Source organism: Endozoicomonas sp. GU-1 (assembly GCF_027366395.1).
GTDB lineage: Bacteria > Pseudomonadota > Gammaproteobacteria > Pseudomonadales > Endozoicomonadaceae > Endozoicomonas.
This window is the reverse complement of record NZ_CP114771.1, coordinates 3,460,285-3,516,067: the sequence shown is the minus strand read 5'-3', so window position 1 is coordinate 3,516,067 and position 55,783 is coordinate 3,460,285. Positions and strand designations below refer to the sequence as shown.

Annotated in this window: 61 protein-coding genes, 2 tRNA genes and 1 pseudogene (2 of these 64 running past the window's edge); 43 read left to right on the top strand and 21 right to left on the bottom strand. The window is 52.2% G+C overall.

Annotation, left to right across the window (positions count from 1 at the left end):
- Together O3276_RS14675 and O3276_RS14670 are read right to left on the bottom strand one after the other, a co-directional pair.
- A protein-coding gene (locus O3276_RS14675) for an ABC transporter permease (protein WP_269672020.1) crosses the window boundary here: on the bottom strand, window positions 1-598 show its 5' portion. 503 nt of this gene lie to the left of the window's left edge; 598 of the gene's 1,101 nt are visible here — the first part of the coding sequence; it begins with the start codon at window positions 596-598; its stop codon lies beyond the left edge, outside the window.
- The gene (locus tag O3276_RS14670; RefSeq protein ID WP_269672019.1) at window positions 598-2,280 is read right to left on the bottom strand and encodes an ABC transporter ATP-binding protein; all 1,683 of its coding nucleotides are present in this window, start codon (window positions 2,278-2,280) and stop codon (window positions 598-600) included. Before O3276_RS14670 ends, O3276_RS14675 begins: the two co-directional genes overlap by 1 nt.
- Before the next feature lie 141 nt (window positions 2,281-2,421).
- On the opposite strand from O3276_RS14670, the gene O3276_RS14665 reads away from it, so the two are divergent.
- The 6 genes from O3276_RS14665 (at window position 2,422) to O3276_RS14640 (ending at window position 4,426) form a co-directional block, all read left to right on the top strand.
- Window positions 2,422-2,589, top strand: a complete 168-nt coding sequence (locus tag O3276_RS14665) for a rubredoxin (RefSeq protein WP_101748276.1) — start codon at window positions 2,422-2,424, stop codon at window positions 2,587-2,589.
- A gap of 202 nt (window positions 2,590-2,791) precedes the next feature.
- Window positions 2,792-3,064, top strand: a complete 273-nt coding sequence (locus O3276_RS14660) for an HU family DNA-binding protein (RefSeq protein WP_163371979.1) — start codon at window positions 2,792-2,794, stop codon at window positions 3,062-3,064.
- Window positions 3,065-3,275: 211 nt separating this feature from the next.
- Window positions 3,276-3,599 carry a helicase gene (locus O3276_RS14655; protein ID WP_269672018.1) on the top strand — a complete coding sequence of 108 codons (324 nt, stop codon included), beginning with the start codon at window positions 3,276-3,278 and terminating at the stop codon, window positions 3,597-3,599.
- Window positions 3,600-3,727: 128 nt separating this feature from the next.
- Complete coding sequence (locus tag O3276_RS14650; RefSeq protein WP_269672017.1) at window positions 3,728-3,886, top strand: hypothetical protein; 159 nt, start codon at window positions 3,728-3,730, stop codon at window positions 3,884-3,886.
- Between the two features lie 333 nt (window positions 3,887-4,219).
- Window positions 4,220-4,306, top strand: a tRNA-Leu gene (locus tag O3276_RS14645).
- A gap of 33 nt (window positions 4,307-4,339) precedes the next feature.
- Window positions 4,340-4,426, top strand: a tRNA-Leu gene (locus O3276_RS14640).
- Between the two features lie 87 nt (window positions 4,427-4,513).
- On the opposite strand, the gene O3276_RS14635 is transcribed toward O3276_RS14640, so the two are convergent.
- The 9 genes from O3276_RS14635 to O3276_RS14595 are packed head-to-tail and all read right to left on the bottom strand — an operon-like array spanning window position 4,514 to window position 10,961.
- Complete coding sequence (locus tag O3276_RS14635) at window positions 4,514-5,566, bottom strand: tyrosine-type recombinase/integrase (RefSeq protein WP_269672016.1); 1,053 nt, start codon at window positions 5,564-5,566, stop codon at window positions 4,514-4,516.
- 11 nt (window positions 5,567-5,577) lie between these two features.
- On the bottom strand, window positions 5,578-5,784 hold the full coding sequence (locus tag O3276_RS14630; protein ID WP_101746061.1) for a DUF4224 domain-containing protein: 207 nt from the start codon (window positions 5,782-5,784) through the stop codon (window positions 5,578-5,580).
- Between the two features lie 13 nt (window positions 5,785-5,797).
- On the bottom strand, window positions 5,798-7,057 hold the full coding sequence (locus tag O3276_RS14625) for a Rha family transcriptional regulator (protein ID WP_269672015.1): 1,260 nt from the start codon (window positions 7,055-7,057) through the stop codon (window positions 5,798-5,800).
- Between the two features lie 40 nt (window positions 7,058-7,097).
- On the bottom strand, window positions 7,098-7,418 hold the full coding sequence (locus O3276_RS14620; protein WP_269672014.1) for a hypothetical protein: 321 nt from the start codon (window positions 7,416-7,418) through the stop codon (window positions 7,098-7,100).
- A gap of 26 nt (window positions 7,419-7,444) precedes the next feature.
- A complete protein-coding gene (locus O3276_RS14615; protein WP_269672013.1) occupies window positions 7,445-7,936 on the bottom strand; it encodes a single-stranded DNA-binding protein in 492 nt (163 codons plus the stop codon).
- On the bottom strand, window positions 7,936-9,495 hold the full coding sequence (locus O3276_RS14610) for a YqaJ viral recombinase family protein (protein ID WP_269672012.1): 1,560 nt from the start codon (window positions 9,493-9,495) through the stop codon (window positions 7,936-7,938). Before O3276_RS14610 ends, O3276_RS14615 begins: the two co-directional genes overlap by 1 nt.
- Window positions 9,496-10,251 carry an ERF family protein gene (locus O3276_RS14605; RefSeq protein ID WP_269672011.1) on the bottom strand — a complete coding sequence of 252 codons (756 nt, stop codon included), beginning with the start codon at window positions 10,249-10,251 and terminating at the stop codon, window positions 9,496-9,498.
- 16 nt (window positions 10,252-10,267) lie between these two features.
- Window positions 10,268-10,636, bottom strand: coding sequence for a hypothetical protein (locus O3276_RS14600; RefSeq protein WP_269672010.1), 369 nt, complete (start codon window positions 10,634-10,636; stop codon window positions 10,268-10,270).
- Window positions 10,629-10,961: a hypothetical protein gene (locus tag O3276_RS14595; protein ID WP_101746067.1), complete on the bottom strand. Its 333-nt coding sequence runs from the start codon at window positions 10,959-10,961 to the stop codon at window positions 10,629-10,631. The genes O3276_RS14600 and O3276_RS14595 overlap by 8 nt, the downstream gene beginning before the upstream one ends.
- Before the next feature lie 178 nt (window positions 10,962-11,139).
- On the opposite strand from O3276_RS14595, the gene O3276_RS14590 reads away from it, so the two are divergent.
- Window positions 11,140-11,619, top strand: coding sequence for a RusA family crossover junction endodeoxyribonuclease (locus O3276_RS14590; RefSeq protein WP_269672009.1), 480 nt, complete (start codon window positions 11,140-11,142; stop codon window positions 11,617-11,619).
- Here O3276_RS14590 and O3276_RS14585 read toward each other — a convergent pair.
- Window positions 11,614-12,255, bottom strand: coding sequence for a LexA family transcriptional regulator (locus tag O3276_RS14585; protein WP_269672008.1), 642 nt, complete (start codon window positions 12,253-12,255; stop codon window positions 11,614-11,616). The two genes, O3276_RS14590 and O3276_RS14585, sit on opposite strands and share 6 nt — an antisense overlap.
- A gap of 285 nt (window positions 12,256-12,540) precedes the next feature.
- On the opposite strand from O3276_RS14585, the gene O3276_RS14580 reads away from it, so the two are divergent.
- The 16 genes from O3276_RS14580 to O3276_RS14505 all read left to right on the top strand — a co-directional run bounded on the left by O3276_RS14580 (window position 12,541) and on the right by O3276_RS14505 (window position 25,526).
- Window positions 12,541-12,882, top strand: a complete 342-nt coding sequence (locus O3276_RS14580; RefSeq protein ID WP_269672007.1) for a hypothetical protein — start codon at window positions 12,541-12,543, stop codon at window positions 12,880-12,882.
- A complete protein-coding gene (locus O3276_RS14575) occupies window positions 12,879-13,979 on the top strand; it encodes a hypothetical protein (RefSeq protein ID WP_269672006.1) in 1,101 nt (366 codons plus the stop codon). Before O3276_RS14580 ends, O3276_RS14575 begins: the two co-directional genes overlap by 4 nt.
- The gene (locus tag O3276_RS14570; protein WP_269672005.1) at window positions 13,930-14,490 is read left to right on the top strand and encodes a hypothetical protein; all 561 of its coding nucleotides are present in this window, start codon (window positions 13,930-13,932) and stop codon (window positions 14,488-14,490) included. Before O3276_RS14575 ends, O3276_RS14570 begins: the two co-directional genes overlap by 50 nt.
- 46 nt (window positions 14,491-14,536) lie before the next feature.
- Window positions 14,537-15,019: a DUF1367 family protein gene (locus O3276_RS14565; protein ID WP_269672004.1), complete on the top strand. Its 483-nt coding sequence runs from the start codon at window positions 14,537-14,539 to the stop codon at window positions 15,017-15,019.
- Between the two features lie 15 nt (window positions 15,020-15,034).
- The gene (locus O3276_RS14560; RefSeq protein WP_269672003.1) at window positions 15,035-16,390 is read left to right on the top strand and encodes a DNA cytosine methyltransferase; all 1,356 of its coding nucleotides are present in this window, start codon (window positions 15,035-15,037) and stop codon (window positions 16,388-16,390) included.
- A 9-nt stretch (window positions 16,391-16,399) separates the two neighbouring features.
- Window positions 16,400-16,933: a hypothetical protein gene (locus O3276_RS14555; protein WP_269672002.1), complete on the top strand. Its 534-nt coding sequence runs from the start codon at window positions 16,400-16,402 to the stop codon at window positions 16,931-16,933.
- 163 nt (window positions 16,934-17,096) lie between these two features.
- On the top strand, window positions 17,097-17,495 hold the full coding sequence (locus O3276_RS14550) for a M15 family metallopeptidase domain-containing protein (RefSeq protein WP_269672001.1): 399 nt from the start codon (window positions 17,097-17,099) through the stop codon (window positions 17,493-17,495).
- Window positions 17,488-17,895, top strand: a complete 408-nt coding sequence (locus O3276_RS14545) for a 3TM-type holin (protein WP_163369312.1) — start codon at window positions 17,488-17,490, stop codon at window positions 17,893-17,895. The genes O3276_RS14550 and O3276_RS14545 overlap by 8 nt, the downstream gene beginning before the upstream one ends.
- A 2-nt stretch (window positions 17,896-17,897) precedes the next feature.
- On the top strand, window positions 17,898-18,146 hold the full coding sequence (locus O3276_RS14540) for a hypothetical protein (protein ID WP_101745988.1): 249 nt from the start codon (window positions 17,898-17,900) through the stop codon (window positions 18,144-18,146).
- 2 nt (window positions 18,147-18,148) lie between these two features.
- A complete protein-coding gene (locus tag O3276_RS14535; RefSeq protein ID WP_101746078.1) occupies window positions 18,149-18,508 on the top strand; it encodes a hypothetical protein in 360 nt (119 codons plus the stop codon).
- The gene (locus O3276_RS14530) at window positions 18,484-20,091 is read left to right on the top strand and encodes a terminase large subunit (protein WP_269672000.1); all 1,608 of its coding nucleotides are present in this window, start codon (window positions 18,484-18,486) and stop codon (window positions 20,089-20,091) included. The genes O3276_RS14535 and O3276_RS14530 overlap by 25 nt, the downstream gene beginning before the upstream one ends.
- Window positions 20,092-20,200: 109 nt before the next feature.
- A complete protein-coding gene (locus O3276_RS14525; RefSeq protein ID WP_269671999.1) occupies window positions 20,201-22,249 on the top strand; it encodes a portal protein in 2,049 nt (682 codons plus the stop codon).
- Window positions 22,250-22,533: 284 nt separating this feature from the next.
- Complete coding sequence (locus tag O3276_RS14520) at window positions 22,534-23,526, top strand: hypothetical protein (RefSeq protein WP_269671998.1); 993 nt, start codon at window positions 22,534-22,536, stop codon at window positions 23,524-23,526.
- Between the two features lie 34 nt (window positions 23,527-23,560).
- Complete coding sequence (locus O3276_RS14515; protein ID WP_269671997.1) at window positions 23,561-24,427, top strand: hypothetical protein; 867 nt, start codon at window positions 23,561-23,563, stop codon at window positions 24,425-24,427.
- A 115-nt stretch (window positions 24,428-24,542) separates the two neighbouring features.
- Window positions 24,543-24,869, top strand: a complete 327-nt coding sequence (locus O3276_RS14510; protein WP_269671996.1) for a hypothetical protein — start codon at window positions 24,543-24,545, stop codon at window positions 24,867-24,869.
- 3 nt (window positions 24,870-24,872) lie between these two features.
- Window positions 24,873-25,526: a phage adaptor protein gene (locus O3276_RS14505; protein ID WP_269671995.1), complete on the top strand. Its 654-nt coding sequence runs from the start codon at window positions 24,873-24,875 to the stop codon at window positions 25,524-25,526.
- 111 nt (window positions 25,527-25,637) lie between these two features.
- Here the strand turns inward: O3276_RS14505 and O3276_RS14500 are convergent, their stop codons facing one another.
- A complete protein-coding gene (locus O3276_RS14500; protein WP_269671994.1) occupies window positions 25,638-25,829 on the bottom strand; it encodes a hypothetical protein in 192 nt (63 codons plus the stop codon).
- Window positions 25,830-25,905: 76 nt separating this feature from the next.
- On the opposite strand from O3276_RS14500, the gene O3276_RS14495 reads away from it, so the two are divergent.
- Genes O3276_RS14495 through O3276_RS14465 form a run of 7 tightly spaced genes read left to right on the top strand, consistent with a single transcriptional unit; the run spans window position 25,906 to window position 30,364 of the window.
- Entirely contained in the window at window positions 25,906-26,511 is a 606-nt protein-coding gene (locus O3276_RS14495) for a hypothetical protein (RefSeq protein ID WP_269671993.1), read from the top strand.
- The gene (locus O3276_RS14490; protein ID WP_269671992.1) at window positions 26,504-26,863 is read left to right on the top strand and encodes a hypothetical protein; all 360 of its coding nucleotides are present in this window, start codon (window positions 26,504-26,506) and stop codon (window positions 26,861-26,863) included. The genes O3276_RS14495 and O3276_RS14490 overlap by 8 nt, the downstream gene beginning before the upstream one ends.
- A gap of 11 nt (window positions 26,864-26,874) precedes the next feature.
- Complete coding sequence (locus O3276_RS14485) at window positions 26,875-27,246, top strand: hypothetical protein (RefSeq protein WP_269671991.1); 372 nt, start codon at window positions 26,875-26,877, stop codon at window positions 27,244-27,246.
- A 41-nt stretch (window positions 27,247-27,287) separates the two neighbouring features.
- The gene (locus O3276_RS14480; RefSeq protein ID WP_269671990.1) at window positions 27,288-27,893 is read left to right on the top strand and encodes a hypothetical protein; all 606 of its coding nucleotides are present in this window, start codon (window positions 27,288-27,290) and stop codon (window positions 27,891-27,893) included.
- A 27-nt stretch (window positions 27,894-27,920) separates the two neighbouring features.
- Window positions 27,921-28,718 (top strand): hypothetical protein, encoded by a 798-nt coding sequence (locus O3276_RS14475; RefSeq protein ID WP_269671989.1) that lies wholly within the window; start codon window positions 27,921-27,923, stop codon window positions 28,716-28,718.
- Between the two features lie 6 nt (window positions 28,719-28,724).
- Window positions 28,725-29,249, top strand: a complete 525-nt coding sequence (locus O3276_RS14470; RefSeq protein WP_269671988.1) for a hypothetical protein — start codon at window positions 28,725-28,727, stop codon at window positions 29,247-29,249.
- On the top strand, window positions 29,243-30,364 hold the full coding sequence (locus O3276_RS14465) for a hypothetical protein (protein WP_269671987.1): 1,122 nt from the start codon (window positions 29,243-29,245) through the stop codon (window positions 30,362-30,364). The genes O3276_RS14470 and O3276_RS14465 overlap by 7 nt, the downstream gene beginning before the upstream one ends.
- On the opposite strand, the gene O3276_RS14460 is transcribed toward O3276_RS14465, so the two are convergent.
- Both O3276_RS14460 and O3276_RS14455 read right to left on the bottom strand, forming a co-directional pair.
- Window positions 30,361-30,630 carry a Txe/YoeB family addiction module toxin gene (locus O3276_RS14460; protein ID WP_269671986.1) on the bottom strand — a complete coding sequence of 90 codons (270 nt, stop codon included), beginning with the start codon at window positions 30,628-30,630 and terminating at the stop codon, window positions 30,361-30,363. The genes O3276_RS14465 and O3276_RS14460 overlap by 4 nt on opposite strands.
- Window positions 30,620-30,877: a type II toxin-antitoxin system Phd/YefM family antitoxin gene (locus O3276_RS14455; protein WP_269671985.1), complete on the bottom strand. Its 258-nt coding sequence runs from the start codon at window positions 30,875-30,877 to the stop codon at window positions 30,620-30,622. The genes O3276_RS14460 and O3276_RS14455 overlap by 11 nt, the downstream gene beginning before the upstream one ends.
- Before the next feature lie 59 nt (window positions 30,878-30,936).
- On the opposite strand from O3276_RS14455, the gene O3276_RS14450 reads away from it, so the two are divergent.
- The 6 genes from O3276_RS14450 (at window position 30,937) to O3276_RS14425 (ending at window position 47,068) form a co-directional block, all read left to right on the top strand.
- Window positions 30,937-33,081, top strand: coding sequence for a phage tail protein (locus O3276_RS14450; protein ID WP_269671984.1), 2,145 nt, complete (start codon window positions 30,937-30,939; stop codon window positions 33,079-33,081).
- A 14-nt stretch (window positions 33,082-33,095) separates the two neighbouring features.
- Window positions 33,096-33,983, top strand: a complete 888-nt coding sequence (locus O3276_RS14445; RefSeq protein ID WP_269671983.1) for a hypothetical protein — start codon at window positions 33,096-33,098, stop codon at window positions 33,981-33,983.
- A gap of 16 nt (window positions 33,984-33,999) precedes the next feature.
- Window positions 34,000-35,067 (top strand): hypothetical protein, encoded by a 1,068-nt coding sequence (locus tag O3276_RS14440; protein ID WP_269671982.1) that lies wholly within the window; start codon window positions 34,000-34,002, stop codon window positions 35,065-35,067.
- 52 nt (window positions 35,068-35,119) lie between these two features.
- Window positions 35,120-36,007: a hypothetical protein gene (locus tag O3276_RS14435; protein ID WP_269671981.1), complete on the top strand. Its 888-nt coding sequence runs from the start codon at window positions 35,120-35,122 to the stop codon at window positions 36,005-36,007.
- On the top strand, window positions 35,989-38,808 hold the full coding sequence (locus O3276_RS14430) for a hypothetical protein (protein ID WP_269671980.1): 2,820 nt from the start codon (window positions 35,989-35,991) through the stop codon (window positions 38,806-38,808). The genes O3276_RS14435 and O3276_RS14430 overlap by 19 nt, the downstream gene beginning before the upstream one ends.
- Window positions 38,809-38,908: 100 nt before the next feature.
- A complete protein-coding gene (locus tag O3276_RS14425; protein ID WP_269671979.1) occupies window positions 38,909-47,068 on the top strand; it encodes an LPD38 domain-containing protein in 8,160 nt (2,719 codons plus the stop codon).
- 70 nt (window positions 47,069-47,138) lie between these two features.
- Here the strand turns inward: O3276_RS14425 and O3276_RS14420 are convergent, their stop codons facing one another.
- Window positions 47,139-47,306, bottom strand: a complete 168-nt coding sequence (locus O3276_RS14420) for a hypothetical protein (protein WP_269671978.1) — start codon at window positions 47,304-47,306, stop codon at window positions 47,139-47,141.
- A gap of 1,203 nt (window positions 47,307-48,509) precedes the next feature.
- Here O3276_RS14420 and O3276_RS14415 point away from each other — a divergent pair.
- From O3276_RS14415 to O3276_RS14400, 4 genes are all read left to right on the top strand, one after another.
- Complete coding sequence (locus tag O3276_RS14415) at window positions 48,510-49,097, top strand: DUF6988 family protein (protein ID WP_269671977.1); 588 nt, start codon at window positions 48,510-48,512, stop codon at window positions 49,095-49,097.
- Between the two features lie 248 nt (window positions 49,098-49,345).
- On the top strand, window positions 49,346-49,795 hold the full coding sequence (locus O3276_RS14410; protein ID WP_269671976.1) for a DUF6932 family protein: 450 nt from the start codon (window positions 49,346-49,348) through the stop codon (window positions 49,793-49,795).
- Window positions 49,792-50,775 (top strand): hypothetical protein, encoded by a 984-nt coding sequence (locus tag O3276_RS14405; RefSeq protein ID WP_269671975.1) that lies wholly within the window; start codon window positions 49,792-49,794, stop codon window positions 50,773-50,775. The genes O3276_RS14410 and O3276_RS14405 overlap by 4 nt, the downstream gene beginning before the upstream one ends.
- Entirely contained in the window at window positions 50,768-51,388 is a 621-nt protein-coding gene (locus tag O3276_RS14400) for a helix-turn-helix domain-containing protein (RefSeq protein ID WP_269671974.1), read from the top strand. The genes O3276_RS14405 and O3276_RS14400 overlap by 8 nt, the downstream gene beginning before the upstream one ends.
- A 179-nt stretch (window positions 51,389-51,567) precedes the next feature.
- On the opposite strand, the gene O3276_RS14395 is transcribed toward O3276_RS14400, so the two are convergent.
- From O3276_RS14395 to O3276_RS14375, 5 genes and pseudogenes are all read right to left on the bottom strand, one after another.
- Window positions 51,568-51,909 (bottom strand): hypothetical protein, encoded by a 342-nt coding sequence (locus O3276_RS14395; protein WP_269671973.1) that lies wholly within the window; start codon window positions 51,907-51,909, stop codon window positions 51,568-51,570.
- Window positions 51,910-52,128: 219 nt separating this feature from the next.
- Window positions 52,129-52,410 (bottom strand): VanZ family protein, encoded by a 282-nt coding sequence (locus O3276_RS14390; protein ID WP_269675994.1) that lies wholly within the window; start codon window positions 52,408-52,410, stop codon window positions 52,129-52,131.
- 106 nt (window positions 52,411-52,516) lie between these two features.
- Window positions 52,517-53,343: pseudogene (galU, locus tag O3276_RS14385) on the bottom strand (UTP--glucose-1-phosphate uridylyltransferase GalU).
- Window positions 53,344-53,460: 117 nt separating this feature from the next.
- Window positions 53,461-54,060, bottom strand: coding sequence for a hypothetical protein (locus O3276_RS14380; protein ID WP_269671972.1), 600 nt, complete (start codon window positions 54,058-54,060; stop codon window positions 53,461-53,463).
- 160 nt (window positions 54,061-54,220) lie between these two features.
- Window positions 54,221-54,949: a tyrosine-protein phosphatase gene (locus O3276_RS14375; protein WP_269671971.1), complete on the bottom strand. Its 729-nt coding sequence runs from the start codon at window positions 54,947-54,949 to the stop codon at window positions 54,221-54,223.
- Between the two features lie 43 nt (window positions 54,950-54,992).
- Between O3276_RS14375 and O3276_RS14370 the strand changes: the two genes are divergently transcribed.
- The 3 genes from O3276_RS14370 to O3276_RS14360 form a co-directional block, all read left to right on the top strand.
- Window positions 54,993-55,280, top strand: coding sequence for a BrnT family toxin (locus tag O3276_RS14370; RefSeq protein WP_269671970.1), 288 nt, complete (start codon window positions 54,993-54,995; stop codon window positions 55,278-55,280).
- A 3-nt stretch (window positions 55,281-55,283) separates the two neighbouring features.
- On the top strand, window positions 55,284-55,496 hold the full coding sequence (locus O3276_RS14365) for a BrnA antitoxin family protein (RefSeq protein ID WP_269671969.1): 213 nt from the start codon (window positions 55,284-55,286) through the stop codon (window positions 55,494-55,496).
- 251 nt (window positions 55,497-55,747) lie between these two features.
- Window positions 55,748-55,783, top strand: partial view of a putative ATP-dependent zinc protease gene (locus O3276_RS14360; RefSeq protein WP_269671968.1) — the start only. It continues 546 nt past the right edge of the window; 36 of the gene's 582 nt are visible here — the first part of the coding sequence; its start codon is at window positions 55,748-55,750; the stop codon falls past the right edge of the window.

Below are 55,783 nucleotides of genomic sequence, written 5' to 3'. Positions count from 1 at the left end.
TATGCAGGCGGGTTCCCTCCAGCAACAGTGGCAGCGTAACCGCATCGGTAAACAGTGCAGATTCCGGGAAGTTAAAACCATGGGGATCTTTCAGGGGGCCGTGCACGGCATAGAGCAGCAGATTCAGGGCAACATAGTTCAGCATGATGGTGGTGAGGATTTCATTGGTATTGAAATGGTTCCTCAGCAGCGCCGGGATCAATGCCCAGAGTAAACCGGCCACAGCACCGGTCATCAGTACCGCGGGTAGCACCCAGGCACCTTCCGAATCCATCCAGCTCAGGGCGGCCCAGCTGCCCATCAGAGCCCCCATCAGTAACTGTCCTTCCGCGCCAATGTTCCAGATATTGGCTCGAAAGCACACCGCCAGACCCATGGCACAGAGCAGTATGGGTGCGGCTTTGACACCCAGCTCGGACAGGCCATAGCTATCGCTGATGGGCAGAATGAAAAAGGTATATAAACCGGTCCATGGATCCTGTCCCTGCAAGGCAAAAATCACACTCCCGGCCATCAGGGTAAGCAACACCGCCAGAACGGGGGACAGATATTTCATCAGGCTGGAGTCTTGCGGCCTTCTTTCAATGGCAATCTTCATCAGGGGGTATACTCCTTTGCCTGGCTGTCAGGTTCCATTGCCATCGGCGCTGAGGCTGACGTTTCCGGATGACCAAACACTCCAGCCATCCACTGACCCACTTCGTTAATGGAGGTTTCCCTGACCGGTCTCACCGGCGACAGTTTGCCGTGGCAGAGTGCACCAATCCGGTCCGAAATCTGGAAAAGCTCATCCAGATCTTCGGAAAGCACGACGATGGCCGTGCCCTTGTCCCGCAGATCAATCAGGGACTGATGGATCAGGTTGGCGGCACCAACATCAACGCCCCAGGTAGGACTGGCACAGATCAGCAGTTTGGGATTTTGTAAAATTTCACGGCCAATAATGAACTTCTGCAAATTACCGCCGGAAAGGCTCTTGGCATCCGCTGAGTGGCCGTGGGCTTTTACCCGAAAGCGGCGGATAACGTTGTTGGCAAATCCGTGAATTCGTCGCTGTCTTAAAAAACCCCCGGACACCAGGTTTTGTAAAAAGCCGGTGAGTAGGCCATTGTCTGACAGCGACATATCGGGCACCGCTCCCCGACCAAGGCGCTCTTCCGGCACAACGGCCATGCCCAGGCGTCGTCGTTTACCGGGGGTTAACTGGCCAATGGCCTGGTTATCCAGCGTGATAAAGTCCGGTGAGGTAGCCAGTCTCTCCCCACTTAGCAGTTGAATTAATTCTTTCTGGCCATTGCCCGCTACACCGGCGATGCCAAGAATTTCCCCGGGTTTTACCGAAAAATGGATGTCATGTAATGGGGTGCCAAAGTCACCCAGTGCCGCTTCTGTCAGCCCTGTGACGTTGAGGCGTTTATCGTCATTCTCATTGGTGGAAAAACTGTAGCGCTGACCCAGTGTCGTCTGGCTGCCCACCATCATACTGGCCATATCCTCAGTGCTGGTGGTTTTCGGATCACAGGTTCCGGCAATCTTTCCGTGTCTCAGTACCGTGACGCTATCACACAGGGCTTTAACTTCCTGAAGCTTATGGCTGATAAACAACAGACTGCAACCTTCAGCGGCCAGCTTTTTCAAGGTGACAAATAAACTGCTGACTTCCTGTGGTGTCAGCACCGAGGTGGGCTCATCCAGAATCAACAGGCTAATGTCTTGTACCAGGCAGCGAATGATCTCAACCCGCTGGCGCTCTCCGGTGGATAAACTGTGCACATGACGATGAGGGTCAATGGGCATACCGTAATGGCTGGAGATTTCCTCAATGCGTCGGGCCAGATCCTTCAGCTGGCCTGCTGCTCTTTTATCCATCGCCTTTCCGTAAAAAGAGAGTGCAATGTTTTCCACCACGGTTAAGGTCTCAAACAATGAGAAGTGCTGGAATACCATGCCGATGCCAAGGCGTCTTGCATGGGCTGGCGATTTCAGGGTGTGCTGCTGGCCATCAAACCAGATATGTCCGCTGTCTGGTTGCGTCACGCCATAGAGGATTTTCATCAAGGTACTTTTGCCTGCACCATTTTCGCCCAGCAGCGCATGGATTTCGCCAGGCCGGATGGCCAGGCTTACCTGATCATTGGCAACAACACCCGGATACACTTTGGTGATTCCTGCACAGCGAATACGGTAGCAGCGCTCTTCACCGCTGCGGTTGTCAAAAACAGTGCCTTTGCTGTCCAGGCGGTGTGAATGGCTGGATTCCGGCTCGTGACTTGCGGGCATGATGATCTCTGATAACGTATATTTATTCTTCTTGGTGAATCTTTGTTTACAGATTGACCTGTTGAGCATTTGGGGTGATTTCAAAAGCACAAAGCATACCAAGAATAAACAACAGTTGGCATGTATGAACCGGAGAGAATGATGAAAAAGTGGCAGTGTATTGTCTGTGGTTTTGTCTATGATGAGTCTGTCGGCTGGCCTGACGATGGCATACCTGCCGGAACGGCCTGGGAGGATGTTCCGGAGGACTGGCTCTGCCCGGATTGTGGAGCCAGCAAATCTGATTTTGAGATGATGGAAGTGAGTTGAATGATCGAAAAACCCGGATTTCTGACAAAAATCCCACAAACAGTTGGTTCAGACTATTGCCCTGAGAGCGGCGGTGTTTTAGTCTGTTTTTGTCTGTGAGCCATACACCTGTAGTCAAGAGCTGCTGCTGTCCTTGCTCAGGAAGCGAGAACCCCTTGATTCAAGGGAAGAAACAAGAAAAACAAAACGGAGTGTATTCCCTATGCGTAAACCCGATCTGGTCAATGTCATCGCTGACGAAGCGGATATCAGCAAGGACAAGGCTTCCCTGGCGCTCAATGCCATTCTTGAAGCCATCACCAGTGCCATGAAATCAGCAGACTCTGTCAACCTTGTTGGCTTTGGTACTTTTGAACAGCGCAGCCGTGCCGCCCGGACCGGTAAAAATCCCCAAACCGGCGAAACCATCCAGATTAAGGCCAGTAAGACAGTGGCTTTCAAGCCGGGCAAAGCCCTGAAAGAAGCCGTAAACTGATAGCTCTCTATCTGGCCAGCTGCCATTGATGCGCCAGATAAACCGGCTACCGGTTTCACCATCTTCATAAATACTATTCGCACAACCTCTCAGAAAGCATTTTTCCATTGCCAGCTTTTGCAAGTTGCGCCATGGGGAAGTGTTTTCTTTTTAAATAGAGTTCGGGACTGAAGTAGTGAAATTCAAATTGTTGTTATGGGCACTGGGTTTCATGATGAAACGTGCCAGTCGAAAGAACCCCTCATTTCAAAAGACGCTGGAAGGCCAGGACCTGACCTTTCAGCTCAGCAGTAAAGACGGTGTCGCCCGACACTATATTGTCAAAGACAAACAGGTTTACCCGGTTGCCGGAACCACCACCGAGCCAACATTTGAGCTTTCTTTCTCCAGTGCCACTAAAGGCTTTGAAATCCTGACGGCAAAAAATACCCAGGAAGCCTTTATGCGTGGTGTCCAGGAGCAGAATATCGTGGCAACCGGTGATCTCAGTAAAGTGATGTGGTTTCAAACCATGACCAGAGCCATGAAGAGATAGTCAATTCCACCCTCTTTACGCCTTGCTATTGGATGCGAGGTGGATAACCGATGGCTGGATACGTAGCTTCCATAATCTTTGGTTAATCTGATGGTAAGTGGTTGACAGTCCATCCAGTGATCTCTAATATGCGCCGCATCGCTGAGATGTTGGACAGCGATGGCAAGGCCCAGGTGGCGGAATTGGTAGGTGCGCTAGCTTCAGGTGCATGGTGTGAATTAAACCATGCGTCGTTTTGTTTTCGGACTTTTGTCCTTGCAAAACAAAAGGTTGAAGATTTTTTCTGATAAATGACAGTTGTCGTTTCCTAAAAAGAGTCCTAAAACCTCTGGCTAAAAAATAGTCTTGTTTTTTGAACGAAAGTTCAATAGAGTTCAGCGAAATTTTTGACGATGCCCAGGTGGCGGAATTGGTAGACGCGCTGGCTTCAGGTGCTGGTGTGTGTTTAACGGTTCGTCGTTTTGTTTTCGGACTTTTGTCCTTGAAAAACAAAGGGTTGCAGGTTTGTTAAGGTAGGTGACATGTGTCGTTTCCTAAAATAAATCCTAAAACCTCCGGCTAAAAAATCGCCTTGTTTTTTGCGCCAAAGTGCAATAAAGTTCAGCAACATTTTTGACGATGCCCAGGTGGCGGAATTGGTAGACGCGCTGGCTTCAGGTGCCAGTGACTGCAAGGTCGTGGAAGTTCGAGTCTTCTCCTGGGCACCAAACATCGTTAAAAAGTAGTAAATTGTCGTATATGCCCAGGTGGCGGAATTGGTAGACGCGCCAGCTTCAGGTGCTGGTAACTGTATGGTTGTGGAAGTTCGAGTCTTCTCCTGGGCACCAATTCTCAAAGATATGTCGTGTAATTGACGGCAAAAAAAACCGGACAACTGCCCGGTGATATCTTCTCTCATCTCTCTTCCCTTTTTGTTATCTCGTACCCTGTACTTCCTGGGTTTTCCGGATATAGATTTTCTTCGCTTCCAGTGTTTTATGGCCGGAGACCAGTCCTTCATGGTCAGAGACTCCCTTTGCCTTGAGATCGTGGAAGTGCCATTTCTCGTCAATGAGCCCTTCATCCACCGCACGGTTGATCAGTTTCTGCCACTGGCTGTCCAGCGTGTTTTTATGCATCTTTTGCCCCGGTGACATTTGAATGCCTTTTTTGGCAGGGACGTTGGGTGCTCCAAACACATACTCAAATTTTTCACCGTTGTTGTAATCATCAAGGGTTTTCAGGGCTTTTCTCAGTCGTGGTGTCCAGAGAGTGATTTCATCCAGTGAGCCTTTGACCCGTTTCAGCTGTATGCCTTTTTCCAGCAGCTGGTCCCGCTTCATATTGATCAGCTCGGAACGTCTTGCCCGGCAGATGTAGGCAAACTCCATCATGGCTTTCCAGAAGGGATTGGCCAGATAGTAAACGCAGGCGTAGTCTTCATCGCTGACGTACACATCTTGCCGGTTTGGTCTTGGCAGTGCTTCGCAATCCAGCGTTGGGTTAGGTGGTACCCCTTCAAGATGGCTTCTTCCCCAGCTCCATGCACTGGAGATCAGTTTGCGGGCATTGGCGACGGCACCCGGTTTGTCGGAAAATTTTTCATAGAACCGGTTCAATGATGGTGGTGTGATCAGCGCCAGCGGTACTTTACCGAAAGTGCCATACCCTTCCACGGGGAAGTTTTTCACCTTGGGGGTGTACAGCCTTTTGTTGTACTGCCAATCCTTGCTCTGGCTTTTGAGTTTTCGTGACTCCAGATATTCATCCAGCAGCCAGCCCAGCGTCTGGTCAGAGCTTTTTTCCAGGTTCTCAATGGCCATGTAGAGTTTGGACATGGCCATGGTTTCCGGGCCCAGAACGATTTCAGCACCGTACACATTCTTTTGGCCAACCCGGCCATGGTAAGGCTTATAAATGAAACGCCCTTTGCTTCGGTAAACGCCATCCGGCAATTGAGCATTCTCTTTATTGCGTGGTCTTCCCATCAATACATCTCCTACAGGAATTTGAGTGGTTGTTTTTTGGGTTGTTGTATCTCTGTGCCGATCAATGGCTGGTTAATGGCGGCGTAGGTGGTGACCACTTCGCCATTACGTCCGTAGTAAAACGGTATCCGGTTTTGAACCATCCATTTGACCAGCGCCGCTTTTTGCTTAATGCCTGACCACGCCATCAGGTCAGGCTGGGAAATAAGCGCATCCATATCGCCGACCCGGTTAAAAGAATTTCAGGATGTCGTACCCCAGAACCGGCTGGGCATTGCTGGTGGTCAGTCGTTTACTGTTCCGGTTGTGGAAGCAGATCTCGGAAGGGTCATACATCAGACCGTACTGCCAGCCCTTATCGGTGAGCAGGTATTTGCCTTTCTTGCCCTGACCAGTCCATTTGATAACCCTGTGCTTCTCCAGTACTTCCACCACATGCTGACGGCTCCTGCCAATAAATTCGCCCAGCTCCACCAGGGAGAAGTAGTCATCCAGTTCGTAGCGGTTGCGTTTGCGCTTTTGTTTTCTTTGTACTGGCTCTTCATCGGAGTCAGAGCCAACTATTTCCGATTCAGGTGCAGGATCAGCATAGCGGCAATCCTGATCGATCGATTTAGTTTTGGATTCGTCGGGGAGTGCCGGTTGCACGTGATCCAGTACGGTCTGATACCACTTCACCTGTTTTACTGGCGCACCACTGTTATGGGCTTTTCCGGTATCAAGGATTTCACAGAGCGGCTGGCCAAGATCGGTGGGTACCCACTGGCTGTCGATTTTGATCTGGAGTCCTGCCGCTTCCAGTAACTTGTTTACCTGTCGTGGATCCTGGGGCGGTGTCATCATCTGCCCGAGTTGGGTTGGCGTAAACGTCATGGCCTGGACAGGTGCCACCAGTTGCTTCTGGCCCATGGCTTCCAACGGTGAAAAGTTGATCTGGCTTTTCACCAGTCGGTCTGCTGCCAGCATGGCCTGATTGCCTTCAAAGCCGTATTCCTTAACAAAGGATATGGCTTTCAGGCTGGTGTCCATATTGATTTCCAGCAGTTGATGGCGATCAAGCTCTGGTGGTTCCTGGGCAAGCGGGGGGGCAAGGGGGGTAGATTGCCCGGATTCCAGTTCATACCATCGATTGATAACCGCCGCCCGACGCTTAACATCGTATCCGGTGATCAGCACTTCGAACTCAAACCTGGGTAGCCGATATTCGGTGTATTCCTGCTTGTTCTGCGGGTTGACGTAGGTATGCTCAAATTTGAGCGTACCCACTCCAAGCTTGCTCAGCATGACTTCAATGTCTCTTTTGACATTTTTATGCTCCTTGTCCAGCGCCTTGGCAATCTCTCGGCTGGACATAACCATTTCTCTTCTGGTCACTGCACTGTCCGGAATAAATCCATACTGGCTGGAAGAGGGCTTGATGGGGGTATGGGTGGTGTTCATATTGATTCCTTTCATGCTCTTGCCATTATGATGGAGAGTGGTTGCGGCCATTTTCAATTCCCTTTTCTGGTTATGGTCTTGTTATGGTGTTTCAGTGGATGGCACTGCTCTTTACGACAGGGTCCTGATTGATATCCCTGATTCGTTGCAGGATCAGCCCAGTGACCAGCATCGCCTGATCCCGCGCCTGGGGGCTGTGAATACCTACGGTGATGGCCACAATCAGCGTCGTCATTTCAATCAGTACGGTTTCTGCATTCAGCTGCAGGCCTTCCATTTCGTCACCGATCCGGTCCGCCAGCATGACTTTTCTTGCCAGTTCCTTTTCCTCCTGTTCCGAGCTGAGACCAGCGGTCTGTTTCTGTTTTATCTCTATGGCCAGGGCCAGATCATCGGGTGTGAGTGGGCTCATTCCGGCTTTCATTAACACAAGCTCCTTTAAAATGGGATGGAGTCGTCGTAGGAGTCATATTGTTGTGTCTGCATGGGCTGGGGAGCATGAGCACCATCCCGGGCATTGGCGTACTGGTTCTGATGTGTGCCTGGTTGTGACTGATAGTTCTGAGGCTGTGCCTGCTGAGCATTGGGGTTCTTTTCCAGAAATAGCAGCTTGCCGTTGTACCCGCTGTACACGACTTCGGTCTGATAGCGATCCTGACCATTCTGGTCCTGCCATTTACGGGTCTGGAGTTGACCTTCGATCATGACTCTGTGGCCTTTGGCCAGATACTGAGCGGCCAGTTCAGCAGGTTTGCCGTACAGTACTACCCGGTGCCATTCGGTACGGGTCTGTTTCTGGCCATCTTTTTTCCAGCTCTCTTCCGTGGCGATGGAAAGAAGGGTTACGGCATTGCCATTGGCGGTGGCTTTGCAGTCCGGGTCTTTACCCAGCCTGCCAATAAGGGTGACGCGGTTCAGGGATGCGGCCATCAGGCGGTCTCCTTTTCTTCTGGTTTTAGAGAGAGTTGTTGAGTTGGGGTGATTAGTGCGGCACGACGGATGATCAGTTCGATCCGGTATTCGTTGCCGTGGTGGTCAAAGCGATAGCAGTCCAGTGAGCCTTTTCCAAGCCACTTTTCCATGGCGTAGATATCGTCGGTCAGGATCTCTTCGGTGACCTCTCCATCGGTGTAAAGCAGGTCCGGTTGGTCTTCGGCGTTTTCAGGTTCTGTTACCGGTTCGGGTTCTTTGTCAGCTACCTTCTGCCTGGCTTCCTGATTCAGCCGCAGTTCAATAATGGCCATCAGGTCGGACTGCTCTTTATGAAGAAGCACATCCAGATCCGGAAACAGGTAGTCCTTATCAGCTGCCATTTTCCGGTACATAGCCAGATTGTTTTTTATGTCCTGTGCCTGCTGCTTCTGTTCGATCCGAGCCTGTGCCAGCCGGTCATTTACCGCAGACTGCATGCTGGATACGTTCTTTTTACCCTTGATCACCTCCTGAAAATCAGCAGGTGTAACCACTGCAGCGATCCAGCCGGGAGTAAGTTCGGTATTAATCACCTGACGTTCTTTTTCCAGGGTGGTGACGGCTTTCAGTACGATGCTGTCTTTGATGTGCTGCTTCTGATGCTTGACCTGCTTATCAAGAGACTTGCGTTTAGTAGCCATGGCCTCGGTCAGGTGGTCGATGCGGGTGAAGAGTCGGGCGATATCCGGTACCTGGGCAAGTGCAGTCTCTTTGCCGTCCTTCAACTTTGTTTCCGTCTCTTTGAAAAACTTCACCGCCGATTCGGCATCAGCGAAATCCTGATCGGTAACCAGTGCCGATTTGACGGAATCAATGCGTTTGAAGATCTGTTCTTCCAAAAGGTGCAAGTTGGAGTCGATAACAGAACCATCCAGCTGTACCACCAGAGCGGTGGTGTCCTGAATGACTTCTCCTTCCAGTACCTGTGATGGTGCTTTCGGCTCGAAATTTTTCAGATCTTCCTGAAACTGCTTCCATCCAGCGATCAGAGCTTCACGACGATAGTCCTGGGATTCGTAGTAAACATGGTGCAGGTTGGCAGAGGTACCATCAGAGCAAACAAACAGAACCCGTTCGGCACCACTGACCAATAGTTGTTGTTCCAACTGCCAGTAATAGGCAGGTTCAATACCTTCTCCTTCGATCTGGGCAACCAGCTTTTCATTCCAGAGCTTGTGCTCAAAGACCAGGTCTTCCACCATGGTCAGCCCGTCGAAGCTGGCCAGCAGAGGTAAACCGTCAATGATGGTGACGCCGGTGGCTGGGAACAGATCCGCTCCGACTATTTTCTCTGCCAACGGTCGGGCTTCTGCTTCGGCACGATGCCCGGCATCGAATTTCTTCTGCTGAAATTCGTTTACCTCCGGTGTGCTGCCGGTTTTCTTCTGGTGTAGCAGCTGGTCACGGGACAGAAAGGGACTGTCGCCCATCATGGCCGGTGCCTCGCTGGCGGTGAAATAGTTCTGGCGCAGGGCGAGCCATTCAGGCGTCCCCTGTTGGATATCGAGAATTTCCATTTAGTGACCTCTGGGTTGGATGGCTTTCAGTTGTTGTACTTGTTGTGGGGTGGCTGGAGCTTTGGAATTGATTTTTCGGATAATCCGATCTGCACTCTGTTGGCCGGACTCAATGGATGCCCGCCATTCTGGTAACAGACGCTGGAAGTCTTCATCGGAGTAATGGTTGTGAACCGGTGACTGGGTCGAGTCATTCATATCGGGCACATAACCATCGGTATCATCATCGGTGCAGGCCACGCCAAGAATCCCGACCAGAGTCTGTCGCTTCAGATAAGTCACGGTAGAACCGATCTGTTGCAGAGGGCTTTTTTTACCGGTGTTATCCATAGGACCAGTGGCCGTGTTACAAATGGTGTGGCCGGATACATGGGTCAGATTGCAGGTGATGGTGATGTTTGGCCCATTCTGCTGTTGCTCAAACCAGTAGCTCAGTCCGTAGCGGTGAAGAACCGGCTGAACCGCAGCAACCACATCATCAATGGAGGCGTAGGAGTACTCCATGCGACCGCCATTATTGGTGTTAAAGGCAGCGGTCTTGTTCTTTTTAACCACTGGCATCTCTTGCTGAAAGCGGGAAAAGGCTTCATTGAATTGCTGTCGTGCAACAATGGTCTGGCTCTGTTCGTACAGTCTCATTACCCGTTCCAGCGTGTCGATGCTGGCATTCTGGTCAATGGCCGACTGCATGATCTGGCCCACTTCAGACAGGGCAGGTGCAGGCTTATCCACAGGCAACACGTCAGCAGATTCCATCAGTTCGGTCTTCTTTTTAGCTGGCATGGCGAAGGGCCTCGTCCCGGTGAATACGGTTTCTGACGGCCAGCACCTGGTCGGCAATTTCCATCCGGAAACTCTTTTCCAATGCACTGGATAATGTGCGGTGCAGTTCGCACCAGGCGCGGAAATCAACGATAACGGCATCTGCCGTTTTCGGGTCTTTACGCCATGCGGTAATTTCATCCCGGATGACCCGATAGATCTGGAGCACCGTCATATCCGGCGTGATATTGCTGGCGATCTGGTCCTTCAGGATGCAGACCTTGCCGTAGTCGTAGGTGTACTGGTTGATGTTCAGCCAGTCGCTGATACCCGTGACGACGGGTTCTTCCAGTCGGTTGATTTGGGTTTGATTAGCCACGGCAATAACCTCTTTTGCTGGCGTAGTTAATGACATCCCAGCCGGAGAGCCGGGAGTGTTCGTCGTTGCAGTCATGCACCAGCTGTTTCACGGCCAGCCAGCGGTAGCCCTGCATCGGGTGAAATTCTTCCAGGGTAAGAAAGGTCAGGAAGTTGCTTGGGGTCAGAACGCCAAAACCGGCAATGATGATGTGCTTGTGATCTTCGATCTGTGCCTGAATGTGGGTTTCAATCCGTTCCAGTTCGGACTCGATGGTCTCTTCGAGGGCTTCCCTGTCGTCAATGGCATTGAGGTGCCGGTTGAGATCGCGGGTAACTGCGTCCATTTTGGCTCCATTGTTGTTGTTAATACTTAAGTAACAAAAGTTATAATATAAAAATATTAAGACTAACAAATGTTAGTTGATTGTATTTTTATATAGAAAATATCAAGTCGATAAAATCTGATAATTGACTTTCTCGAAGAGGCTGTAGTGTTCAGGCTTAAAACCAGGGTTGGACGATATGGATGTTGTCGATAATTGGTTGGATACGCTTCCGGCATCTTTAATAAATGAGTTGAAACCATTCACAAAAATAGATGGTCAGTCAGTGCTGATTAACACCGTTCCTGCCGGCAAAGGTCGGCCACGGTTTACCCGTCGGGGACGGTGCTATACCCCAGAGGCAACAAAAAAGGCAGAGCAGCAGGCGCACTATTCAGGACAACAGCAGAGGCAGGGAGCGTTGATGAAAGGTCAGATCGGCGTGCTGGTGCTGGCTGTATTTCCGGTACCGGTGAGTTGGTCAAAGAAGAAGCGCTCTGCAGCCCTGGCCGGAGAGATCCGGCCTGCGGTAAAGCCGGATTTTGACAATGTGGCGAAGCTGTATTGTGATGCCTTGAATGGTATTGTCTGGGAGGATGACAAGCAGATTGTCGATGGCCGCTGCATTAAGGTTTATGGGCAGCAGCCAGGCGTTTTGGTGTTGAGCTGGCAGTTATAGCGGGCAACTGAATCCCACGGCAGTTCCCTTGTATATGTCCATAACATCACCGGTGTAGGATATTTTCAATTCAGAATAGTGTGGATTAATCATTTTAAAAATATGCTGGTTGGCGTTAATCCGTTGCCAGACTCTCAGCAGCATCTGACCGTCGATGTCTATGAGCAGTATTTTACCGGGTACCGGCTTGCACTCCTGGTCAATTTGAATGGTGCTGCCATTGGGAATCAGAGTTTTTTCCGCATTCCCCGGGTCTATCATTGAGTCATTGTCCAGCCGGATCAGGAAACTTTCGCTATCCGACTCAATAATCCGAATGCCTGAGTCTTTCTTGATGGCTTTCTGCTTATTTTCAATCTCCTGATAAAAGGCGTCTATATCATCAAGGCTGATAACGGGCAGGGCGTTGGGATTGGGTTCTTCTTCCCCGGTATCCAGCCAGTAAACACTGACACCCAGTGCCTTGGCGATGGCCATTTTGCTTTCCAGTTTGGGGTTGCGTGTCTGGTTCATCCACATACTGTACAGCGCCGAGCTGCAACCAATCTCCCGGGCAATTTTAGCGTCCGACAGATTCAGCTCCCTGGTTTTTTGCTTAACGCGCTCAGTCCAGTGCATTGACACGTTTTCCACCATTCTCGTTATTCCATGATTTGGTAGCAATGTATCACAGAAGCCGTCTTGCCAATCACTGCCGTTGTTAAAGCTGCTTATTTGATTGTTTACAAGGTTGAATAAAAATGATTATTCTAATCCGCACAGCTAACATAAGTTAGTTTACGTATCCATAATAATCACAAAAGGATGTTTGATAATGAGCATGCCTAACAGCAATCCTCGGCCAAACTACGACCAGTCCCGCAAAGTATCCAGCCTTGACCAACCCCAAATGGATTTTCTCACTGTAATGGGAGGTGCGGCATGAACGAAGACCGCATGAGCCAGGACAGCCTGAGCCAGGACAGCATGGATGAAGAGAGCTTGCCGCTCCATTGGTATGAGATTCCCTGGCCAATCCGTGGTCATCACCCGCACTTTGAAATGCCCCATGATCTCTATGACGAACTGGTGCAAACCTACCCCAGCATCAATGTAGAGCAGGAGCTGATCAATGCTTATGCCTACATGAAGGACCGTTTCCCCGGGTGCAGTGAAGGGCGGTTTACTCGGTTCATCACCAACTGGATGGAGAAAAATGAACAGGTAAAGCGGAAGACCAATCGGTGGTTTGGCCGCAGAGCTGCTGATGGAGGTTGTGTATGAAGGACTTTGGCAAGGTCTCTGGGCAGTTCTGGATCAGTGATGATATTCAGTCATTGTCAGATAAAGCCAAACTGCTGGCGCTTTACCTGTTGACCACCGGTCACGGGAATCTGATTGGTATCTTCAGGATGCCAAAAGGCTATATCGCGGCAGACCTTAACTGGGACGAGCCGAGCGTTGAACGAGCGATTGCCGAGCTAACGACGAGCGGTTTCCTGTTGGCTTCTGACCAGTGCCAGTACATCTGCATTCCGCAGTTTATGGAACACAACCCTGTGGACAATATCACCCAGATTGATGCCCGTCTGAAGCTGCTGGTGAAACTGCCACAGATGCTGCTGGAAGACTTGCCCGGAGTGATTCCCGTTATCGAGAGGGCAGTTGCGAAAGCCAGTGATTACAAGGGCTCGAAGCAAACCGAAGCGTTGTTGGAATACGCTCGGAAGATGCTCGGCAAGTGCTCGGCAGAATCTCGCCTAGAGAATAAGAGAAATAGAGAAAAAGAGAATAAGAGAAATCTTTACAAGACATATGTCCGATCTGACGATCGCACGACCCCCAGGACGGGGGAAGTGCCATCAAGTGCCGGGAGCACGACTGGTGCGACTGCGAAAAATGCCAAATCGGGCAAGGCTGATTTCTCTGAATCCTTCGAAGAGTGGTGGAGCCAGTATCCGAAACGGGAAGGTGACAAGGGCAATAAAACCAAAACCTTTGGCCACTACAAAACCCGCCTGCGGGAAGGACACTCCTGTGACGACCTGTTGGCCAACATCCTGAACTACGCCCGTTACTGTGACGAAACCGGAGCAACGGGTACCCAGTACGTGAAGACCACCACGACCTACCTGAACAACCCCGATAACGCCAGCAATCCATGGATGGTGAACTATGAAGCCCGGCAGCGAAATTCTGGAAAACTCAGCCTGGTTGAACAGGTCGAACAGGCCAACGCCCATATCCTCCAACCCGAAAGAACGGGCAACTTCAGCGGAGGGAATATCTACGACGTTGAGCCGGAAAGATCTGGTGACTCTGTTTTCGACCATGACGGCCCTGTTCGGCCAGAAGTGGACCAGTGCCTACGGTCTGGCTGATCGCAACGGTGAGTGGCAGAGAACGCTGAACGGGTTACACCCTACCCAGCTGGAAATAGGTCTCAACCGTGTACGACTGGCCGGTGGCGAATGGCCTCCGACAGCGCCGGAGTTTCGCAAGCTCTGCCTGCCACTGCCGGAAGAATTGGGTTTGCCAGCGCTGGCGAAAGCCTGGCAGGAAGCCAATGAGTATTCCGGACAACCGAGTCACCACGGCTGGAGCCACCGGGCGGTTTATCTCGCCGGGCGTGAGGCGGGTTGGCATGAGCTGAGAACCGCAGGGAATGCAGAGGAGTGCCGGAACGTGAAGCGCAAGTTTGGAGCGGCCTATCAAGAACTGGTTAACCGTGAATGCCAAGGGCTTCCGTTGGAAGATCAGCTTGCCATCGAACACCAGTTTGATCCGGCCATCCACTCGAATCAGCTGTTCAGGGGGAGCATGGCCGAACAGGGCATTGACCCGCTGGATGGGCAGGGTTCGCGGCAGAAACTGATGAGCATGTTCTCTTGAACGGGCTCAGGGATGGCGAATACCTGGCCTTTGCGGAGGCGGTCTGATGGCGGAGCTGGCATTGCAGAAAGTGGGAACGCAGGTGCTGGTGCCAGTATCCGACGATGACCAGCTATTCGTTCAGCAGCTGAAGACCGGGCAGGTGATTCGGGCAGAGTTTCGTAAAGCCCGTAACCCGCATTTTTACCGCAAGTTCTTTGCCCTGCTGAAGCTGGGTTTTGATTACTTTGAGCCGCAGCCATACCGGATGGAAGGGGCTGACCAGTGGTTTACCCCTGAGAAAAACTTTGATGAGTTCCGTCGCTGGGTGACTGTGAAGGCCGGATTTTATGACGTGATCGGGTACCCGGACGGTGGTGTCCGCGTTCGTGCCAGAAGCCTGAAATTCTCAAGTATGAGCCAGGAAAATTTTGAGCTGTTGTACTCCACAGCAGTGGATGTGTTGCTCCAGTACGTGCTTCATCCAGCGCGGGGTTGGAGTCGGCCCAAGGTGGAAGCACTGGTGGAAAGGTTTATCAACTTTGCGTAGGGAGGAAGGGAATCCATGAGATACCTGTCGTTATTTTCCGGGATTGAAGCAGCGACGGTCGCCTGGCATCCATTGGGGTGGACGCCGGTGGGTTTTGCCGAGATCGAACCGTTCCCCTGTGCCGTACTGGAACACCACTACCCCGATATACCCAACCTTGGCAGCGTGACCGAGATCACCGAAGCCATGATCAAGCAACTTGGCCCTATTGATCTGGTGGTGTTTGGCAGCCCTTGTCAGGATCTATCGGTGGCTGGCAAACGAAAAGGATTTGACGGTGAACGATCAGGACTCTTCTTCGCAGCAATACAGATTATTCGGTGGGCCAGAAAACACGGCAACTGCCGCTTCGCCCTGTGGGAAAACGTACCCGGCGCCTTCAGCAGTAACCAGGGCAAGGACTTTGCTGAAGTACTGCGATTACTTACTGGCACTGACCAGTCATGCCCCGAGCAGCCTGGCCAAAAAAAGTGGCGTTACGCTGGAGTTTCATTCGGTAAGCAAGGGCTTGTTGAATGGCGGGTGTGTGATGCTCAATTTTATGGAGTACCCCAACGTCGTCGAAGAGTCTTTGCTCTGGCAGATTTTGGAGACTGGACCCGTCGGGAGCCGATTCTATTTGAGTCCGAGAGCCTGCTCCGGGATTCTGAACCGGGCACAGAAGCGTGGGAAGAGCCTGCCTCCCCCGCTGGAAAAAGCATTAAGGCAAGTGGCCTCACGGGCAGCCTGAGTGCCTACGATATGACCGCCTTCGGTCAGTACGGCCCTGGTAAAACATCCTCGACGTTAAAGCAGAGAGATTACAAGGTTGCTACGGATCTGGTGGTGTTTGAGCCCGGTGCCATGTCACGGCTGGGTGGCCACTGGTCATCAGAATTATCACCCTGCCTTCGTGCCCATATGGGTGATAACCATCCGACCATCGCCTTCAATCCAAAAGATGATCCGGTTCACTCCAACACTGTCGCAATGACCTTACAGGCTCAGGGTAACGGATTGAGTGCCGCAGTGGCGATACCGATTCATGATCAGGCTACCCGCCATTCCGGTAAGCGCGGCGAACATCAGGACGGAAAAGGCAATGGTCTGGGTATCGGTCAGTCTGGCGATCCGATGAACACGCTAACAGCTGGAGATAAACACTCAGTTGCCAGTAGCTCCGGGGGCGAAGCCGAGTTAGCCATACGACGATTAACTCCGGTGGAGTGTGAACGATTACAGGGTTTTCCTGATGGGTATAGTGCCATCCCGTGGAAAAATAAACCGGCAGAAGAGTGCCCGGATGGCCCAAGGTACAAGGCTCTGGGTAACTCTATGGCGGTACCGGTTATGCGCTGGATCGGAAATCGTATCCAGACCGCCCTGCGTTAGGAGACCATCATGTATTTTGCCCTGGAGCCAGCCCTGATGCGGATCTTCGGAACACCGGAACTGATGATGAAAACCGCGAGCTGGCAGCAGGATATCAACGCCGGTTATCGAAAGACAGCGGTTGCTCCAGAGCATCGCAGCACCAGAGATGAACGACTGGGTGATGATGGTATTCGAAAGGGAGACCTGCGGGAAAGAATGCAGCCAGAACTCTTTGCCATTCTGACGATTCGCTATGACGATAATCAGGCGAACCGTTCCAGTGCATGGCTACGGGTAACTCACCTTTTCAGGAGTGATGAACGGTTACCCAAAGCGATCCGAAAGAATCCGGTGATGCTTTCTCTCTATCTGATGTGGCTATTGCAGCACCCTGATATGCAGCAGAAGAAAGGCAAAGTAGAGATTACCGGAAAAAGCCGTAAGACACTTTATCGCTGGCGTATTGCCTGTGAAGCTGTGTGCAACGAATGGATCAGGTTGGCAGAGGATCATGCAGAGGAGTTACTGGAAGAAGCAGGTGCTATCAAATATGAAAACTGAGGCCTTGACTAAAAATGACCCACAAAGTACGGTAAAAGCTCAGGCTGGGAAAGTTCCCGATCATTCACTTCCCCGTCGCTTGAATCCTTCAAAGAAACCCGGCCCTCATTGCCGGGTTTTCTTTTTATCCCTCCAAACTGAACCACTATAAAAAAGGGGCTTCATGTTTCACTTTTCCGCTTCGTCCAGGCGACATTTGTCGACTTGTGATGAGCGGCTTCAGCGTGTCTTCAAAAAAGTGATTGAGCATTACGATTGCACGATTATTTGTGGTCATCGGGGCAAAGCTGCCCAGATGCTGGCGTTTGAAAATGGTCAGTCGCAGTTGCAATGGCCAGACAGTAACCACAACGAGCTGCCCAGCAAGGCGGTGGATGTAATGGCTTATCCCTTGGACTGGTTTGATTATCAACGGTCTGCTCACTTTGCCGGGTATGTGTTGGGGGTTGCTGAGGGTATGGGCATCAAGCTGCGCTGGGGTGGTGACTGGGATCGGGATGGTCAGTTAAAGGATCATCGGTTTAGGGATTACCCACACTTTGAGCTGGTGGACGATGATTAACCTGAATCCAATGGCAGGAATAGCCAAAGAGCTGATGGGTGGTCTGGATGGTTTGTTTACATCTGATGAAGAGCGAGCTAAAGCTGAACTGTCTTTGAATCGCCAGCTGCAACAGCCTCATATTCTCCAGGCATTGGCCAATATCGAAGAAGCCAAACATCCCTCCGTCTTTGTCTCCGGTTGGCGACCCGCTCTTGGTTGGCTCTGTGTGTTTATTCTTGCCTGGACCTGGATTGTTCGTGATGTGGTGATCATCGGACTGATGCTTGTTGATAAGTCTGAAGTGGTTCAACAGTTACCCACAACAGACACCAGCACGGTGATTACTTTGTTGCTCTGTCTACTTGGATTGGGTGGTGCCCGAACCATTGAGAAACTCAAGGGTGTTGCAAGGAGATAGCCATGGGTGATGAAGACCGCTTCAATCGCATTGAGCAAAAGCTGGACGGCATTACCCAGATCCTGCAGACCTTGGCTAAACACGATGAAAGGATGGTGAACTTGGCGCTGCGAGAAAAGCGCAGTGAAGAACGGCTGGACACCATTGAGAAAGCCGTACTCAAAAACTCGACCATCAGCAGTGTGATTCAATGGATTGCTGCCACCACTACCGCAGGCATCATAGCCTTTGCCATCAAACAGCTATTCTAACCATGGCCAACCACAGCAAATACAAACCGGAAATGTGTGATCAGGTGAAGGAGCTGATGAGCACCGGTTTAAGTCGCAAGGCTACCGCTACGGAAATGGGGATCAGCTATAACACGTTTCTGTCATACATGGACAAGTATGAGGAATTTGCTGAGGCCGTGGCTCAGGCAGATGTTTTGGCAGAGGTATTCTGGGAAGAGAAATACATGCAGGGAGCATTGGGGCTTAACAAGGATGTTTCGCCAGCCATGTTGATTATGTATATGAAAAACCGTTACCACTGGCGGGATCGCCATGAGCAGACAGTGGTAGCGGAAAAGATACCGACGCTGGACGAATGGCTGGAAGAAAAAGACGGGTAAAGCCAGCCCGGGAACGGCTGTTGACTGAGTTTCAGTTTTACGCCAGCAAGTGCCTGAAGATCCGCACAAAAAGCGCCAAAGCCATTCCCTTTCAACTCAATAAGGCTCAGCTCTACCTGGATAGTCGCATTGAGGATCAATGCCAGCGCACGGGCAAGGTGAGAATTGTTGTACTGAAAGGACGACAACAGGGCTGCTCCACCTATACTGAAGGTCGTTTTTACTGGCTGGTGAGCAATCGCAAGGGGTTACGGGCCTACATCCTGACCCATGAAGCCGATGCCACCGCCAACCTGTTTGATATGGTGCAGCGGTACCACGACAATCAGCCACCGTTTACCCAGAGGGAACTCAAGAATAAAAGCTCCAAGCTGTTGGAGTTTTACCACGATTCCGGGTATCGGGTGGGAACCGCTGGCAATAAGGGAGCAGGTCGATCATCAACAGCGCAGCTGTTTCATGGATCGGAAGTAGCCTTCTGGCCCAATGCGGATGAACACCTGGCGGGTGTATTACAGGCAGTACCTAATGAAAAAAATACTGAGGTCATTCTGGAGAGCACTGCTAACGGCGTTGGTGGTGTGTTTTATGATTATGTTATGGACGCTGATGCTGGGCGCGGTGATTTTGAACTGGTGTTTATACCTTGGTTCTGGCAGAACGAATACCGTGCCGAAGTCCCCCAGGATTTCACGACAGATGCAGACGAACGATACCTGAAACAGACTTACGATCTGGATGATGGGCAGCTGCAGTGGCGACGCCAGAAAATCTATGAGCTGAAATCCGAAGACAAGTTCAAGCAGGAATACCCCTGCAATATTCAGGAAGCGTTTCTGTTTTCCGGACGGCCTGTTTTTGATCCCAAACATACCGAAGTAGCGAAGCTGGAGTGCTATTCGCCCAAGTGGCAGTGTGAGTTAACACCTAATGGCTTGAACCGGAAGAAACCGGGACTTTTGAAAATCTGGTATCCACCAGATGGTGCCCAGCAGTATGTGATTGGCTGCGATGTTGCTGAGGGATTAGCTCCCATCAATGACAAACACAAGCACGGTGATTATTCATCCATCGACGTATTGGATCGTTCCGGTTATCAGGTTGCCCACTGGTCTGGCCATGTGGCACCGGATGATCTGGGCAAGATTCTTAACCATCTGGGGCGTTACTACAACAATGCCCTGACTGGTGTGGAGAGAAACAACCACGGCCTGACCACCATCACCAAACTGAAAGACCTGAAGTACCCCAATCTTTACATGGAAACCACCGTGGACCAGCGCACCCAGAAACGCACCAAGCGGATCGGCTGGCTGACCACGACCAAATCAAAACCATTAATGATTGATCACCTGGCGGCATTGCTCAGGGATGGCGATGCGGGGATCTGCAACGTAGAGACGGTAAAGGAGTGCCAGACCTACGTGATTGAAGACAATGGAGCCACCAATGCCCAGGAAGGTTGCTTCGACGACCGGGTGATCAGCTACGCCATCGCCCAGCAGATGGTACTGAAGTTGCCCCGCAGGAAGATCAATATCAATGAGCTGAAATATCGCTCTCCAGGGAAATCGGCTTACTGATGGAACGGACAATCATTCTTTTTACTCAGCAGGTGGTGGGTAGCTGGCCAGCCATTATGGCCGGTCATCGTTTTGAATGGCAGCGACGCAGGGGCAAGAAGGTCAGGTAATGGAACACGGACTGGTGATGGTTGCTACTCCGGATCAAGTGACTCAGGCGGAGTTGGATGAAGCACTGGACAACGAACGTCGTGAACAGGCGGTGCGTGATGCCTTTGCTTCCGATCTCTACAGCCGTTGGCAGGGTTATCGGGAAGCACGACGGGAAGTGGAAGATGAGTGGCTGGATGCGCTGCGGGCAGTAAAGGGTGAATACGGTCCCGAGCAAGAAAAGGTGATGGAACAGCAGCAGGCCTTGAGCCGGGTGTTTATCAAGATCACTGCCACCAAAGTCAATGCTGCCTATTCAAGACTTATTGATCTGCTGTTTCAGAATGTGGATTCCTTTTGGGATATTGTTCCCAGTCCACTGTCTGATATTCCTGCCGCCATTAAGCAGCAGATCCGGATGATGGCTATTCAGGAACTGCTCCCCTATCGACTGGACCCCCGAACCCGAAACCAACTCATTCAGGAACGTAACGATGAAATGGAGCGGGAACTGCTGACGGAAGCATTGGAAAAGGCCAATACCGCTGCCATGAAGATGAAGCGTTTGATCAAGGACTATCTGATTAATGCCAACGCACTTACCGAAATCAAAAAAATGGTTCGTGAGCAGGTAACCCTGGGAACCGGTTGCATCAAGGTAGCCACTCTGAATATTCGGAACCATGAGAAGTGGGAAAGTGAAGGTGACGAATGGAAGCTCACCGATCACCAGAGCATTGAGCCGGATATTGAATGGGCCAGTGTCTTTGATCTGTTTCCCGATCCCTATTCCCACGATCCCGGCAAACCTAATGATCTGTTTCGCCGCCATGTGCTGACCAAGCATGAGTTTCGGGAGTTGGCAGGCAGCCCAGGTTTTGAGACCGATACCATTCACGCCATTCTGATGGAGTCTCCCCAGGGTAATCATGTTCCTGAAGATTACGAACGGGAACTGCGCAATATCAACAATAATGATGAGCAATATGTTACGCCCCAGCGCTTTGATGTGCTGGAGTACTGGGGACCGGTAGATAGCCAACAGCTGATGGAGTATGGCGTTACCGATATTGATGAACAGGCAGAGTACCAGGCCAATATCTGGATCTGCGATGGCCGAATGATTATGGCCAGGCTGAATCCTCTGAAGCCGGAAGCTATCCCTTACAAGTTTGTCCCTTACGAAAGTGTTTTGCATCGATTCTGGGGCATCGGTATCCCCTACATGATGAACGACAGTCAGGATGTAATGAACTCTACTGGTAGAGCCCTGCTGGATAATGCAGCCCTGACTGCAGGTCCCATGTTTCAAATGGATGTAAGCAAATTTCCGGAAGGGATGAGCCTGGAAGATGCCAAGAAAATCTACCCCTACCGACTCTGGTTCTATGACGGTGAAGCCGGTGAAGGGCCAATGATTCAGGCCATCAATATTCAAAGTAACCAGAAGGATCTGTCCGGCATCTTTGAAATGTTCCGTAGGTTTGCAGATGAAGAAACGTCACTCCCCAGTTACACCCATGGCGAACAGACCCAGAGCCTGAACAAAACCGCCAGCGGTATGAGCATGCTGATGACTGCGGCCAATGTGGCCCTGAAAAGTGTGGTGAAAAATATAGACGACTACGCAACCGTTCCCCTGATCGACAGTCTGTTTAATTTCGCTATGCGTTGGAGTGATAGCGAAGATGCCAAGCGGGGTGATCTGGATGTGGTGGCCATGGGCAGTGCTGCGCTGGTTGCCAAAGAGCTGCAGTCAGAACGGATGATGAATGCCCTGAACGTCAGTATGAATCCGGTGTTGGGTCCCATGACTGACCATCGCTATCTGTATAACGAATACCTGAAATCCCTGGATATTGATCCGGATAAAGCCCTGAGACCCGAGGAAGAACTCTATGCCCAATCCCATGCACCTGAAGCCGCAGGAGGCGGAAGCCGTTCTGACGGTGAGCAACCGTCCGGAGTACGAAGTGGTGGAGGAGTATCTTCTGCGCCGACGCAAGTTGCTGCTGGAGAAACTGGCAACGTGCCAGGATTCAACCAATTTGCGCGTCCTGCAGGGTAGAGTGCAGGAGTTGGATGACATTATCGCCTTGCAGCTCAGGGCAGCGACGTATTTGAAACAGCAGTAAAAACCAATCCGCTTCGGCGGTTTTTTATGCCCAGGGATGGGCTGTATCCCGAAAATGCAGGAGCAATTTTCGGGGAATGCTCAGGGATGGGCGGTATGCCGGTAACGCATGGAGCGGTTACCGGTGAATGCCTGAAACATGTGGATAAGCCCAGGCCCCACAAGATCAGGCTAAACCAAATGTGGACAAGCCCTAGCGCCCCACAGGGAGAGTGAAGATGGCAATCGATGCCGAACAGTTGGATCAGGAAACTGACGCCGAACTTGCAGCCCTTATGGGTCTTAATACGGAAGCCCCTGCCGCTTTTGCACAACAAGAGAACGAGCAGGACAAGCAGACTGACCAGAACCCGCCCGCTGATGAGTTACCCCCGCCACCTGCACCGGAGCCGGAAGCGACTGACGAAGAGTCAGAGCCGCCTGCCCCCACATCTCGTGAAGAGAGCGGTGAAGACTGGCAGGACAAGTACACCAAAGCGGAAGAGTCCCGCAAGAATGCCCATGCCCTGATGACCCGGGCGACGCAAAAAGCCGCTGATCTGGAGCGCAGCAATACGGAGCTTCAGCAACAGATGGCTTTGCTGCAGGCCAAAGTGGATCTGCTCAGTCAGCAGAATCTGAGTCAGCCGAACCAACCCAATAGCGAACCAGAGCCGTCTGATCAGTTTCAGGAACTCCGTAAGGACTACCAGGAGCTGGATCCGGTGTTTAACAAGCTGGATGAGTCAGAACAGCTCAACCGGAGACTGGAGCAGCGGCTGGTGGCTATTGAGAAGGCACGGCAGGAGCAGGAGGCGGAGCAGGCCCGGCAGGTATTCTGGAGCAAGTTGCGCAGTCTTCATCCTGATGTGGAGCAGATCTCTGCCAGTGAGGACTTTAAAGGCTGGTTTGCACGACAAACGGCTGATGTTCAGGAGCTGAGTCGTGTCAGCCCATTAGGGGCAGCGCAGGTCATGAGTCTCTATAAAGAGGCTGCCGGTCTGAATAAGCCTGCGCCCAAACCTGCACCTGATCCAGCGCAAAAAATGCAGCAGGCAAAACAGATGAGCGAACCGCCAGTGCGGTCCCGCTCGAAACCGACCACTCAGGGTCGCCAACCGGCAATGACACTGGACCAGATTGCGGCCATGCCGCAGAAAGAGTTTAACGACAATGAAGAAAAACTCGATGAAATTCTGGCCCAGTGGATCAAGCAGGGAGGCAGGCTCTAATCGTTTCTCGAAAGAGATTCAAAGGATCTGAATCATGGCAACGACTACGTTTCCAACAGGGGCTATGGCAAATGCCCTGTCCGTTATTTATTCCAAAAAGCTCAACGCGAAGTTCTATAAACGAACCGTGTTGTCGGCTATCTGCAACACCAACTGGGAAGGTGAGATCCAGTCGGAAGGCTCCAAGGTAGTGATCCGTACCCGCCCCGATATTACGGTAGCGGATTATGACCGTGCCGTGGGGGTTGAGTATCAGGATCTGGAACCACCCAAGGTGGAAATGCCCATCGACAAGACCAAGTACTACGCCTTTATTGATGACTATATCCAGAGTGTCCAGTCCAATATCGAGCTGATCAACGAGTCTTCTGCTGATGCAGCAGAAAACGTGAAGATCGCAGTAGACGGCGATGTACTTGGGAATATCTATACCGATGTCCATCCAGATAACAAGATCGACGGCGGTGGTACCGGCGTGGTTGTGGATAAGTCCAATGTGCTGGATTACATCGTCGATATGGGCACCCTGCTGGACGAGAAGAACATTCCCGAGTCCGGCCGCTGGCTGGTACTGCCACCCTGGGTGTGCGGCATGATCAAGAAGTCCGAGCTGAAGGATGCTTCGCTGGCCGGAGATGGTACCTCCATCATGCGAAATGGCCGCCTGGGCATCATTGATCGGTTCACGCTTTATTGCAGCAACAACCTGGCCACTGCTTCCGGTGTTACCCAGTGCATGGCTGGGGTGAAGGACTTCGCCGGATTTGCTTCGCAGTTTATCAAGCATGAAAGCCTGACGCTGGAGAAGCACTTCGGCATGGGGCATCGTGGTCTGCAGGTATACGGCTACAAGGTGCTTAAACCAGACGCTGGTGTTCTGCTGGCAGCTAAGCGTTCTTAACCTTTTCTTTTGAACCACAAAGTCACAAAGCCACAAAGAAAAGCTTTTCGTCTTTTCCTTTGTGTTCTTTGTGCCTTTGTGGTGAACAAAAAAATCTCACAGGAGACTCTGAACCATGGCCTTTGATCTGGAGACCTGCCGCAGCAAGGATGAACTGGAATCCGTCGCCCGGCAGATGTTTAACGTGGAGCTGGACAAGCGCAAAAAGCTGGATGATCTAAAAGATGAAGTTCGCTTACTGATGAATGGTGATGATCTGCTGGAAAAGCCAGAAGAGCCAGAAGAGCCGGAGGAGCCGACAACTTCATCCAAGGCCGGGAAAAAGCCTCTGCAGTTTGTACTGAACAAGAACACCAATAGCGTCTTTATCTACAACCCCAAGCTGAAGAAACGAATGGGGGTAGATCTGGAGTTCTGTGACCAGCAGGGTAACCGGCTATAGGGTATGGAGGTTATCGCCATCATCCAGCGGGTGCGCAACCTGCTTCAGGACAACACACCTGTGCCACGTTGGACTAACAGTGACCTGCTGGATGCTTATAACGAAGCGCTACTGGCCGTGGTGCAGAACCGGCCAGACGTGAACTCGCAGTTACTGGCCTATACCTGTCAGGCACAGGCAGTACAGTCGCTGCCACCTGGCACCTACCGCCTGCTGGATATTGTGGATAACCCAGCGTCAGGCCGGACGGTGATCGCCACCACCCGCAGCAGCCTTGACAGTCTGCTGCCCAACTGGACGACAGCCACCGCCGCGGACGTGGAGCAGTACGTCTACGACCAGAAAAGCCCGTCGGTGTTTTATGTGTACCCTGTACCCCCTGCCAACCATACGCTCAATCTGCTGGTCAGCCAGGCGCCCGCACGGATTGTGATTACCGATTTTGATACCGACACCCAGGTATTCAGTCTGGATGATTTGTGGTTGAACCCGGTGATCAACTACATGCTGTTCCGGGCATTCAGTATGGATATGGAAACGGAAGCCACTATGCAGCAGGCCCAGAGTTATCTGGCCATGTTTGCCAATGATCTGGGGCTGAAATGGAACGTGGATCAAATGTTCCGGCAGATGCTTCAGGGGAAGGTTGACGGCTAGTGTTTGTGTTTGTTGTATTTTTTTCGGCAATAATCCCAAACCTGGAAGGTTAGAGTCACACCGAAAATAACCGCAGCCATAATGGCCATTGTCATCGATAACGGGTCAAGATCAAACATCGGTGGATTCCTCGCTGTACTTAAAATCGAAAACGATGCCTGCATAAATACTTGCCATGCAGAGAACAAAACCAAAGAACATAACTGAAGGGTCATAAGCATTGGCAAGTATGGGCTGCAACAACAATATGGCTGCTGGCAATTTAACCAGATCAAAAGCCATCTTGGATAGGCTTTCGTACATTTTTTGCCTGAAGTTCATATACATCCTTTAACGGTCAGCGTTTTTATTCAGGGAAATCCCAAGGACAGCATAGCCCATGAAACTGGATGCCTACCTTTCCCGCATACGCCCGTATGCCAAGGGCTGCCCGGATCAGGTGATCAAGAACTACCTGATCATTACCCTGCGGGACATTTGCCACCGCGCCAATATCTGGCGACACCATGACAAGCTGTTTATGGTCAAGGGGATCAAGGATTACGACTTGACCGCACCCGCTGGCAGCGACATCGCCACGGTGCAGAATATCCTGCGCGAAGACGGCACCCGACTGGAAAGCCGTGACCTGCCGCCCCCTTATCTTTCTGCCGGAACCCCTTACTACTACCGCCATGTTGAAACCACTGCCCTGCACGTTGCCCCGATCCCGGACAAGGACGCCATGCACGACATCGAGCTGACCCTGATGCCTGCCTTTGAAGCGACAGAGATACCGGACGATGTGGGCAACCTGACCCTTGAGTTTGCCTGCTGGGGCGTACTGGCCGACCTGCAAATGATGCCCGATGAACCCTGGACGAACCCGCAGCTCAGTGAGGTGAACCGGCAGAAGTATGATAAGGAACTCAACCGTAAGCGTATCCGTGGTTTGGTGGGCGTCAGCGGCAGCGAGCAATCGGTGACGAGAAGGAGATTTGTCTGATGGCCATGCCAACCGAAAAGCAACTGCCTGCCTTTTACGGGGAGACAGTTATGCCATCCCGATAGCGTTCGAGGGGGATGATGGCCAGCTTCAGGACCTGACCGGCTGGAAACTGATCTTTACCCTGAAATTTCACCGGATGCAGCCGGACGACAATGCCGTGCTGCAAAAACGGATGACGGTATCCGGTACGACGGCGGTGATGTACCTGGCACCGGAAGACACCAACGAGCTGACACCTTACCGCTACGAATACGATTTGCAGTTGATTACCCCGGATGGCAGTGCCGTATCGACCATTGCTATCGGTAAGGTGGAGATTCAGTCCGGGGTTACCCACGCACTTGGATAGGAGAAACAGGTATGACCACTGAAGCCACCGTTGTGACCAACATCGTCAATGATGTGGCCGTTGTTGCAGCCTTGCAGCAAAAGATTGTTGCAGACCGGCTTGCCATTGAACAGGCAGTAGCCAGTAGCCTACCGCTGATCAATAGTGCTTCAGACCGGGCTGATACATTGTCCAGCTCGTTGTGGGGCATGACCACGGAAAACCGGCAGATCAACACGGACATTACCCAGCGATATAACGAGATCAAAAGCTGGCACGATGCCCACGACGCCGACAAGTTGCAACTGACCACCCTGAAACAGGAAATGGTGGTCTTGCATCAATCGGTGGAGGACTCTGTGAATCAGAATGCCCCCACCAGTCTGGATGGTGGCAGTTTTTAGCCACTGTCTTTTATTAAACGCCTGAGACAGGAGTGTCCATTATGGCAACGAAAATCCAGATAAAGCGCAGTACAACAACTGCAAAACCGAGTTTTCTATCCCCTGGAGAGCTGGCTTACTCGGAGGCTTCAGACAAGCTGTATATTGGTGTTGACGGTGCCGGTATCGACACGATTGGTGGTAAGGATTTCACCGACACAGTGACCGATTTGACCACCAATATGCACAACTACCTGCCTGCTGCCACAGCCTCGCAGTTTGGAGCCATTAAAATAGGCACTGGCCTGTCGATTGATGGCAGTGGTGTGGTGTCGGCCACCGGAGGCAGTGCGCAAGGATTGACGGAATCTGAGGTGGATGCACGGGTTCAGCTTGGCGTTGATTCTATTGTTGCTGGTGCTCCTGCCGCGCTGAATACCCTTAACGAACTTGCCGAAGCGTTAAATGATGATGCCAATGCCGTCACCAGTCTGACTTCCCAGGTCTCTGGCAAGATGTCCAAAAGCCAGAACCTGGCGGATCTGACTAACGCCACCACTGCCCGAAGCAATCTGGGGTTGAATAATATGGCGCTTCAGTCTGCGAGCAGTGTCAGTATCACAGGCGGTTCTATTGATGGTGTTACCCTGGATGGCGGCACCTTCTGATCCGGCAGCAACAAAAGGAATGGGCCTGTGTCTAACACCATCAAACTGAAAAGCTCGGCTACGCCGGGCAAGGTGCCACTGGCCTCTGACCTTGCGTCGGGGGAGGTGGCGATCAATACCGCTGATGGCAAGTTGTATGCACTGGTAGGTGGCGTGGTTACATCACTCACCCTCCGGGACTGGAGCGAGCTTGCCGGTAAACCTGCTACCTTCACCCCTTCAGATCATACCCAGAGCATCGCCTCGGTGGATGGTCTTCAGACCATCATTAGCGACCTGACTGCCCGCATAGCGGCTTTGGAAAGTCAGGGTAATAACGCCGATGGTATGAAACTACTGGGTACCGAAACGCTCACCAACGGCACGGAATTTATTTTTGACAGCCTGATGGACGACACTGTGTACGGTTCCTACTTGTTGGTATTGAACAATGTCAACATCATTGGCACTGATTTTGTTAGAAAGTATATGGGCTTATCCATTCAGCAAAGTTCTGGAGGGGGATTCTGGGATGGTTATGGCGCATTCAGAATGAAAGTACTGGCTCATGACGGGACAACAACCCCAGTGGCCAAAGAGTATTCTGGTCTGCGACTAATGGACGACACATTTTCCTCAGTAAATGTCTCCGGCCAGATCTCCATCACGCCGGGAGGCAGCGGCTTTAGCGCAATCACTGGTCACCTGCAAACCGGTAACGGTAACCCTTATTTGTATGCCACGATGTCAGCGGAATGGGGCGGAGCGATGCACGGAATAAAACTGTTTGCCAGTGTGGCTGACAAGCTATCCGGTTCGGTTTCCCTGTATGGCTTGAAAAAGTAAACGCCCATGAAACTGGACATCACTTCCTTTACCGGCGAGGTCCCCTGGCTGGACAGCCATCTGCTTGAAGACACCCAGGCAGAGACCGCCATTGACTGCCGGTTGACCAATGGCAGCTTGCGAGCCTACTACGCCCCTGCCGATGAACAGGCCCTGAACGCAACGCCGCAGTCCATCTACCTCTATCGCAACGAAGACAGCCGGTACTGGTTCGACTGGACCACGGACGTGGACGTGATCCGCTCCCCGGTGGCCGACGATCCTAATAACCGGGTTTACTACACCGGCACGGTGAAAGGTCCCCGCTACACCGATAACGGGCTGGCCCTGAGTGGTGGCAGTGACTATCCGGTTAATGACCATCAGCTTGGACTGCCGGAACCGGACGTGGCGCCCGTGGTGACGCTCAGTGGTACACCGCTGGACGATGCTGAAGCCGTGGATGCCGAAACCCGTTTCTACACCTACACCTGGGTGGACGAAACGGACGGGAAGGGCCGCCATCGCTGCCCTCCGGTGAGATTGTGGTGAAGCCCGGTGAAACGGTGGACATTACCGTGGGTGCCGGTCCCGGTGCCGTGGACCTGAATATCACCCATTACCGGATTTACACCAGCACCCAGATCGGCGTGTACCAGCTCTGCACTCAGATCAACAATGCCGGAACGGTGGCCACCGATACCCCCGTAGGTGTCACTACTGTGGTGGATGAAACGCCGTTGGACCAGCGGGGCGAGATCCTGCAAACCATCGGCTGGGTGGCACCACCCAACAACCTGCAAGGCATGGTGGTGCTGCCCGGTGGCGTGGCGGCGGGGTTCTCCGGCAAGGAGCTGATGTTCAGTGAACCTTACCATCTGTACGCCTGGCCAGCGGCCTACCGGCTGGCGGTGGAGTATGACATTCAGTCGCTGGCGGTGGCCGCCAACAGCGTGATCATTGCCACGGAAGGTTATCCCTATGTGGCCTTTGGCACCGAACCCAGTGCCATGACCCTGGAACGGCTGGATACGGCACACGCCTGCATCAGCAAACGTAGCATGGTGGATATGGGGGATATGGCCCTGTATGCCTCCCCCGATGGTCTGGTGCGGATCGCTGGCGGCCGGGCAGAGTTGATGACCCGCAATATCATCAACCCGGAAGACTGGCGGCAACGGTTCAAGCCACAGACCATCCATGCCTGCTTCCATGATGGCCGGTACTTTGGTTTTTATGGGGACAGTGCGGACTCTGCTGACGAAAAGGGCGGCTTTATCTTCAGCCCGGACAGCGGCACCTTTACCGAACTCGGCACATACGCTGATGCCTGTTACCGTGATCTTCAGGACGACAGCCTGTATCTGGCCATAGGCGACACCATCAAGGCGTGGGACAAAGGCGCTGCGCTGATGCCCTATCGTTGGCGCAGCAAGGTGTTCCAGGGTAAGCCTGCCCTGTTCAGTTCGGCAAGGATCATGGCCGACAGTTATACCGACCTGGTGTTTCGGGTGTTTCGGGATGAACAGCAAATTCTGGAACTGCCGGTCACGTCTGACCGGGGCTTCCGACTCCCCGCAGGCCGGGGCAGTCGCTGGCAGTTTGAGTTGGCAGGTACTGATACCGTGACCGCCTTGATTGTGGCCAGCTCGATGGCAGAGCTTTAGTAGTGAAACCGGCAGGCAGCAATGATCAGTCGGGCATCTGTGGCCTGATAGACCAGCCGGTGTTCATCGCTGATCCGCCGTGACCAGAACCCCTGCCAGTTACCTTTCAGCGGCTCGGGTTTGCCAATACCCTTAAATGGGTCGCGCAGACACTCGGTTATTAGTTTATTGATGCGCTTCAGGGTTTTCCGGTCCTGCTCCTGCCAGTACAGGTAATCGTTCCAGGCATTGTGTGACCAGCAAAGCAGTCGGTGCTTATCGGTCATCCAGCAATCCCCGTTCCATGACCTGCCCGGTCCTGATCTGCTCAATGGAGTCGTTCAGGTGTTGGGCGTTGGCCGGGGATGACATCAGGTGCAGGGTTTCCATCAGGCTGTTGTAGCTGTCCAGCGACATTACAACAGCATCCTGACCGTCACGGCGATGAATCAGGGTTTCACTGGCATCCTCTGCCACCTGATCAAGAACGGATTTCAGATTGTTCCGGGCTTCGGAATAGGACACGACTTTCATGGTTTATCCATTGTGTTAATTGTTCAATTAGTTGGACAAGTATAGACAGAGTATTCTCTATGGCCAAATTTCCCGCGCTGCCGACCAGCGTAGACCGCTACGTGCGTGAGTTCCTGAACCGCCTGGCCGGTCGCAGCGGCAATGCCGGAGACAAGGCAGTGCTGCACAGCGAGCTGGCTGAGCTGGGACTGGCCAAAGAAATAGGCCAGCGGTTAAGTTTGCCTGCCTCTGCCGTGGGTTCCATTACTGATACCCTGAAACCGGTTCAGCCAGAAATCACGGTCCCGGTAGAGGGTGATGGAGATAGTGGCGTAACAGCGCCGGATGCACCCACCGCTGCCACCGGCCTGTCCACCAACGGCATTTTTGGTGCCGTAATCCTGCAATGGGATGCCCCGGCCTACAACGGTCATAACCACACCGAAGTGTGGCGAGCACAGATAGATGACCGGGCACAGGCTTCTCTGGTCCATGAAGCCAATGGCAGCCGCTATACCGATGTCACCGGCAACACCACCCTGCACTATTACTGGGTGCGCCACGTCAACAGTGGCGGCCAGGTGGGCGGTTTTAACGCACTGGCCGGAACAGCAGGGCAGGGAACGGCCATTATTAATCTGACCGATCTGATGCTGGAAAGCCCGGAGCTTTCAGAACAGCCATTTTCGGTGCGCAATATCGGCACCGAAGCAGAGCCGGAGTATGTGCTGATCTTTAACGGCTATCTGGCGGTGAACGGGTCGGTAAATATCAGCCAGCTTCAGTCCGGTGAATTGCAAAACGGCACAGCACTGACGGTTGGCCAAGGCTCTATCGAGCTGAGCACCGGCAGCGATGGGTTTGGCCAGATGGTGATTACCGGCAGTGGCGGTATCGCCACTAACGACTATCTGGTGCTGAAACAAGGCCGGATCGAGTCCTATATCTACACCGCCAGGGCTGGTCACGTTCGGTATAAAGAGGTGCGCCGGACGGAAAGCGGCGTCGGCAGAAATGGTCAGGCAGTGATCGTTCCCGCGTATTTTAAAAGCCAGCCCACCATTAACCTCTATCCCCGCGACATTACCGTCTATAACGCGGATTATCCTGACCAGTCCCAGCGGCTGGAGCTCTACCACACCACTCCCCAGCCCTATGGCCTTATTGAAGGTGCGTGGGTGTTTTTCCCCTATGCCCGACTGCTGCTGGCCGATGGCAGCAAGACCGAGGCCAACGGCAAAATTTATCAGGGAGCTGGTAATAACGCGCAATGGTTTGCTTACGACACTGATCAGGTAAAAAAGGTGACGGTGAAAGGGCGTGTTGCCAGCAGTCGGTCCACTGGCAGTGGCGGCACCTGGCAGAACCGTAAAGTCACCATGACCCTGAAGTATCGCCCGGACAACAGGGACTGGATTGATGGTGAGTCGGTCACCGTGGATATTGACCAGTTCACTACTCATGACCTCGAAATCAGCCAGACCCTGACCCAGGGAAATTATGACGTGGGTGTGCAATTTTTTGCTGAAGACCGTGAGGGCACCTTCAACAGTGGTGAAGTCACCTACGACTACAAAAATGAGGATTGGGGAGGCAACGACTGGCAGAAAACGCTCAGTCCCAACGGTTCTGCACAGACAGTACGCCATAGTATTGCGATCAATAACCCGGCACTGTCTGGCTGGGAAATCACCAAAATCCTGTTTTTCGCCAGGGTGGATATACGACTGGAGGTCAGAAACCTCTATCTCTATGAAAGTAAGGTCTGGGGAAACGATATTGCCAAAGGTCGGGCGAGAGTGCGCATCCCTGACGATGTAGGTGGCTACAACACTTACGAAAAAACCACCTCCAACAACTGGGTATATCTGTACGACGACAATGCAGCCTGGGAAAGCGTAGAGTTCAACGATATTTCTATGCGCTGGGAAGACCACGTTTACAAAGACGGCAAGGTCTACCCGGAGGTGGAGGTCTGGGCAGAACGGGCTGGTTATAAAGGTCAGTCTTCCGCAGGCAGTTCCTTCGATCCCCCCTATGTGCCAACCAGTGTTGCCTATGTCCATATCCGCAGACTCGCTGCCACTGTCTACTATCGCCGTCCCCAGCCAGTGAGCAACACCCCCAACAACACCTTCTATTGGGACACCACGGCTTATGACCTTGGTGCCACCGATGTCAGCATTTCAGATGCCATTATCCACTGGACCGCTACCGGCGAATAAACAGGAGAATAATCATGGGCATATCACGATCACAAGGCTTCACCCGTGTAGGGATGCCTGACTCAGGCAACAGTTACGGACTGACCGGCAACAGCGCCTACCAGAAAAGTCTGGATCAGATGGGGAGTTTCAACACGTTTTCCCTGGGCTCCGGCAGCCGTCACTTTGGGCAAGGAGGCAATGCTCAACCGGGAATGCCCGACATCGCCCCACGCTATGCCTACGATGATCAGGACGGCAAGTATCAACTGAATATCGACGCTGCAACTGATGCAGCAGACACTCTCAAGGAATACGGTGACAAGCTGTTTGATGTGTTTGACAACTACCAGACCAATTTCCAGTACCTGGGGGACAACGCCACGGTATCCAATGCCCAGCTCCAGAGCCGGTTGGGGGAAGCCAGCAGCGACTATCAGGCCAACGCCGACCTGCAACAGGCCGAGTATGAACGGGATATGCGCCGGATGGGTGTAAACCCCAATTCAGCACGGTTTGCTGGGTTTGGTACCAGCAATGCCCTTCATAAAGCTGCCGGGTTGTCGGCTATTCAGAACCAGGTACGGGACACCGCCAGAGAAGAAAGCTGGAATCGTAACCTAGACGTGGCGGAACTGGGGCTGGACACCGCCAGGACCGCCACCGATGGGGTCAGCAGTGCCGCCAATGTCTACAAGCTGGCAGCGGATATGTTCACGGACAACAAGATCAAGTATGACCAGCTTAACGAAGCGGCCCGTCAGTACGACCTTGGTTACGGATTTAAGCAGGACGAGATGAAACTGGCAGCGCAGAACCAGGCATTCAACCAGGCGCAGCAGCGGTGGCAGCACGGGTTGGTGCATAAATACGAAAATAACGGCAAATGGAATTACAGCGAGACGGTTGATTACGAGTATTAATTCACGGAGGAACACCATGTATATCGGATCGGACGGCAGAGTCTATCAGAACAAATTCGAGTCACTGGGCCATGGCACCAAAATGCCCGGTTACGCTGAAGAACAGCACGCCATCAACCAGCGCCTTGGCGAACTGGCCAGACGGCAGCAGGAGTACAATGGGCAAGAGCAGCAACAGGCATTGACCCAGCAATCCATCGACAAGAACGATACCGACCTGTTCTATGACCGCCAGCGCCAGCACGATGAACTGATCAACCGGCAGTACGGGATCGGTCAGACCGGCAGGCAGTCACCCATGCCGCCAGCACCGCAAGGCAGTCAGACCGGTTATGGTATACCCATGGAGAGAAAGGAAACGGTGGTCAGCCCACTGACGCAGGATGCCGGTAAGCTGAACCGGATGCTGCAAAAGTACCACCAGGGGCAGGACCCACGGGATGCAGAGGATGCTATTAAGTTTATCAACCAGCATCCTGGTATTAAGGCCGGTAACGTATCCTCCATCCAAATGAGCCACAGCGACCGCAACGAAGACCCGCTGGTCAGCCTGCTCAATGACAACGGTGATCCGGTCAAGCAGTTCTATCTCAGCTCCCTGTCCAACCTGAACAACTTTGCCGGTCAACGGCAGCAGACCTACGACCCCGGCAACAAGGGCGGCAGCGATGTCGGAAAATTGATGGAGCAGCTTATGCCCATGGCCGAAGCCATGGCTACCCAGTCACTGGCCGGTCAGAACCTGAGTCAGGATGAACTGGCCAAGCTCAAGCCCCCAGCCGTCAGGGCCGCACTGGACCAGTTGATGAAGCCTTACCAGCCCAGCAACCCCGGTTATCAGAATGGACCAACACAATACCAGAACGATAACCCGGACTTTGACCTGTTTGGTCCCAGGGGGGAAGAGGCCGAACCTAAAGGCCAGGACTACCGGCAGCGTATAGATGACCTCACCGCAGCCCCACCACCACCCACCGGCACACCTGCCGCCAGCCCCCAACAGGGAGTGGCAACCCCCGGCAGCCGCCAGATACAAGCCTGGAACCGACTGAACAACGCCGGAATGTTCAAGTACGGCTACTGACCACTGCCAACTGCCCACTGCCCACTGCCCACTAATCTTCACGGACGACCCTATGAACTGGCACGATTTTATTGCGACGCCCGCCTACCAGCAGGCCAATGACGCCGAACGGGAGCAACAGCGCCAGCAGTACTGGCAGCAGCATATTGCCCCCCATGTACCGGATGAACACTACGTAGACGCCTACCTCCAGTTTAACCAGCGCACCAAGCCACGGGGCAACCCGGACAGCGGTGTGCTCGGTGATATGGGCGATGCCTTTTTACACGGTGCCTACCAGGGCTCTGCCGATCTGGTGTCCGGTGTTGACCGGGTGTTTGGTGGCAATGGTCAGAATGCCCCGGCTAACTGGTTGCGCAAAAAGGCCGAGCAGCAGATTGATGATATGTCTCCCTCTGCCGGTCAGGCGTTGCAGGGCTTCAATATTGGCACCCAACCCGATGGCCGTTTTGGTTTCAGTGACCAGAGTACGTGGGCCGGTGCCGGTCTGGGCATTGTCTCCGGTCTGGGTTCGCTGATCCCTTCCATGATCCCCGGTGGTGCCGTAGGCCGGGGCTTGAGTCTGGGGGGCAAGGCGCTGGCCGGTGTCGGCAACAAGGCACTGGCTGCCGGTGCAGGCAGGGCTGCCAGCGTGGGAACACTGGCCGAAGCCCGTGGTGTACAGGGGCTGGCCAATACCATCGACAAGGTAGGCAATCATACCGGGTATGGACTGACCGGCGGTGCCATGATCGGTGGCTCGGCGGCAGAAGGCGCAAAAAATACCATCCTGAATCTCGGCTATGAGGACCTGAAAGACAATCCCCGGTTCCAGGAACTGTATCAGCAGACCTATGAACAGGCCGGGGGGGGGGCGATACACGCCTGCCCTTTGAGCAGGCCAAAGCCCTGCTGGCCGAAGAAGCGGGAAATGCGGCCTTCTTGCCGGGGTTTGGTGTAGGGGCGTTGTCCATGGGGATCGGCGGTCCGGCACTGGAAAACATTATTCTGAAAAATGCCGGTAGCCGTGGCACCAACGCCATGAAAGGTTTCCTGACCGAGGGGGCGCAGGAGTTCGGTGAAGGCTATGGCCAGCAGATGGCGGAGAACTATGGCCAGCAACAGGCAGGTCAGGACGTTGGCCTGACGGATAATGCCCTGGGGCAGGCAGTGACCGGGATGGTGATCGGTGGTCCGGTGGGTGGTCTGGTGGGTGGCCTTGGCCGGGTACGGAACCCGGAACAGGTCAGTGCCACTCAGGAAAAGCTGAACGACTTAATGAGTCAGCACCAGACCCTGCAAGACCAGATGCAGGAGCCCAACGCCGACCAGACCATGCTGGCAGAGCAACTGCGGCAGAACGCCATGGCCATTGCCAATTTGGAGAGCTGGTTGCAGCATCATGGCGAGCAGGTGCCGCAGGCCGAAGCCGAAGCACAGGCCGCACCGGAAGGCTGGGCGGAGCATCACCAGGGCTATACCGACCCATTGACCGGGCAGTACCACCCGCCTGATCCGAAAATGGAAGTTCCTACAGGGTGGGATGACCATAACCCGAATGATCCTCCCGGTGGTGGCGGTGTGTCCGATATGCCGGGTGCCCGTCCACAAGATTTCAGTGACTATGACCAGCCAGCTTGGCAGCGCAACCGACCCGGTAATCCGGCAGAGGCTGTACGGTTTGGCCAACGCTATGTAGAGACTGCCGACCCTGCTAACAACATGGAGCAGCCGAGCCAGTGGCAGGGGCGAACCGTGGGGCAGGAGGGCCAGTACCCGCGCAGGCAGCCAATGGATACCCGCACTGTGGGTATGCCTGAACAGGAGCAGCAGCCGGTACCAGAGAAGAACCGCTGGAAGAACCGGACAGTCACCAGAGAAAAGTCTCAGCCAGTCGAACCCCGACAACAAGCCCTGCCCCATTATCCGCAAGCCGACTTTACCGGCAACCGCCATGGCACCGTGTCTGCCGATGCTGAAGCCGTACAGCAGGACAGCCAGCAGCGTCGCCGTGATCAGATCGACAAGGCTCCCGGCCAGCACCCTGGCTCCCCGGAGTACACCGGCGACCCCGATCAGGACCTGACCAGCTACACCGAACGGATGAACAGCTTGAACCGCCTGTTCCGTTCGTTCAACTGGCGTAAAGGGGATACCGGCAAGAAGCGCCGCGTCCGCAGACTGATCGAGAACCAGCGCAATCTGGAAATGAAAGCCCGTAAAGGTGGCCGGGGCTTTACGCCGACCTCCATGCAAGAGGCATTGGCCAACCTGAAGGCCATGGTAGAAAGCGGGGAAGGTATTCGTTTTGAACGGGAAGTGCAGGCCATCGAGGCTCGCCAGCAGCAGGAAGGGATGCGGCTCACCCCGCAGCAGAAGTCGGGGACTCCCTCTGGAAAAAAGCCGGTACTGGGCAAGGCCGACGAAACGGTGATGGCCGATGAACGGGAAGTCAGCACGCAGTATGCCCTCTATGAACAGTCCGACCTGATCACCAGCCACAACGACACCGGCAGGGTCAACCCGGACTACCCGGCAGAACTGCAACCGAGGGATCGGGCAAGGCAGGCCAGTGAAACCCAGATCCGGGGCATTGCCAGCAAGCTGAACCCGAAGAAGCTCGGCGCTAACCCGCTGGCCAGCAGTGGCGCGCCGATCATTGGCAGTGACCGGGTGGTGGAAAGCGGCAATGGCCGGGTGTCTGCAATCCGCAAGGCATACCGCCTTTATGGGGACCGGGCTGAAGCCTACCGCCAGTACCTGAAGGACAACGCCGAGGCCTTTGGTCTGAAGCCGGAGGCTATAGACGGCTTCAAAGAACCGGTACTGGTGCGCCAGCGTCAGGGCAAGCTCGATACCGAAGACCGGGTATCCTTTACCAAGGAGGCCAATAAGCCCGAAACCGCTACGATGTCTCCGGCGGAAAAAGCCAAGCTGGACGCCAGCCGTATTACCCAGGAAGACCTTAACCACTTCGATACCGATGGCACGGGCGATTTGCTGCACCGCAGTAATGACACCTTTCTTGCCCGGTTCGCTGACCGGCTCGGTGATGAAGCCGGGGAGCTGAAGACGAAGGACGGGAACTGGAATAAACAGATGCGCGACCGGGTGGAGTCGGCCCTGTTTATGAAAGCCTACGATGATGAACGGTTGAACAGCCTGTTTGCCGAGGACGACAAGCCGGACCTGAAGAACCTGATCAAGTCGCTGGCTATGGCGGCACCGCACTTTGCCAGGGCCAAAGGTATAGATCCTGAGCTCGGTGGCTATGGTGTTATTGATTCACTGGTGGAAGCCAGCCGTATCCTGCAAGACAGCCGCAACCGTGGCCAGTCGGTGGACGAGATTCTGGACCAGCGCTCCCTGCTGGACAGTTTTAGCCCGGAAACGGAACTGTTCGCCCGCTGGCTTGATGCCAACCTGAACAAGTCGAAGCAGGTGGGGCAGGCACTCTCTGAGCTGGCCAGCCAGATTGAGCAGTACCTCCAGAAGCAGGGGCAGGCCGGTGGGGATATGTTTGGCAGCGAAGAGGCTACGCTGAATGATCTGATCGACCAGACCAACCAACAACTGGAGAGAGACTATGGCGACAAGAGCACTCCGATCAAGGACCCGAAAACGACCCGGCAAACCGGACCTGTTCAAAATGCTCAAGGCAGCCACGGAAAAGGTGAACCGGGAGAACCCGCAGGGCGAGCAACTGAGTCTGCCAGAGAAGCCCAAAGGGATGAAGTAGAACGACCTGCTGGATGCCGTTGATGACGGTACGCTGGACAGCGATGAATGGACGGATGATGATTTTGCGGGGATTGAGGAAGAAGGCGGTAAATACAATTCCCGCAATGCGCCCCACTACTCGGTGCCTGGAATCAAGAGTCTGGGCGGTGCGGAACGTGCGGCCGTCAAGCGGTATCTGGATGGCCGGGAGGATAAGGCCGGTATTGTCGCGCGGCTGAAAAAGCTGGCGGATACGCCGTGGGCAAGGAAGACCGTGCAGTCCATATTGATCCGGCAGACCATTGATGATCTGGTGGTTGGGCGGGAGGTGGATTACCGGTCGCTGTTGACTGACAAGGATAATGCCTCACTGCTGAAAGCCCTGAAGAACCATGGCGAAGACGGCCTATGGCGCTACATCCACTCCGAAGAAATCATGGGTCATGCCGGTAAACCCCACAACAGCATCAACGGCAGCTTTGTAGACTGTCTGCCCAGCCGTGACTGCGCTTCATTCTGCTACGCCACCAAAGGTAATTACCGGTTCAGTAATCCGCTGATCAAGTCAGAAGTGGTCAACTGGGCCGTGGAGAATAACCCGGTTCGGACGGCCAAGCTGGCGGCAATTAACTACAAAGGCACTGCCGAGTTCTACCAGGATAAGGCGTTGCGGCTGTTTGATATGGGCGATGGTTCCATGGCATGGCTGCCGTTCATCAAGCAGATGAATAACGAAGGTATCCGCCTCCAGATATTCAGCAAGAACCCGGCATTCCTGAAGCAGGTGCCAGAAATGAACTGGCAGGCATTGTCCGTCGATAACAGCAATTTTGAGCTGGCAGCACAGCATCCTGACCTGTCATTGGCGGTGGTGTTCGACGGCCAGCAGAACGGAATTGATCTTATACGGTCCAATTTAGACCGGATACTGGTTATCCTGCCCATTAAACAGGGGCAGAAAGTACTGGCAGACAAGGCCACCCTGCGCCGGATGCTCGGCACTGAGGCCATGAAACGGGTCTGCCCCATCGACGGTGGCTGGAAGAAGATCAAGCACCCTACTGATCCGGGCAAGGATTTTAACTGTACCTCCTGCGACAAGTATGGTGGTGCTGGCTGTTATCATGGCAACGTCACGAAGGAAGTGATGAAGGCAGCCACAGAGAGCCCTGCCAAAAGAAATGCCCGTGAACTGAGAAAGGAAATAGAAAATGACCCTGAAAGATTCGGCGGCAAAGCGGCATCGAAGGAACTCCTTGGAAACCTGGACAAGATCGTATCTGCAATTCGGTCATCTGTTGACCCCGGAGCAGAAGAAGGAAATGCAGAAGTATCAAAAGATGAAGATGGACGCACAATCCGACTTCGACAAATTGATGAACCAGGGGGCGAGTACGCCCCCCAGGGACGGGGGAAGTCCCGCAGAGCGCAGGAGCGCGAACGGGGCCGAGCCGGAGACAACGAAAAACAAAGCGGAGTAGAAGAACGCAAGCGCCGTAGCAAAAAATCTAATCTGGAAGACGCCGGTCAGAAAGACCTGTTCGCCTCCCCTGATCTGTCTGGAGAAGAACGCAAACAGCAGATCATCGAGAACCAACGTGTTCTGGTTAAGCACGTTGAAACCGGCACCATAAGGGCAGGCACCGACACCATCCACACCCACGACGACCTTGCCCACTTCATCGCCCCGATCCGCAAGCTGGCGCAGGAGGAAATGTACGCCATTGTGCTTGATGGCAATAACAAGGTGATCAATGTCATCAAGCACAGCAAGGGGCAGAAAGCCTCTGCCTCCGTGTCACCCTGGACACTGGCCGGTGCGGTGGTCGCCACACCGGATGCCAAAAGCGTCTGGTTTGCCCATAACCATCCGTCCGGTGATCCTAAGCCAAGTACCTCCGATGTGCATATTACCCACAGCCTGAACGAGGTGCTGGACGGCAGTGGCGTAGTGAATATGGGTCATGCTGTGGTGGGTATCACCGGCCACGCCAGGATTATGGATGCCGATGGTACGGAGCAGACAGGAGCGGTGGCACCTAAGCGCATGGCTCGCAATAAAGCATTCCCCATTACCGAACGGCGACTGCGCTTTAACCGGCCTCACATCAACTTCAGCTCACCGGAAACGGTGCGCCCCTTTCTGGATACGATCAGTGGCAATGCCGTGGTGTTGCTGGACAGCAAATACAATGTCACCGGCGTCCTGCCATTGTCGGACAGCGACCTGAAGACCCTGCGACACCCCACGGATAACCCGGCGGCTGCCCGGATTATGACGGCACTGGACAGCACCAACAGTTCGTCGGTCATCCTGAAAAGCAGTGGTTCGCCACTGGCCATGAAAGGCACCCGGAACCTGATCAACTTTTTCAACCGGGGCGACCGGATTAATGTGCTGGATCACTTTACCGGCAAGGAGGGTGATTACCAGTCAGCCGCTGAACAAGGCTTCCCTAACCTGAACGAGCGAGGCTCCTTCTACGCCCTGCGCAAAGACACCAACGCCAAAGGCATCCAGTCCGGCCCCCTGCGGCTGAAGCTGAAGCCGCTGGAGCAGAAACTCGGTCAGGCCATTCATGTATTGCAGTCTGAAACCGAACTGCCCTCACACCTTTACCAGAAAGTCATCAGCGACAAGGCGCAAGGCCGGGTGCGGGGCCTGTTTGACCCGGACACGGGCGATACCTACCTGATCGCTGCCAACCTGGACAATGTGGGCGAGGCAACCCGTACCGTCCTCCATGAACTGGTGGGCCATAAAGGCGTCCGTGGTTTGCTGGGCAAGCGGCTGGATACCGTGCTCGATGAAATCCACCGGGATATGAGCGACCGGCTGAAGCAGGCACTGGCCAAACGCTACGCCCGGCAGATGGAAGGCAAGAGCGAAGCGGAAGGCAACCGGATCGTTGCCGAGGAATACCTGGCACACCTGGCGGAGAAAGATCCGAAGAACGGCCTGTTGACCAAAGTGGTCAGCATGATCCGCAATGCCTTGCGCCGGTTGTTCCCCAATATCAAGTGGACCGATGCCGATGCGGTGGAGCTGCTGGCGGCTGCCCGTCGAAAGCTGAAGCGTGATGGCAGCAATGGTCCACAAGGACCGAAAGGCAATCGATATAACGATGCCGGTCGTGCGCCTACTTTCTACTCTGCCGTGGAGCGCAGTGCCGCTGCCGTGAAATCGGACAAGCTGCCTGCCCAGAGCTGGCTCAATGCCATCAAAAAAGGCAACAACGTACAGGATGAAGAAATCCAGTGGATAGGGCTGGACCTTTGGCTGGCTGACAAGAAAGTCGAAAAACTGACCAAAGCCGAGGTACTGGATTTTATCCGGCAGAATGAAGTGCGGATTGACGAAAGCCTGAGCGTGGATGAGTTCAGTGAAGAAGAACTGGAAGAGCGGCTCTATGACAAACAGCGGGATTTTATTCGGGAACGCATTGGCGATTACGAGCACGGCTATTCACTGGATGAACTGGGGGATGCCCTGGAAGAAGCGCGGGAGGATTTACGGGAGGATGAGTATGACTTCCACTATAACGAGCTGAAACAGCGATTTGAAGATGAAGAGCTGGATGACCATGAGGTGGACGCCCTGCTGCATGACGATGGCGATCTGAATGAATCTGCCCTGCACGAAGAAGCCCAATGGCGAGCCAATAACAGCGTCGATAATATGAGCGACAGGGAGCTGGTACGGGATCACGTCAGCTATTCCGATAAGGAAGATGCCGCGCTGGAAGCCTGGGAAAATGACTATGAGTCTGACCACCGCAGTGATCTGGAAGCGGAACTGCGGGATGAGTCTGATGTTCAGTATCGTAAATACGCCATGCAGGGTGGCGAAGATTATTCTGAGCTGATCCTGACTTTGGAAAATAACAACCAGATATTCCCCGCCGACCCGAACCATAAGAACCAGAACCCCATTACCGAAGAAGAGGCGAGCTACCTGGCACAGGGGATGCTGCCCTTTGATATGAAAGTGGACGATGTTGGCTGGAGTAAAGAGTTCAGCGACTACACCCTCTACCGTTTCGATGCCGATGGCAATAAAACCATTATCACCACAGGTCATGCCACCGAGGCCTCCGCCATCGCCGCAGCGGTCAGTGAGCATCAGTCCTTTGCCCGGTGGGAGCAGGATGCCTATGACGAAAGCCATTGGGGAGAAACGGAAAATGTGCTGGCCCATGTCCGTTTTCAGACCTTTGATCAAAACATCCATGGCCGCAATGAACGGATTCTGTTTATTGATGAAGTCCAGAGCGATTGGCATCAGGCCGGACGGGAAAGCGGCTATCGAACTCCGGAGTCGGTACGGGAACAGGAGCAACGTAATGCTCAAATAAAAGCAGTAGACGACAAGATACGATCAATAGTTAAACAGCGAGATGAGTTCAGTCAGCAACATGCCAGGGCTGGAGCCCTGCGTGATGATCTTACCCGGCAGATCAAGCAGGCAGAGCAGAACCAGGATAAGACCCGGGTGGATCAGCTTAACAACGAATTGACCACTGCTACTGAGAACGTAGAAAGCTATTTCCAGCAGTGGGTTGAGGCAGAAGCCCAACTGAAGGAACTGAGAGATGAACGACAGTATCTATTTGATACCGACAAACACCGTTTCTACCGCCAGGTACCCAATGCCCCACTGAAAGAGAACTGGCCCAATCTGGTAATGAAACGGATGATTCGCCATGCCGCTGAGGAAGGCTTTGACCGGATTGCCTGGAGCAATGCGGCACAACAGGTGGAGCGATATCCAAGTCTTGGTCAGGTAGTCAACGAGCTGAAAGTAAATCCTGAATTTAATGCTTCCGGCAGGGTGATAAATTTTGAGCTGCGTGTTCGGGACAGAAACGGCCATCGGCGCAATCATCGGGTTGATGAAACCGAGCTGGAAGCCCATGTTGGTCATCGGCTGGGGACACGAATCAGGGAAGAGACCGAGACCATCCGCCAACAGTTACAGCAGCGTAATGATAACCATGAAGTGACCTTCAATGAGGACACCGGTTTCTATGAAATCATTGATCCCAACGGTGAGCGCCTTCATGACCCGATTGGTGACCTGCTCTATTTCCATGATCAGGAGGGCGCTCAGTATATTATTGATCATGAGACTTTTCAGAATCATCGGGAGTCCTTCATCCTGAATAACCTGGATGAAGTGATTGGCGACCAGGCCAAGGGAATGCGTGAGTTTTACGACAAACGCCTCGCCAACTACATGAAGAAATACACCAAAAGGTGGGGCGCAAAGCTGGAGCCGGTCAATATCAACTTCAGTGGTTCCGAATATCCTTACGACATCCGACCCGATACTGTCTGGTCAGTAACCGTTACTGACAAGATGAAAGATTCGGTGCTGAAGGATGGCCAGCCCCTCTTTGCCTTGAAAAAGTCGGTGAAAAAGGACGAACTCAAGGATGGACAGGATCACAAGCCAGGTAACACCCCTCGCTATGCGTTAAAAGATGTGCCCGATGATGTAGCTGATGTGATCAAACACATTCACGGTGCTACTCAGCCCAAAAGCCCCATGGAGCGGTTCAAAGCATGGTGGGACTGGCAGCGTATTCAGCGCCAGATCAATCAGGGCCTGTTTAACCCGTATGCCGCCGTTGAGCATAACGAAAAGCAACTGAATGACGGCAAGCTGCTGGACGCATCGCTCTCTGCCAGTAAAGCGGCATTTCTGACCCGCAATCTGGACAACACCATGGAGGTGATGCTGCATAAAGGCACACCAATGCTGAAAGACGGCAGTGTCATTATAAAGCCCGATAGCAAAGGCCTGCTGGATTTACTGAAGCCTGTTGCCGAACGCAACGAACTGGAAGTCTGGGAAACCTGGATGGGTAGCATCCGTGCCCGACGTATCATGAATGAAGACAAGACAGCCAGAGCCAAAGGTGAGCAGTTATTGGCTCAGGGGCAGGCCATGAAAGAAGCATTGGATGCCACAGCGCCGGATGACTGGCAAGGTGGGCGTACGCCCTGGAATCGGGCGATGAAACAGGTCAATGAAGATCTGAAACTGGGCAAGGAACTGAGCCAGCAGAACCGTGAGAACCTATACGACGATAATAAGATAAAAACCATTCAGAACTGGGTAGCAACCCAACCACAATTGAAACAGCGCTTTGAGAAAGTGAAGGCGGATTATCAGGCGCACAATAATGATTTGCTGGACTTCCTGACCGATGCCGGACTGGTGGATAAAGAACTGCGCACACTGTGGGATACCGGCGATTATCTGCCATTCAACCGGGTGCATGATCTGAAAGAAAAAGAGCAGAGCAGTCCCCGTACCAAACGCGGGCTATCAGGCCAGAAGTCCGGCATTAAAAAGCTGACCGGCGGCGTGGAGAAGATCAGCCCGCTGGAAGCCATGTATCGCAATACCCGTTCCATGCTGGATGCGGCGTTCAAGAATATCGCCATGCAACGCATCGTTAAGGATGGCGTGGCGGTAGGAGCCCTGGAAAAGGTCGATACGGCGATCCGCATAACAGACGACGATGTTATTAATAAACTCAGGGAGATGGAGCAGGACACCAATCTGACAACAGCGCAGATGAGACGCTGGAAAGCCCTGTTATCAAAGTATTCCGTACTGGGTGAAGGTTCGGTCAGTGTTTCGGTGGATGGCAAACAGCAGACCTATCTGGTTAAGGACGATCCGCTACTGCTGGCATCAATTCAGGACCTGGGGCAGCCAACCTTCAGCACCCTGATGAAACTGTGGGGTATTCCCCGCAAGGTGCTCACGAAGGCGGTAACGTCGGTTCCGGATTTTATGCTCCGTAACCTGCTAAAAGATACCATCTCAACGGCAATACATATCGCCCCGGAGGTAAATGGTAAAGCTCTGTCGTTGAACCCATTAGCCGGAGCAGTACGAGGCTTCAGAAAATCCCTGAAAAACGATGAGACCCGTTGGGCCATGATGATGGGTGGCGGCAGTGGTAGCGGTTATTACACCGTCAACGCCGGTAATATCCGGAAAAAACTGTCACCGGATGAACAGCAGAAAGTACTCAGCCGAACCAGACAGCTGATTGACCTGTGGCACCAGTTTGGTTCTCGCTTTGAGAACTCCAATCGGCTGCACATCTATGAGCAGGTGATTAAACAGGGTGGATCACCGGCTGAAGCTGCTTATCAGTCCATGGACGTATTGAACTTTACCCGCAGCGGTCAGTGGCCCATCGTTCAGTTTCTGGTGCAGTCACTGCCGTTTTTCAACAGTATGCTGCAGGGGATCAACAGACTGTGGAGAGGCATAAAACCCGGGGATAATTGGGACAGAGCATCATTTTCATGGCCTGTGATCAGCCGTGGCCTGATGTATGGTCTGGTAGCCTGGGCCCTGATGCGGCACTACGAAGACGATGAGCGATATAAGGAACTCTCAGACCACGACAAGATAATGTACCACCACTTCTGGATTGGTGAAGGTAATGATGGCCATTACCGGATACCCAAACCCTTTGAAGTGGGTGCCATCTTCGCAACCCTTCCGGAGATCATCACCCAGAGCCTCGATGGCAATGAGGATATGAAATGGACGAAGGATATGCTCTATACATTGATAATGAGTACTTTTTCGCTGGAGTCCACACCCATCCCCCAGGCGATCAAACCGATCTGGGAGATTGCCGAGAACCGTGACCGGTTCCGGGGTCAGCCCATAATCCCCATGCGTTTACAGAACCTGAAGCCGGAAGCACAGTATGATCCCTACACCAGCGACACTCTGAAAGAGCTGGTGCAGTACCTGCCCGAAGAAGCGCCGGACTGGATGCGATCACCGAAAAAACTGGAACACCTGTTAAAGGGATATTTCGGTACCCTCGGCGGCTATGTTCTGATGGCCACCGACGCCCTGACCCGGGAAGCGACTGGCGCGGCACCACTACCCAGCCGCAACAAGCGGGACTATCCGGTGCTGGGAGCATTTGTTCGGGACGGAGTGAACAGCAGTAACCGTTACACCAGTGCGCTGTATGATATGAACAAGGATGTGGAAGAAATTGCTGCCAGTATCAAACGGTACCAGGAGTCCGGTGAGACAGGACGGGCCAGGAAGCTGGAGCAGTCTTCAGCATCAAAGCTCCGTAACAAAGCAGGGCTGCAAAAAACCAGCCGGGAGATCAGCAAACTACGGAAGGAAGTGCGAAGGGTGATGGAGGACCGGTTGATGAGTCCTGATAGTAAACGACAAAAAATGAATACGCTGAACCAGCGGATTAACCAGTTATCAGCCGATGCCGTAAAGCGTTACCAATAACCCTCCTTCATCATCGTTATAAATCCATTGGCACAGGGACAGCAACCTCCTGTGAACCAGTATTGCCTTGTTACATGGATGAGTCCGTAGAGCCTCCCTCTTTGCGGGCTTTCGCTCTCAGAATGACAATGGCCAGAGTCAGCGTTTGTTCGCTTTCAGGGGTTGAGAACTGGAGTGTGTGGAGCTGTGAAAGCAGATACTCCGCTGCTTCTTTGATCCGTAATGTCGTGTGAGTCATAGGGAACATCCGTTGTTTTTATGAGTTGTTGGGGCAAGGATTCAGGCATCCTTGAAGTGCTATATTGCATCAATGTGGTGTGGATGTATACAGTATTTTAAACAGTGTACTAATAGTGTTGTCTGATGAATTATTCTCATTTTTTGGTTATCTTGCTGAATTTTAACAGGTTAAGTTCACACGAATAACCTGAAAAATTTAGTTGTATCCCACTTTCAGCACCTCTTGGTAACATACTGATTCTAAAAGATTAAAAATCGTGCCAGCCATATATTTGATTGCAATAAATTCTGCTAAATCCAACAGTTACGGCATTTAGGTGCTGAAAGTGGATTGTATCCTTGGTAGGTAGGATATGAGATACATGTTTGGTAACCGAATGGGGTAGAGGACGTGCAAAATATGAGGAATGGAAACTACCGGCAAACAAATACCACTGTAGACAGTTCGATGGTACTATTTCACGCCTATGCAACACTATGTAGCAATTGTCGTGCAATGCGGAACTGCCTTAATACTCTAAGAAATGGAATAGAGGGGCGGTAGCGTGCATGCGAATTAGTGAATTATCTCAACGTTTTTATTAACAAATAAAAGAAGCCTGAATCTAGCTTTAGGCTTCTACAGTAAAGCTAAGAGAATATTTATGGAATGGACTGTTGAATTAATTAAACATATAAAACATTAACTACAGCTGCATTTATTACATCTGTAATATTGATAATTGCACCGACTTACTTCCCTTCTGTATTTACTGCGCTTGAGGGTAAGTGGAAAACGGCATCTGCAGGAGTAGCAATTTTTTCACTTGTTTTTATTATTTTTTGGTCTGTGCCAAAACTATGGAAGTGTTTGAGTAAGACGTATAAAAGTCTTAAGAGATTTTTCTTATCAAACTTTCTCTCAAACGATGAGGTTCAGTTGATATTAGTCCTCGAAAAGTTTTCAGATAAAGCTTCTCGATCTAAGAGCTATAAATTACAAGAATTTCAATTTAAGTAAATTGGAAGTTCTTAAACTTTCAAAACAATTAGAAAACAAAGGTCTGGTTGAAATTAATGTGTTTGAAGAGAATCTCATAAATCTGAGCTTATCAGGTAGGGAAAAAGCCATAGAGTTAAGTGAATCAAAAAAGGCCTAACAAAAAATCTCGGGGTTGCCTACGGTACCCCTTAATTTGGCGTTATAAGCCTAGAGATAAATATGAATATAGACGTAGAAAGTTCATACCAGTTATCAGTAGACATTAATAGGTGTCATGAAGGTTTAGAAATAGATGGTGATGATAAAAAATTCATTCCATCTCTTTTTCATTCCACTGTTATTGAGCATCACCGTAGTATTGTTTTATTAGTTGAAAAGAAACTGTTTAGTTCAGCGTGTGTACTTTTGAGACCACTATTTGAAGCGTATGTTAAAGGACTATGGTTTTCACGTTGTGCAACAGATAAAGATTTCAAGGAGTTGAGAAATGATAAATTCAAAAAAACTTTTTCAGTCCTAGTTTCTGAAATTGATACAAAGTCCCCAGAAGGCAGTAAATTAGCTACGCCTAAAGGCCATTATTGGAAAACACTTAATAGCTTTACGCATTCTGGCGCTGCTCTTTTAGGTCGTAAATATAATCAAAATTCAATTACGAATAGCCATAATAAAGATTTGATTAATTCGCTGTTAGATTTTTCAGCAAATTATGCATTATTGTCTGGGATAGAAATTAGCATTCTTGCAGAAAATGTTGAAGCGATGAAAGCTTCAATGGCTTTGGCAAGTAGTAAACACGGCTTATAAATCGGGTAATGACTGGTCCTTCTCCAGCCCTCCCCTCACCACCATACATGCGGGTTCGCATACGGCGGTTCACCGAGGAGGGTGAAACCTGATCCACAAGTAAGAAGGAAAAGAAGAAAAGGTGACAGGTCTTTCTTGGTGCGTGGATGCAAAATTTAAGTCCTGCCTCAGAATCTTTCCCAATACAGTCAGCACCACACCATTCCCTGAAAATCAAAATCCCTCCCAATCAAAACACAAAATGCACCATGAACTACCCACCCCTATTCCCACCGGGCATGCACAGCATCACCCTGTCGGACATGCCCGATATTTTTGTCACCCCATTTGAAGAACCATCGAGAAGAGCACATCTTCTAAGCCGGTTTAAAGCATTTCTGGATAGCCTAAAAGATTTCCCAGTTGCGATGGAGGTCTGGATTGATGGTTCATTTTCAACCCAAAAAGAAAGACCGCAAGATATAGACCTGTTGGTGGTGGCAGATGTACATGGGATTAACGCCCTTCCTGCCAATCAACAGCAACATTTATTCGATATTTTTGCATGCAATGAGGCGATCAGACTCCGATATGAATGTGACGTTATTTTTGTTACCGACCTTCAGCAAGACCATGCCTTCTGGCAGGAGATTTATGGTTTAGACAGAAACGACAGACCCAAAGGAATCCCTAAAATTAGAATTGGGGAAGCATTATGAACATTGCCTACTTAGAAAAGCGGATCAAAAAAACCGAAGCACTGCTGGACAGCAAGAAGAATCAGCTCGCAGCAGAAGGGGATAACTTTGCCCTGTCCCTGAGCATCCACTCTTTAGAGCAGCATATTGATGACCTCCACCACAAGCTGAGCACCGAAAAAGAAAAGCGCGAAAAGGAAGTCATCGAGCTTCGTCTGATGGGAGGGGATGTAAACAACGGTTCTGTTCCCCTGGATCTGTTGGCGAATCTGGCCAAACACTTTTCCGGCCTGGTGTTTGCGGCGGCGGCAAAACTCCACCATGGGCAGGACCTGGCCGGTACGATTCCGAGTGAGATAACCCAACCTATCAACCTGCGGTTTGCAGAGATTGGGCATGGTTCCTCCCGCCTCTATATCACCGGAGATACGTCACCTGACCTGTTTGGCGTAAGCCTGCTGGAAAACAGTCTGTCCGGTCTGTTTGACTTGCTCAATCAAGATATGAACCAGGGTCTGAGTGAACAGGTTGATAACCTGGGCCTGAGAAGTTCCCATGCGCTGGCGAAATTTCTGAAAGCCCTGCGGCAAAAGCATATCGAAATTGATATCAGCTGGACCGGCGGCAATGAACAGAAACATATCTGGCATGGCCGACGGGATAAAATTCAGATGCTTGAAACCCTGCTGGATGGTTTCAGCAGTACCGAACCGGTAGAAGTGAAAATAGAAGGGATTGTCGAGCTGATCAGCAGCGCAGGCAAGCTGCAAATCAGAAATAGAGAAGGCGAACTGATCAAAGTCCGGTTCAGCAAAAAAATGTACCAGGCAGTACAACCATTCCGAATGGGCGACACCGTCACCCTGCTTGCCAATGAGAAAATGGTCTTTAACAGTGCCACCCAGGAAGAGAAAAAGACCTACAGCCTGATCAGTATTGATGCCCAATCAACGCCATCGGGTGCCAGCCTGTTACCGGCAGAGGATAGTCATAATGAGTAATACGTTTGCCGATCGTCTGGCTACGGCCATGAAACTGAAGGGAATAAAAACCGCCAGCGCCCTGTCCCGTGAGACGGGCATCGAGCGCAGCTACATGTACCGCCTGGCCAGTGGCAAGATTGACAATCCGCACAAATATGTGGAACGGCTGGCGGTGGCTACCGGTGTCTCCAGCCACTGGCTGGGCACCGGCATCGGTGATCCTTACGACCCGGAACCGGAAACCACCAAAGAGCCACTGGCTCACCCAACCATGCTGACTCACGTCACTGTGGTACCACCGGAAGGGGATTGGTATGAAGTGGCGGCTCGTGTGCCGGATGTATTTGCCAGTCAGCAGCACAAGCCCCGGGATAAGAAACTCTACGAGTATTACTATGTGCCGGAAACCATCGAGTGTTTTACCGGTTTCACCCTGTTGGTGGTAGAGCGGGAGTTACGACCAGGGCCCGGTATGTTTCTGGCCCAGCGTGAAGTGAATGGTAAACAGCAGTTGTGCAGTTTTCTGATCAGTTATAAAGGACTGGATCAGACGAACACCCGTGCGCCGGATATGCAGACCATCGGGCGAGTGCGGATTATGGATTACTGGGAGTTGGATACGAAGAAGTAGTAAGGAAGCAAACCCATCCAGAGGATGAGAGCTAGAGCATTAAAAATAAGAATGAAGTTAAAATTTTCCAACCCATTATCAAAACTCAGTTGGAATTGAGTTGAAGCCTGGCATAGATAAGAAAGAGATTGTTGAATACATTGTCGATTCGACAAAGGATATTGTAGGACGAATGGCTGTTAAATATCCGGCACCAAACGCCCCGCCTCAGGATGCTGATACTTCTTCTCCAACACCTCCACCCCAATCATGATATGAATCACCAGCCCAACCAAGAAAACCCTCTGGGGCTCAGGGCAGTTTGCCAGCCCGCCATATTCTGCCAGCACCTTCTTCAATTTTGCCCAGGTGTCTTCCGACATAAATGAGACCCGTTCAAACAACGAGCCCGGGTTAGGGTGCATTTCCAGCAGACTCATGCCTCGCTCAGTATGTTCTGCGACAAAAGCCTCCAGCCGCTCACCCTCAGCATAACGGCCTGCCAGGTTTCTCAGCTCTGCCAGCTTGTCACTGTATTGCACAAACCACTCGATGTACTATCGTTCATTAGTGATGGATGGGGCTTCGGGGATGGTGTGAGTCGTGGTCATGAACTTCTCTTTTATTCCTCTACTTCTTCGACTGCATCGTAGTTGAACTCTTCATTGCGGTCATATTGCATTACATTTTTCCCTTCTGATAAAAACAGCCGGAAAGGCAGCCACTGGTGACTGTCGGTTTCGGTAACTTAAAATCACCTTTCAATAGTTTCCCGGATACAAGACCCACAACCCAAGGTAGCCCAAAAGCCCTGCTCCATCGGCCAGAATATCCCCAATACTGAAGCTCCGGTAGCCTGTCATCTTCTGGCACACTTCAATCAGTCCCCCAAAAGCCAGCAGACATAGTAGCTTCCACCAGGCGGCTGGCTGTTTCGGCCAGGCCAGATCAAACAGGGCAAAGAGCACCATAAAGGTGATGGCGTGTTTGAGTTTATCATTGATCAATGCCGTAGGGTCCGCCTCGCTGGGGATAACCGACATAAAGAAGGTAAAGGCCAGAGCAATAAAGAACAGCGCTTGCCGAGCGAAGGCGGGAATAGTGAGCAGGTGGGTAACCCGCTGGTTCAACCAGGCTTTTACTGATTGTTCAACGAGCATAAAGTTTATCGTAGCAATAGTTGGTCGCTTCGATAAAACCTTCAATACTGCCACAGTCAAACCGTCTTCCCTTGAATTTATAAGCCAGCACACAACCACGCTGAGCCTGGCCATCAGGGCATCGGTGATCTGGATCTCGCCGCCCTTGCCGGGTTTGATGTCTCTGATCAGGTCAAAAATATCCGGAGTCAGGATGTAGCGGCCAATAATGGCCAGGTTACTGGGCGCATCTTCCCTGGCAGGTTTTTCCACCATATTTTCCACACGGATCAGGTCATCGGAAATGGTTTGCCCGGCAATCAAGCCGTACTTATGCACTTGATCTTCCGGCACTTCCATTACCGCTACAATGGAGCAGCGAAACTGTTTGTAGAGTTGGGCCATTTGCGCCAGTACACCGGGGCCATCCGGGTTAATGCACAGATCATCCGCCAGCACCACACCAAAGGGTTGTTCACCGATCAGGGATTCGCCGGAAAGAATGGCATGGCCCAATCCTTTCATCTCCCGCTGACGGGTGTAGGAGAAAGTACATTCATCAATCAGCTGACGTATATTGGTGAGCAGCGATTCCTTATCGCTACCGGCAATCTGGTGTTCCAGCTCATAGTTGGCATCGAAGTGGTCTTCCAGGGCACGCTTGCCCCGGCCCGTCACCATGCAGATATCAGCCAGATTCGCTTCCAGGGCTTCTTCAACCCCGTATTCAATCAGCGGTTTGGAAACCACCGGCATCATCTCTTTGGGCATGCTTTTGGTGGCTGGGAGAAAGCGGGTGCCGTAACCGGCGGCGGGGAAAAGGCATTTTTTAAGCATGAGGTGTACTTGGGTGGTTGATAGATTTTTTTTGAACCACAAAGGCACAAAGAACACAAAGAAAAGCTTTTCTTGTCTTTTCCTTTGTGTTCTTAGTGCCTTTGTGGTGCCAATGCTTTAAGGCAGCGGATATTGCCTTTCTATTTGCTTGGCCCGGTATGGATAAATCTTCGTCAGCCGTTGCTGGCTCTGGTCGAGCATATGCTGAAGCGGTTCGTTTAACCATCCGCGATAATACCTGCCGAGGATGGTGGCGTTTTCCATTACCTGCTGTTCCCAGGGGCCGAGCTGGTCGGCACGGACTAAAGCTAGTTCAAATGGTTGATCAATTAACGAACGTTGTGCACGGGCCAGGGCATAACTGCTCCAGCTGTAGGGCCAGCCGGGTCTTAATACGATGGCCTGCTGCCAGGCATCCAGTTCCATTGGTTCCCCTGAGTCGGTGACTGACCAGCCGTTTTTTACTCCACGGTCCAGCACCTTGGCTCGCAGCATCTGCAAATCGGGAGAGCCCGGCATATTTTCCAGGGCATTATCGGCACCGGCGAGAGTCAATTGCCACTCTTCTTTATCCACTGTAAACCCGGCATCTTCGTTTGTTTCCGTTTCCCAGTGATTAAGAAAAACTTCGGTCTGGGAGCGCCAGACTTCCGATTGCACCAGATTCCATGCCGTATTAAAGGCCGCTGCCAGCAGAACTATCCCTGGCAGAACCATCAACCATCTCTTGTACACCGTGCGTGATTCCCTTTAAAAGCTTTTTCACCACAAAGGCACAAAGGCACGAAGAAGAGCAAAAGACTGGTAAGAGCAAAGCGCTTACAAAAAAACGCTTTTCCTTTGTGTCTTTGTGCCTTTGTGGTTCAAAAAAAATCCATCAGCCACTAAAAAGCGAAAAGGTCAGCAGATCCGGATTGGTCAGCGTCAACTGATCCCGAACCGCTTTCCCATACCACTCATCCAGCACCTCCGTCGCAGCTTTCATAGCCGGAGGTCTTCGCTTGGCATGATGAGCATCCGAAGCCACAAACTGCACCAGCTCATGGTCCAGTAACCAGCGGGCAGTGTTCTGGGCCTTCTCACCAAAAAAGCCGGGAATACAACCGGCGGTCACCTGCAGCAATGCACCCCGCTCTACCAACGGAAAGATCCGCTCCGGGTATGCCATCAACTCTTTATTCCTTTCCGGGTGAGCAATCACTACCCGCACCTGCTGGCGATCCAGCCATTCCAGCATTGGTTCAATACCCATCGGAATATTGCCATGGGGCATTTCCAACAGCAGGCACTCGTAACCGTCCCACTTACCAATCATTGGGATCAGTTTCTGCCGCAACTGAAACATCAGCTCATCGCTAAAGCGCACTTCCGCCCCCATGGCCAGCTGAACACCAATACCAGCTTGCTGGACATGGCCAACCAGCACATCAAAGGCGGGGGCAATAGTGTTGATATCGTTGTCGTAACGACCGGGATGCATATGGGGCGTACAGACCATCCGCTGGATATCATTGGCTTCGGCTATCCGCAGCAGTTCCAGGGATTGCTCCAGGGTGTCGGGGCCGTCATCAATTGAGGGGATAATATGGTTATGAATATCAATCAAAATAGCGCCTTGAAATACACTACATCGTAGTTACACTGTAAGGGTGAGTACTTTTACTTTCGAATGGCATCCGGAAAAATCCCGGAAAAACCTTGCAAAGCACGGCATCAGCTTCGAGGAAGCAAAATCGGTGTTCTCAGATAACAATGCCTTGCTGATCAATGATCCCGACCACTCAGAAGAGGAAGACCGTTTCGTTCTACTGGGTTTAAGTGCCAGCCTGAACATGTTGGTGGTATGTCATTGCTACCGGAGTGAACCGGAAACCATCCGAATCATTTCAGCGAGACGCGCCACTAAAACAGAAACAGCTACCTATAAAGGGAGATAACCCATGAGAGACGAGTATGACTTCAGCAAGGGGGTGAAAAATCCCTATGCAAAAAAGCTGAAAAAACAGATCACTATCCGTGTTGATGAGGACGCCATCGACTACTTCAAAACCTTGTCTGAAGAGTTGGGTATGCCTTATCAAAGCCTGATTAACCTTTACCTTAAAGACTGTGCCGATAAGCAACGCAAGCTTAATTTATCCTGGAAAGAGTAATAAAAAAAACGCTGCCCGCTTCCCGCTTCCCGAAAAAGATAAGATTGAGGCTTTTACGGGAAGCGGGCGGCAGGAAGCGGTCTTTTCAGGCGCAGTTATCCAAAAACAATCACCCAACGCCAAAGCCCTGACAGGAAATAACGGGGTATATCGCCATTTAATACCTCTGGTCAGCGCCGCCCGGCAACACCATCCTCCACGAATACAGTTAAGGAAAGGTTAAAAGAAGTAGTACCTTCATGGAGGAAGAGATGTTGTATTCTCCCGGGCTGCGCTCTGCAGCTGGT

What these genes read in the sequence shown, in the direction of transcription:
- O3276_RS14575 (WP_269672006.1), top strand. Translation starts at nt 12,879, where the DNA reads ATGAAGGACTTTGGCAAGGTCTCTGGGCAGTTCTGGATCAGTGATGAT.
- O3276_RS14470 (WP_269671988.1), top strand. Translation starts at nt 28,725, where the DNA reads ATGAAACTGGACATCACTTCCTTTACCGGCGAGGTCCCCTGGCTGGAC.
- O3276_RS14540 (WP_101745988.1), top strand. Translation starts at nt 17,898, where the DNA reads ATGGGTGATGAAGACCGCTTCAATCGCATTGAGCAAAAGCTGGACGGC.
- O3276_RS14450 (WP_269671984.1), top strand. Translation starts at nt 30,937, where the DNA reads ATGGCCAAATTTCCCGCGCTGCCGACCAGCGTAGACCGCTACGTGCGT.
- O3276_RS14620 (WP_269672014.1), bottom strand. Translation starts at nt 7,418, where the DNA reads ATGAGCCCACTCACACCCGATGATCTGGCCCTGGCCATAGAGATAAAA.
- O3276_RS14405 (WP_269671975.1), top strand. Translation starts at nt 49,792, where the DNA reads ATGAACATTGCCTACTTAGAAAAGCGGATCAAAAAAACCGAAGCACTG.
- O3276_RS14525 (WP_269671999.1), top strand. Translation starts at nt 20,201, where the DNA reads ATGGAACACGGACTGGTGATGGTTGCTACTCCGGATCAAGTGACTCAG.
- O3276_RS14505 (WP_269671995.1), top strand. Translation starts at nt 24,873, where the DNA reads ATGGAGGTTATCGCCATCATCCAGCGGGTGCGCAACCTGCTTCAGGAC.
- O3276_RS14480 (WP_269671990.1), top strand. Translation starts at nt 27,288, where the DNA reads ATGGCAACGAAAATCCAGATAAAGCGCAGTACAACAACTGCAAAACCG.
- O3276_RS14655 (WP_269672018.1), top strand. Translation starts at nt 3,276, where the DNA reads ATGATGAAACGTGCCAGTCGAAAGAACCCCTCATTTCAAAAGACGCTG.
- O3276_RS14615 (WP_269672013.1), bottom strand. Translation starts at nt 7,936, where the DNA reads ATGGCCGCATCCCTGAACCGCGTCACCCTTATTGGCAGGCTGGGTAAA.
- O3276_RS14550 (WP_269672001.1), top strand. Translation starts at nt 17,097, where the DNA reads ATGTTTCACTTTTCCGCTTCGTCCAGGCGACATTTGTCGACTTGTGAT.
- O3276_RS14485 (WP_269671991.1), top strand. Translation starts at nt 26,875, where the DNA reads ATGACCACTGAAGCCACCGTTGTGACCAACATCGTCAATGATGTGGCC.
- O3276_RS14460 (WP_269671986.1), bottom strand. Translation starts at nt 30,630, where the DNA reads ATGACCGATAAGCACCGACTGCTTTGCTGGTCACACAATGCCTGGAAC.
- O3276_RS14565 (WP_269672004.1), top strand. Translation starts at nt 14,537, where the DNA reads ATGGCGGAGCTGGCATTGCAGAAAGTGGGAACGCAGGTGCTGGTGCCA.
- O3276_RS14545 (WP_163369312.1), top strand. Translation starts at nt 17,488, where the DNA reads ATGATTAACCTGAATCCAATGGCAGGAATAGCCAAAGAGCTGATGGGT.
- O3276_RS14445 (WP_269671983.1), top strand. Translation starts at nt 33,096, where the DNA reads ATGGGCATATCACGATCACAAGGCTTCACCCGTGTAGGGATGCCTGAC.
- O3276_RS14670 (WP_269672019.1), bottom strand. Translation starts at nt 2,280, where the DNA reads ATGCCCGCAAGTCACGAGCCGGAATCCAGCCATTCACACCGCCTGGAC.
- O3276_RS14440 (WP_269671982.1), top strand. Translation starts at nt 34,000, where the DNA reads ATGTATATCGGATCGGACGGCAGAGTCTATCAGAACAAATTCGAGTCA.
- O3276_RS14510 (WP_269671996.1), top strand. Translation starts at nt 24,543, where the DNA reads ATGGCCTTTGATCTGGAGACCTGCCGCAGCAAGGATGAACTGGAATCC.
- O3276_RS14570 (WP_269672005.1), top strand. Translation starts at nt 13,930, where the DNA reads ATGACGGCCCTGTTCGGCCAGAAGTGGACCAGTGCCTACGGTCTGGCT.
- O3276_RS14420 (WP_269671978.1), bottom strand. Translation starts at nt 47,306, where the DNA reads ATGACTCACACGACATTACGGATCAAAGAAGCAGCGGAGTATCTGCTT.
- O3276_RS14580 (WP_269672007.1), top strand. Translation starts at nt 12,541, where the DNA reads ATGAACGAAGACCGCATGAGCCAGGACAGCCTGAGCCAGGACAGCATG.
- O3276_RS14390 (WP_269675994.1), bottom strand. Translation starts at nt 52,410, where the DNA reads ATGTCGGTTATCCCCAGCGAGGCGGACCCTACGGCATTGATCAATGAT.
- O3276_RS14665 (WP_101748276.1), top strand. Translation starts at nt 2,422, where the DNA reads ATGAAAAAGTGGCAGTGTATTGTCTGTGGTTTTGTCTATGATGAGTCT.
- O3276_RS14555 (WP_269672002.1), top strand. Translation starts at nt 16,400, where the DNA reads ATGTATTTTGCCCTGGAGCCAGCCCTGATGCGGATCTTCGGAACACCG.
- O3276_RS14520 (WP_269671998.1), top strand. Translation starts at nt 22,534, where the DNA reads ATGGCAATCGATGCCGAACAGTTGGATCAGGAAACTGACGCCGAACTT.
- O3276_RS14455 (WP_269671985.1), bottom strand. Translation starts at nt 30,877, where the DNA reads ATGAAAGTCGTGTCCTATTCCGAAGCCCGGAACAATCTGAAATCCGTT.
- O3276_RS14365 (WP_269671969.1), top strand. Translation starts at nt 55,284, where the DNA reads ATGAGAGACGAGTATGACTTCAGCAAGGGGGTGAAAAATCCCTATGCA.
- O3276_RS14625 (WP_269672015.1), bottom strand. Translation starts at nt 7,057, where the DNA reads ATGGCCGCAACCACTCTCCATCATAATGGCAAGAGCATGAAAGGAATC.
- O3276_RS14585 (WP_269672008.1), bottom strand. Translation starts at nt 12,255, where the DNA reads ATGGTGGAAAACGTGTCAATGCACTGGACTGAGCGCGTTAAGCAAAAA.
- O3276_RS14610 (WP_269672012.1), bottom strand. Translation starts at nt 9,495, where the DNA reads ATGGAAATTCTCGATATCCAACAGGGGACGCCTGAATGGCTCGCCCTG.
- O3276_RS14400 (WP_269671974.1), top strand. Translation starts at nt 50,768, where the DNA reads ATGAGTAATACGTTTGCCGATCGTCTGGCTACGGCCATGAAACTGAAG.
- O3276_RS14495 (WP_269671993.1), top strand. Translation starts at nt 25,906, where the DNA reads ATGAAACTGGATGCCTACCTTTCCCGCATACGCCCGTATGCCAAGGGC.
- O3276_RS14650 (WP_269672017.1), top strand. Translation starts at nt 3,728, where the DNA reads ATGCGCCGCATCGCTGAGATGTTGGACAGCGATGGCAAGGCCCAGGTG.
- O3276_RS14660 (WP_163371979.1), top strand. Translation starts at nt 2,792, where the DNA reads ATGCGTAAACCCGATCTGGTCAATGTCATCGCTGACGAAGCGGATATC.
- O3276_RS14415 (WP_269671977.1), top strand. Translation starts at nt 48,510, where the DNA reads ATGAATATAGACGTAGAAAGTTCATACCAGTTATCAGTAGACATTAAT.
- O3276_RS14590 (WP_269672009.1), top strand. Translation starts at nt 11,140, where the DNA reads ATGGATGTTGTCGATAATTGGTTGGATACGCTTCCGGCATCTTTAATA.
- O3276_RS14435 (WP_269671981.1), top strand. Translation starts at nt 35,120, where the DNA reads ATGAACTGGCACGATTTTATTGCGACGCCCGCCTACCAGCAGGCCAAT.
- O3276_RS14410 (WP_269671976.1), top strand. Translation starts at nt 49,346, where the DNA reads ATGAACTACCCACCCCTATTCCCACCGGGCATGCACAGCATCACCCTG.
- O3276_RS14595 (WP_101746067.1), bottom strand. Translation starts at nt 10,961, where the DNA reads ATGGACGCAGTTACCCGCGATCTCAACCGGCACCTCAATGCCATTGAC.
- O3276_RS14535 (WP_101746078.1), top strand. Translation starts at nt 18,149, where the DNA reads ATGGCCAACCACAGCAAATACAAACCGGAAATGTGTGATCAGGTGAAG.
- O3276_RS14630 (WP_101746061.1), bottom strand. Translation starts at nt 5,784, where the DNA reads ATGGATGCGCTTATTTCCCAGCCTGACCTGATGGCGTGGTCAGGCATT.
- O3276_RS14515 (WP_269671997.1), top strand. Translation starts at nt 23,561, where the DNA reads ATGGCAACGACTACGTTTCCAACAGGGGCTATGGCAAATGCCCTGTCC.
- O3276_RS14635 (WP_269672016.1), bottom strand. Translation starts at nt 5,566, where the DNA reads ATGGGAAGACCACGCAATAAAGAGAATGCTCAATTGCCGGATGGCGTT.
- O3276_RS14530 (WP_269672000.1), top strand. Translation starts at nt 18,484, where the DNA reads ATGGCTGGAAGAAAAAGACGGGTAAAGCCAGCCCGGGAACGGCTGTTG.
- O3276_RS14380 (WP_269671972.1), bottom strand. Translation starts at nt 54,060, where the DNA reads ATGGTTCTGCCAGGGATAGTTCTGCTGGCAGCGGCCTTTAATACGGCA.
- O3276_RS14605 (WP_269672011.1), bottom strand. Translation starts at nt 10,251, where the DNA reads ATGGAATCTGCTGACGTGTTGCCTGTGGATAAGCCTGCACCTGCCCTG.
- O3276_RS14560 (WP_269672003.1), top strand. Translation starts at nt 15,035, where the DNA reads ATGAGATACCTGTCGTTATTTTCCGGGATTGAAGCAGCGACGGTCGCC.
- O3276_RS14500 (WP_269671994.1), bottom strand. Translation starts at nt 25,829, where the DNA reads ATGTACGAAAGCCTATCCAAGATGGCTTTTGATCTGGTTAAATTGCCA.